The sequence below is a fragment of the Turicibacter sp. genome, assembly GCF_017941855.1.
GTDB classification, from domain to species: domain Bacteria; phylum Bacillota_I; class Bacilli_A; order MOL361; family Turicibacteraceae; genus Turicibacter; species Turicibacter sanguinis.
This window is the reverse complement of record NZ_JAGAVR010000002.1, coordinates 1-57671: the sequence shown is the minus strand read 5'-3', so window position 1 is coordinate 57671 and position 57671 is coordinate 1. Positions and strand designations below refer to the sequence as shown.

General features: G+C 34.3%; 58 protein-coding genes (1 of these 58 running past the window's edge). 25 read left to right on the top strand and 33 right to left on the bottom strand.

Annotated elements, in window-relative coordinates:
* Window positions 1-240, bottom strand: partial view of an MJ1433 family protein gene (locus J6D32_RS00485; protein WP_006785641.1) — the start only. The gene continues 528 nt to the left of window position 1, outside the view; only the first 240 of its 768 coding nucleotides appear in the window; it begins with the start codon at window positions 238-240; the stop codon falls past the left edge of the window.
* Between the two features lie 258 nt (window positions 241-498).
* Between J6D32_RS00485 and J6D32_RS00480 the strand changes: the two genes are divergently transcribed.
* From J6D32_RS00480 to J6D32_RS00470, 3 genes are all read left to right on the top strand, one after another.
* The gene (locus J6D32_RS00480) at window positions 499-630 is read left to right on the top strand and encodes a hypothetical protein (protein WP_006785642.1); all 132 of its coding nucleotides are present in this window, start codon (window positions 499-501) and stop codon (window positions 628-630) included.
* A gap of 21 nt (window positions 631-651) precedes the next feature.
* A complete protein-coding gene (locus J6D32_RS00475) occupies window positions 652-843 on the top strand; it encodes a hypothetical protein (RefSeq protein ID WP_040764146.1) in 192 nt (63 codons plus the stop codon).
* A gap of 341 nt (window positions 844-1184) precedes the next feature.
* Window positions 1185-1421 (top strand): hypothetical protein, encoded by a 237-nt coding sequence (locus tag J6D32_RS00470; protein WP_009607366.1) that lies wholly within the window; start codon window positions 1185-1187, stop codon window positions 1419-1421.
* 215 nt (window positions 1422-1636) lie between these two features.
* Here J6D32_RS00470 and htpG read toward each other — a convergent pair whose 3' ends face one another.
* Window positions 1637-3502 (bottom strand): molecular chaperone HtpG, encoded by a 1866-nt coding sequence (gene htpG / locus J6D32_RS00465; RefSeq protein WP_006785643.1) that lies wholly within the window; start codon window positions 3500-3502, stop codon window positions 1637-1639.
* A gap of 258 nt (window positions 3503-3760) precedes the next feature.
* On the opposite strand from htpG, the gene J6D32_RS00460 reads away from it, so the two are divergent.
* Complete coding sequence (locus J6D32_RS00460) at window positions 3761-4135, top strand: ribosomal maturation YjgA family protein (RefSeq protein WP_009607357.1); 375 nt, start codon at window positions 3761-3763, stop codon at window positions 4133-4135.
* Between the two features lie 30 nt (window positions 4136-4165).
* Here the strand turns inward: J6D32_RS00460 and J6D32_RS00455 are convergent, their stop codons facing one another.
* The gene (locus J6D32_RS00455; RefSeq protein WP_055164062.1) at window positions 4166-6322 is read right to left on the bottom strand and encodes a YhgE/Pip domain-containing protein; all 2157 of its coding nucleotides are present in this window, start codon (window positions 6320-6322) and stop codon (window positions 4166-4168) included.
* A 16-nt stretch (window positions 6323-6338) separates the two neighbouring features.
* The gene (locus J6D32_RS00450) at window positions 6339-6764 is read right to left on the bottom strand and encodes a Fur family transcriptional regulator (protein WP_006785647.1); all 426 of its coding nucleotides are present in this window, start codon (window positions 6762-6764) and stop codon (window positions 6339-6341) included.
* Between the two features lie 922 nt (window positions 6765-7686).
* Between J6D32_RS00450 and J6D32_RS00445 the strand changes: the two genes are divergently transcribed.
* Window positions 7687-8832, top strand: a complete 1146-nt coding sequence (locus tag J6D32_RS00445) for an alkaline phosphatase family protein (RefSeq protein WP_229040095.1) — start codon at window positions 7687-7689, stop codon at window positions 8830-8832.
* A gap of 658 nt (window positions 8833-9490) precedes the next feature.
* Complete coding sequence (locus tag J6D32_RS00440) at window positions 9491-9940, top strand: hypothetical protein (RefSeq protein WP_006785651.1); 450 nt, start codon at window positions 9491-9493, stop codon at window positions 9938-9940.
* 125 nt (window positions 9941-10065) lie between these two features.
* Here J6D32_RS00440 and J6D32_RS00435 read toward each other — a convergent pair whose 3' ends face one another.
* Both J6D32_RS00435 and J6D32_RS00430 read right to left on the bottom strand, forming a co-directional pair.
* A complete protein-coding gene (locus J6D32_RS00435; protein WP_009607356.1) occupies window positions 10066-11748 on the bottom strand; it encodes a PTS transporter subunit EIIC in 1683 nt (560 codons plus the stop codon).
* A gap of 313 nt (window positions 11749-12061) precedes the next feature.
* Window positions 12062-12856: an EFR1 family ferrodoxin gene (locus J6D32_RS00430; RefSeq protein ID WP_006785653.1), complete on the bottom strand. Its 795-nt coding sequence runs from the start codon at window positions 12854-12856 to the stop codon at window positions 12062-12064.
* A gap of 127 nt (window positions 12857-12983) precedes the next feature.
* Between J6D32_RS00430 and J6D32_RS00425 the strand changes: the two genes are divergently transcribed.
* Complete coding sequence (locus J6D32_RS00425) at window positions 12984-13208, top strand: hypothetical protein (RefSeq protein WP_040764148.1); 225 nt, start codon at window positions 12984-12986, stop codon at window positions 13206-13208.
* Between the two features lie 91 nt (window positions 13209-13299).
* On the opposite strand, the gene yaaA is transcribed toward J6D32_RS00425, so the two are convergent.
* Window positions 13300-14067 carry a peroxide stress protein YaaA gene (gene yaaA / locus J6D32_RS00420; RefSeq protein WP_006785654.1) on the bottom strand — a complete coding sequence of 256 codons (768 nt, stop codon included), beginning with the start codon at window positions 14065-14067 and terminating at the stop codon, window positions 13300-13302.
* A 171-nt stretch (window positions 14068-14238) separates the two neighbouring features.
* On the opposite strand from yaaA, the gene bcp reads away from it, so the two are divergent.
* Complete coding sequence (bcp, locus tag J6D32_RS00415; RefSeq protein WP_006785655.1) at window positions 14239-14709, top strand: thioredoxin-dependent thiol peroxidase; 471 nt, start codon at window positions 14239-14241, stop codon at window positions 14707-14709.
* 40 nt (window positions 14710-14749) lie between these two features.
* Here the strand turns inward: bcp and J6D32_RS00410 are convergent, their stop codons facing one another.
* A complete protein-coding gene (locus tag J6D32_RS00410) occupies window positions 14750-15205 on the bottom strand; it encodes a GNAT family N-acetyltransferase (RefSeq protein ID WP_155061877.1) in 456 nt (151 codons plus the stop codon).
* Window positions 15206-15217: 12 nt separating this feature from the next.
* A complete protein-coding gene (locus J6D32_RS00405; protein WP_006783541.1) occupies window positions 15218-16396 on the bottom strand; it encodes a cation diffusion facilitator family transporter in 1179 nt (392 codons plus the stop codon).
* Between the two features lie 123 nt (window positions 16397-16519).
* On the opposite strand from J6D32_RS00405, the gene J6D32_RS00400 reads away from it, so the two are divergent.
* The gene (locus tag J6D32_RS00400) at window positions 16520-17686 is read left to right on the top strand and encodes an iron-containing alcohol dehydrogenase (protein WP_006783540.1); all 1167 of its coding nucleotides are present in this window, start codon (window positions 16520-16522) and stop codon (window positions 17684-17686) included.
* A gap of 122 nt (window positions 17687-17808) precedes the next feature.
* Here the strand turns inward: J6D32_RS00400 and J6D32_RS00395 are convergent, their stop codons facing one another.
* The 16 genes from J6D32_RS00395 to J6D32_RS00320 form a co-directional block, all read right to left on the bottom strand.
* A complete protein-coding gene (locus J6D32_RS00395; protein ID WP_287467152.1) occupies window positions 17809-18759 on the bottom strand; it encodes a TDT family transporter in 951 nt (316 codons plus the stop codon).
* 176 nt (window positions 18760-18935) lie between these two features.
* Window positions 18936-19877 carry a TDT family transporter gene (locus J6D32_RS00390; RefSeq protein ID WP_287467151.1) on the bottom strand — a complete coding sequence of 314 codons (942 nt, stop codon included), beginning with the start codon at window positions 19875-19877 and terminating at the stop codon, window positions 18936-18938.
* Between the two features lie 47 nt (window positions 19878-19924).
* Window positions 19925-21160, bottom strand: coding sequence for an NAD(P)/FAD-dependent oxidoreductase (locus J6D32_RS00385; protein WP_132942775.1), 1236 nt, complete (start codon window positions 21158-21160; stop codon window positions 19925-19927).
* 1 nt (window position 21161) lies between these two features.
* The gene (locus J6D32_RS00380; protein WP_006783536.1) at window positions 21162-21572 is read right to left on the bottom strand and encodes a 4Fe-4S dicluster domain-containing protein; all 411 of its coding nucleotides are present in this window, start codon (window positions 21570-21572) and stop codon (window positions 21162-21164) included.
* 2 nt (window positions 21573-21574) lie between these two features.
* A complete protein-coding gene (locus J6D32_RS00375) occupies window positions 21575-23662 on the bottom strand; it encodes a molybdopterin oxidoreductase family protein (RefSeq protein WP_132942774.1) in 2088 nt (695 codons plus the stop codon).
* A 117-nt stretch (window positions 23663-23779) separates the two neighbouring features.
* Entirely contained in the window at window positions 23780-24745 is a 966-nt protein-coding gene (asrC, locus tag J6D32_RS00370; RefSeq protein ID WP_009607592.1) for a sulfite reductase subunit C, read from the bottom strand.
* Between the two features lie 13 nt (window positions 24746-24758).
* Entirely contained in the window at window positions 24759-25553 is a 795-nt protein-coding gene (gene asrB, locus J6D32_RS00365; RefSeq protein WP_006783533.1) for an anaerobic sulfite reductase subunit AsrB, read from the bottom strand.
* A gap of 1 nt (window position 25554) precedes the next feature.
* Window positions 25555-26565 carry an anaerobic sulfite reductase subunit AsrA gene (asrA, locus tag J6D32_RS00360; RefSeq protein ID WP_055164074.1) on the bottom strand — a complete coding sequence of 337 codons (1011 nt, stop codon included), beginning with the start codon at window positions 26563-26565 and terminating at the stop codon, window positions 25555-25557.
* A gap of 148 nt (window positions 26566-26713) precedes the next feature.
* Window positions 26714-27412: a Crp/Fnr family transcriptional regulator gene (locus J6D32_RS00355; RefSeq protein WP_006783531.1), complete on the bottom strand. Its 699-nt coding sequence runs from the start codon at window positions 27410-27412 to the stop codon at window positions 26714-26716.
* Between the two features lie 214 nt (window positions 27413-27626).
* A complete protein-coding gene (locus J6D32_RS00350; protein WP_006783530.1) occupies window positions 27627-27809 on the bottom strand; it encodes a hypothetical protein in 183 nt (60 codons plus the stop codon).
* Between the two features lie 80 nt (window positions 27810-27889).
* On the bottom strand, window positions 27890-28198 hold the full coding sequence (locus J6D32_RS00345) for a hypothetical protein (protein WP_006783529.1): 309 nt from the start codon (window positions 28196-28198) through the stop codon (window positions 27890-27892).
* A gap of 12 nt (window positions 28199-28210) precedes the next feature.
* Window positions 28211-28585 (bottom strand): YbaN family protein, encoded by a 375-nt coding sequence (locus J6D32_RS00340; protein WP_006783528.1) that lies wholly within the window; start codon window positions 28583-28585, stop codon window positions 28211-28213.
* Between the two features lie 14 nt (window positions 28586-28599).
* Window positions 28600-28902, bottom strand: coding sequence for a nitrous oxide-stimulated promoter family protein (locus tag J6D32_RS00335; protein ID WP_006783527.1), 303 nt, complete (start codon window positions 28900-28902; stop codon window positions 28600-28602).
* Window positions 28903-28972: 70 nt separating this feature from the next.
* Window positions 28973-30643, bottom strand: coding sequence for a thiol reductant ABC exporter subunit CydC (cydC, locus tag J6D32_RS00330; protein WP_287467149.1), 1671 nt, complete (start codon window positions 30641-30643; stop codon window positions 28973-28975).
* Window positions 30644-32419, bottom strand: a complete 1776-nt coding sequence (locus J6D32_RS00325) for an ABC transporter ATP-binding protein/permease (protein ID WP_132942771.1) — start codon at window positions 32417-32419, stop codon at window positions 30644-30646. It lies immediately after the preceding gene.
* A 112-nt stretch (window positions 32420-32531) separates the two neighbouring features.
* Window positions 32532-33149 (bottom strand): class D sortase, encoded by a 618-nt coding sequence (locus J6D32_RS00320; RefSeq protein WP_006783524.1) that lies wholly within the window; start codon window positions 33147-33149, stop codon window positions 32532-32534.
* Between the two features lie 611 nt (window positions 33150-33760).
* On the opposite strand from J6D32_RS00320, the gene J6D32_RS00315 reads away from it, so the two are divergent.
* Window positions 33761-35149 (top strand): TldD/PmbA family protein, encoded by a 1389-nt coding sequence (locus J6D32_RS00315; protein ID WP_009607593.1) that lies wholly within the window; start codon window positions 33761-33763, stop codon window positions 35147-35149.
* A 3-nt stretch (window positions 35150-35152) separates the two neighbouring features.
* Window positions 35153-36487 carry a TldD/PmbA family protein gene (locus J6D32_RS00310; protein WP_006783522.1) on the top strand — a complete coding sequence of 445 codons (1335 nt, stop codon included), beginning with the start codon at window positions 35153-35155 and terminating at the stop codon, window positions 36485-36487.
* Window positions 36488-36523: 36 nt separating this feature from the next.
* Here the strand turns inward: J6D32_RS00310 and yjeM are convergent, their stop codons facing one another.
* The gene (gene yjeM / locus J6D32_RS00305; RefSeq protein WP_006783521.1) at window positions 36524-38008 is read right to left on the bottom strand and encodes a glutamate/gamma-aminobutyrate family transporter YjeM; all 1485 of its coding nucleotides are present in this window, start codon (window positions 38006-38008) and stop codon (window positions 36524-36526) included.
* Between the two features lie 235 nt (window positions 38009-38243).
* Between yjeM and J6D32_RS00300 the strand changes: the two genes are divergently transcribed.
* Window positions 38244-38612 carry a hypothetical protein gene (locus J6D32_RS00300; RefSeq protein ID WP_006783520.1) on the top strand — a complete coding sequence of 123 codons (369 nt, stop codon included), beginning with the start codon at window positions 38244-38246 and terminating at the stop codon, window positions 38610-38612.
* A 35-nt stretch (window positions 38613-38647) separates the two neighbouring features.
* Here the strand turns inward: J6D32_RS00300 and J6D32_RS00295 are convergent, their stop codons facing one another.
* The 3 genes from J6D32_RS00295 to J6D32_RS00285 all read right to left on the bottom strand — a co-directional run bounded on the left by J6D32_RS00295 (window position 38648) and on the right by J6D32_RS00285 (window position 40607).
* Window positions 38648-39082: a GNAT family N-acetyltransferase gene (locus tag J6D32_RS00295; protein ID WP_006783519.1), complete on the bottom strand. Its 435-nt coding sequence runs from the start codon at window positions 39080-39082 to the stop codon at window positions 38648-38650.
* A gap of 23 nt (window positions 39083-39105) precedes the next feature.
* Window positions 39106-39732, bottom strand: a complete 627-nt coding sequence (locus J6D32_RS00290; protein ID WP_006783518.1) for a YkyA family protein — start codon at window positions 39730-39732, stop codon at window positions 39106-39108.
* 101 nt (window positions 39733-39833) lie between these two features.
* On the bottom strand, window positions 39834-40607 hold the full coding sequence (locus tag J6D32_RS00285; RefSeq protein ID WP_229098567.1) for a polysaccharide deacetylase family protein: 774 nt from the start codon (window positions 40605-40607) through the stop codon (window positions 39834-39836).
* Between the two features lie 232 nt (window positions 40608-40839).
* On the opposite strand from J6D32_RS00285, the gene J6D32_RS00280 reads away from it, so the two are divergent.
* Both J6D32_RS00280 and J6D32_RS00275 read left to right on the top strand, forming a co-directional pair.
* The gene (locus tag J6D32_RS00280) at window positions 40840-41490 is read left to right on the top strand and encodes a hypothetical protein (RefSeq protein WP_009607605.1); all 651 of its coding nucleotides are present in this window, start codon (window positions 40840-40842) and stop codon (window positions 41488-41490) included.
* 146 nt (window positions 41491-41636) lie between these two features.
* Window positions 41637-42131: a hypothetical protein gene (locus J6D32_RS00275; RefSeq protein ID WP_006783515.1), complete on the top strand. Its 495-nt coding sequence runs from the start codon at window positions 41637-41639 to the stop codon at window positions 42129-42131.
* Window positions 42132-42155: 24 nt separating this feature from the next.
* Here the strand turns inward: J6D32_RS00275 and J6D32_RS00270 are convergent, their stop codons facing one another.
* The 3 genes from J6D32_RS00270 to J6D32_RS00260 all read right to left on the bottom strand — a co-directional run bounded on the left by J6D32_RS00270 (window position 42156) and on the right by J6D32_RS00260 (window position 45428).
* A complete protein-coding gene (locus J6D32_RS00270) occupies window positions 42156-42584 on the bottom strand; it encodes a VanZ family protein (protein WP_006783514.1) in 429 nt (142 codons plus the stop codon).
* Between the two features lie 56 nt (window positions 42585-42640).
* Entirely contained in the window at window positions 42641-43654 is a 1014-nt protein-coding gene (gene galE / locus J6D32_RS00265; RefSeq protein WP_009607604.1) for a UDP-glucose 4-epimerase GalE, read from the bottom strand.
* Window positions 43655-44483: 829 nt separating this feature from the next.
* Window positions 44484-45428, bottom strand: coding sequence for an IS30 family transposase (locus J6D32_RS00260; protein ID WP_055164393.1), 945 nt, complete (start codon window positions 45426-45428; stop codon window positions 44484-44486).
* 1133 nt (window positions 45429-46561) lie between these two features.
* Here J6D32_RS00260 and J6D32_RS00255 point away from each other — a divergent pair.
* The 5 genes from J6D32_RS00255 to J6D32_RS00235 all read left to right on the top strand — a co-directional run bounded on the left by J6D32_RS00255 (window position 46562) and on the right by J6D32_RS00235 (window position 51273).
* The gene (locus tag J6D32_RS00255) at window positions 46562-47941 is read left to right on the top strand and encodes a carbohydrate ABC transporter permease (protein ID WP_006783275.1); all 1380 of its coding nucleotides are present in this window, start codon (window positions 46562-46564) and stop codon (window positions 47939-47941) included.
* Window positions 47942-47944: 3 nt separating this feature from the next.
* Window positions 47945-48811: a sugar ABC transporter permease gene (locus J6D32_RS00250; protein WP_006783274.1), complete on the top strand. Its 867-nt coding sequence runs from the start codon at window positions 47945-47947 to the stop codon at window positions 48809-48811.
* 169 nt (window positions 48812-48980) lie between these two features.
* Complete coding sequence (gene queG, locus J6D32_RS00245) at window positions 48981-50000, top strand: tRNA epoxyqueuosine(34) reductase QueG (RefSeq protein WP_006783273.1); 1020 nt, start codon at window positions 48981-48983, stop codon at window positions 49998-50000.
* A 49-nt stretch (window positions 50001-50049) separates the two neighbouring features.
* Window positions 50050-50571, top strand: a complete 522-nt coding sequence (locus tag J6D32_RS00240; RefSeq protein WP_006783272.1) for a tRNA (cytidine(34)-2'-O)-methyltransferase — start codon at window positions 50050-50052, stop codon at window positions 50569-50571.
* 126 nt (window positions 50572-50697) lie between these two features.
* A complete protein-coding gene (locus J6D32_RS00235) occupies window positions 50698-51273 on the top strand; it encodes a helix-turn-helix domain-containing protein (RefSeq protein WP_287467146.1) in 576 nt (191 codons plus the stop codon).
* 29 nt (window positions 51274-51302) lie between these two features.
* Here the strand turns inward: J6D32_RS00235 and J6D32_RS00230 are convergent, their stop codons facing one another.
* Window positions 51303-51530: a DUF3892 domain-containing protein gene (locus tag J6D32_RS00230; RefSeq protein WP_006783270.1), complete on the bottom strand. Its 228-nt coding sequence runs from the start codon at window positions 51528-51530 to the stop codon at window positions 51303-51305.
* A 132-nt stretch (window positions 51531-51662) separates the two neighbouring features.
* Between J6D32_RS00230 and J6D32_RS00225 the strand changes: the two genes are divergently transcribed.
* From J6D32_RS00225 to J6D32_RS00200, 6 genes are all read left to right on the top strand, one after another.
* Window positions 51663-52547 carry an aldose 1-epimerase family protein gene (locus J6D32_RS00225; RefSeq protein ID WP_195248524.1) on the top strand — a complete coding sequence of 295 codons (885 nt, stop codon included), beginning with the start codon at window positions 51663-51665 and terminating at the stop codon, window positions 52545-52547.
* 97 nt (window positions 52548-52644) lie between these two features.
* Complete coding sequence (locus J6D32_RS00220; protein WP_287467142.1) at window positions 52645-54366, top strand: phospho-sugar mutase; 1722 nt, start codon at window positions 52645-52647, stop codon at window positions 54364-54366.
* A 123-nt stretch (window positions 54367-54489) separates the two neighbouring features.
* Window positions 54490-54705 carry a hypothetical protein gene (locus J6D32_RS00215; protein WP_006783267.1) on the top strand — a complete coding sequence of 72 codons (216 nt, stop codon included), beginning with the start codon at window positions 54490-54492 and terminating at the stop codon, window positions 54703-54705.
* A 319-nt stretch (window positions 54706-55024) separates the two neighbouring features.
* The gene (locus J6D32_RS00210) at window positions 55025-55579 is read left to right on the top strand and encodes a GNAT family N-acetyltransferase (protein WP_129821218.1); all 555 of its coding nucleotides are present in this window, start codon (window positions 55025-55027) and stop codon (window positions 55577-55579) included.
* 121 nt (window positions 55580-55700) lie between these two features.
* The gene (locus J6D32_RS00205; RefSeq protein ID WP_287467139.1) at window positions 55701-56156 is read left to right on the top strand and encodes a hypothetical protein; all 456 of its coding nucleotides are present in this window, start codon (window positions 55701-55703) and stop codon (window positions 56154-56156) included.
* Between the two features lie 103 nt (window positions 56157-56259).
* Window positions 56260-57267, top strand: a complete 1008-nt coding sequence (locus J6D32_RS00200) for a nucleoid-associated protein (RefSeq protein ID WP_006783265.1) — start codon at window positions 56260-56262, stop codon at window positions 57265-57267.
* The last annotated feature ends 404 nt before the right edge of the window (window positions 57268-57671 follow it).

The window sequence follows — 57671 nt, the reverse complement described above, 5'->3', positions numbered from 1 at the left end:
AACGCCAACCAACATATTTAATTTCTCTTTAACATGATGACTCTCACGTTTTTCAAGTAATCGTTCAATCACGAGGGTTGTAAAGAACACTTCCATTGGAATAAAAGCAATATCAGCAAATAAAAAGATTAACGTGTGATGCAAATCTTTAAATATGACGACATGTAAAAAGTGTAAAAATAATGAGAGAAGAATCAATCCGACTCCAATCCAAATCATTTCTTTTGTTTGTTTCTTCATTGGTTCACCATACTTTCTGACTAACGTCTTAACCTGTCTTCATTTAACCGATTAGATTTAGAAGTAACGTTAATAACGCTTTACTCACCTATAAATTATAAACAACCTTTCCATTTTTGACAACTTAAGCTATTTAATTGCTTTTTTTACTACTCTATTCTATTATGGCATTAATCTTCTAATTGCCTAATTACCTTATCTTTTTTACATAAACTATATAGAGCTGATCAATTAATAAAGAATATGGAGGTGTGTTTATTGACGAGAATTTTAAATAATATAGCAACAATTAAATATTCGTTTACATCTGAAAAGGAAGTCTTAAAATCAAATTTCAGTGAAAACAACTTATCACAACTCACAACCTATCATCCAAGTATTTTTGTTTAAAAAATAAAAGGTGTTGCTTCTGTGGCCCCAAATGAAATCATTAAGTATTCAATACTTTCTTTAAATAATGGAGATACTGATTTACATGATATCGTCTTTCGTGAAATATTTGATTCTGACTTAACCCCTATCTGGGAAAGCATTCATATTATTCTACGAGAGAATCATATTTATCCACCGGAAGAAACAGTGATTTCCTACGAAACCGCTTAATTTGATCATTATTATGACATTAAAGCTATCGCCACCGTTCATCCGCTCAATGAACTCATTTTAACAATCGCTGTCAACGTCAGTCATGTCGCTTCCTTAAATGATATCGTATCCAATACTGTCAAAATAGGATATACCTACACAGAACCAAATTCTCAAAATGAGATTTTATTAAATCCTAGAAACGGGAAACAGGACACCCAGTCTATCACAATTGCCAATCATTAGTGTGTATAACAAAAGAAGTTCAGTCTGTGACATTTCATGATGAACCGTCTGGTATGAAGATGACAACTCTTATAAATTCAGATATAATCGCCTATCTCATCAATCTATGACACTTGGGAAATTTAACTGCGATTAATGTCCCTGGTACCGACTTATTACCTGGAGAGTTTCATGTCCTGAGTCCAACAGGAATTTCAATTACGCCTCCTTCGATGACAATGAATGACCACTTATCTGAAAACAATTTATTTTCTTTTTCTGGAATTACACTTCCAATGGGGCTCATTTCTGTAACTGATATTGTGCCATGTTACGCTCAAATTCAAATTATAGGTCAAATTCTCATGTAATGTAATCTCAATTTATCAAACTATAAATTAAGTATGAGACAGATATTCAATCTAATTCCCCATACTTTTTTGTCATTTCATTTAAAATTAGAATCTTCCTTGTATAACACTCATCTCCATAATCTGTCTCGCTTCCTAAAAAAACACCTTGAAGGTTAAATCCTTCAAGGTGCTCGATACATCTAAGACATAAAATATTTTAGAAATATAGTCTATTATTTCATTAATTGACAAACATTATTTGTAAATGCCACTGGATCTTCAATCGATAATCCTTCAATTAATAAAGCTTGGTTATATAAAACATCTGTATATAAATCAAACTTTTTGCGATCTTGTTCATAAGCCGTTTGCAATGATTTAAACACTTCATGATTTACGTTAACTTCTAAAACTTTATCCGCTTTGACTTGCTGAGCATTTGGCATGGCATTTAATACTTTTTCCATTTCAATTGATAACTCTCCTTCATTTGCTAAGCAAACCGGATGAGTTTTTAAACGACGAGAAGCACGAACTGATTTTACTTTTCCTTTTAAACTTGTCGCCATGTTTTCAAAGATTGACGCAAATTCTTTTGTTGCTTCTTCGTCTGCTTGATCCGTATCTAAGTCTAAGTCGGCACTCGACACTGATTTGAAATCTTTTTCGCTATAAGTCATTAGCATCTTGATAGCAAATTCATCAATGTCCTCTGTAAAGAATAAGATTTCATATCCTTTATCAAGCACGGCTTCTGTTTGAGGTAATTTTTTAATACGCTCAATTGACTCTCCAACGGCATAATAAATATGTTTTTGATCTTCTGGCATGCGAGATACATATTCTTCTAATGTGACTAATTTATCTTCATGTGATGATTTAAACATTAATAAATCTTGTAAGACATCTTTATTTGCTCCAAAATCACTGTATACACCGAATTTTAATTGACGACCGAATGACTCATAGAATGTTTCATATTTTTCTCGGTCATTTTTAATCATTTTTTCTAATTCGTTTTTGATTTTTGTTTTAATATTTTTCGCAATTAATTTCAATTGACGGTCATGTTGCAAGATTTCACGTGAAATGTTGAGTGATAAATCCTCTGAATCGACGATTCCTTTTACAAAACTAAAGTAGTCTGGTAAAAGGTCAGCACATTTATTCATAATTAGTACACCGCTAGAATACAACTCTAATCCTTTTTCATATTCTGCTGTATAGAAATCATATGGCATTTTTTCAGGAATATATAAGATTGCATTATAACTTACATTTCCATCTACACTTAAATGAACATGTGCTAATGGTTTGTCATATCCAAAATGTTTTTCTGTGTAGAAATTCTCATAATCTTCATCACTTAATTCACGTTTATTTTTCTTCCAAATTGGAACCATACTGTTAACTGTTTGCTCTTCGGTTACTTGTTCATACTCATCTTCACTACCTTCTTTTAACTGTGAAGACACAATATCCATTTTAATTGGATAACGAATAAAATCTGAATATTTTTTGATAATTGATTTTAATTTATATTGTTGTAAGTATTCATCGTAATTTTCATCTTCATTATTTTCTTTTAAATGTAAGATAATATCTGTTCCGACTGTCGCTTTTTCACATGGTTCAATGGTATATCCATCTGCTCCACAAGATTCCCATTTGTAAGCTTGATCAGAATCAATTGATTTTGAAATCACAGTTACTTTATCAGCGACTAAGAAGGCAGAATAGAATCCAACTCCGAATTGTCCGATAATATCATGTCCATCTTCTAATTCAGTCTCTTTTTTAAATTGTAATGATCCACTTTTTGCAATGACCCCTAAGTGATCATCTAATTGTGCTTCTGTCATCCCGATTCCCGTATCGGAAATCGTAATTGTACGGTTTGTCTCATCAGCCGTTACTTTAATATAATAGTCCTCTTGATTAAAGCTTAAATTCGAATCTGTCAAGGCTTTATAATATAGCTTGTCAATGGCATCACTTGCATTTGAAATCAACTCACGTAAGAAAATTTCTCGATGGGTATAAATAGAATTAATCATTAAATCTAATAATCGTTTTGATTCGGCTTTAAACTGTTTCAATTCAATCGCTCCTCTGTTTTTACCTTATTAGCACTCTTAATAAACGAGTGCTAATTTGTATAATTCTTATATATCATATCTAAAAATGCCTGTCAACTATCTTCAAAGATTCAATATCAACTTTTTGCTTTTTTGATATTGAATCTATCATTTTATGATGTTTGTGAGGGTTATTTCTTAGCAAAAAAACTCCCTCATTGCCATTGTTTCCCCACGCTTATTGTGATAGGATTATCGCTATAAAAGGAGGCTTTATTAATGAAAAAAAGAAGGATTTATTTTTTTATGGTGGTGTTAACCATTGGACTCGGACTAGCTTCTAGAAAATTCATTTTCGTTTTTCCCGATTCAATTGCGCCATATATTGGAGATACATTATGGGCAATGATGGTCTATTTTGGTTTTCAATTTTTACACCCTAATGGAACACTGATCAAAAGTCTCCTTCTCGCCTTCATCTTTTCTTATTTGATTGAATTCAGTCAATTGTACCAAGCCGATTGGATTAATCAAATAAGAGCATCCACACTTGGTGGTTTAGTTTTAGGCTATGGTTTTTTGATTCAAGATTTAGTAAGCTATGCCATTGGTATTTTAATTGGATTTTGTTTAGATTATCATCTATATTACTAAAAATAGCAGGGATAAAGCCCCTGCTATTTTTCATTCCCCAAGACCACTTTCTTCATATTTCTCTGCAAAACCACTCAATAATTTATTCAGTGGTTTTTTCAAGAAGATAGCCACTAAAATGGCCGCACTAATAAAAATCAATAAAATCACGATATCTTTCGTTAATACGGTTTGGACAACCCCTCCAATGGCTTCCCGTGCCATTGAAATCGAATACGTAAATGGTAAAAATGGATTAATCATTTGGAAGAACTTCGGCGTTAATTGAATTGGGAAGGTTCCACCAGAACCCGCCACTTGTAGAACTAATAAAATAATGGATGCAACTTTCCCAACATTACCTAAGACTGAAACGAGTGAGTAAACAATAAAGGTGAAAGTCACGGCTGTAAAGAGTAAACTTACAATAAATAAACCAGAATTCATACAATAAATTTTTAAGATATATAAGTCTCCTAATGCTATAATCAACGCTTGAACAAGAGAAATGCTAACAAACAATAAGAATTTACCGAAATATTCCTCAATTGGATGATAATCTCCTTTTGCCTTGACAGATAACATTGAAACGAGTAACGTCATTCCTACCCAAATGGCTAAAACACTATAAAACGGCGTCATAGCTGTTCCGTAATTATGCATTGGAAACACTGTTTCCTCTACAAGTTCCACTGGGTTTGATAGGAAATCTTCACGTTCTTGTACGGCCGATTGAAGCAGTTCTAATACATCTTTTAGCTCTTGACTGTTATTAATATCCGTTACCTTACCTGCTAACTCAGCAATAATATTTTCTGCTTGAGGTAATTTTTCATTCACATATTGAATCGCTTCAATTCCTGTATCTGCTCCTTCATAAGCAACATTTAATAATTCACTAACTTGAGGTAATTTAGCTTCTGCATCTTTTAAAACGGTTAAAACATTTTGAGAGGTTTTATAAGCTTCATCTAAAATTGAATTCAAAGGAGCTGCAACTTTATCATCAAAATGATTAACTAAATCACTTGAAATGGTTTGAACATCTTGTAAAACCGTTTGAACTTTACTTAAAAGCGTTAAATCAGGTTCTCCACTATTCACAACCTCATCAAATAATGTCTGTAAAAAATTAGAGATATTTACAAGCTCTGTTTTTATTCCATTTAATTGTTCAATAATTCCTGTCAATGGCTTTCCAAATGAAATTTTATTAAAAGATTCTAGTAATTTAACTAAAGATTCGACTAGGTTTTCTCCACTATTCACTTTTGTAATTAAATTTTGAATCATCGTTGGTGCTTCTGCAGAACCTGATTCAATTGCTTGTTTAAGTCCATCGACATACTTCATCATTTCTGCTGTGATATCAGTCACGAGTTGAACATCAGCTTTCACTGTTGGAAATAAATCATTAATACTTCCTTGTGAGGTTGAAATAAACGTTTCAATACTACTTGTTAACGTCTGTGCAGAGGTTAACGTTTCTTGAATTTTTGGTAAGTCGCTTTGAATTTGAGATATTAAATCTTTCAATTTCAATCCCCCATCATTGGCTTTTGCGACAGTTTCATTAATCAAACCAAATTTTGTTGTTAATTCATTTAAACTGTTTGCTACAGAAGCTAATTTGGGAAGTAGCGTATCTTGAATTTCAAGACCAAGACTTTTCCCTGTTTCTAATAAGACACTACTTACTGTTTTGATGACCGTTTCATTTACACTTTCTTGAACACCTGTTGCCCCTTTACTTGTTAACTTAGGTGCAATTGCATTAATTTTTTCATTTACTCGGTAGATAATCTGACCTTTATGAACATCATTTGTAACTAAAGAGGTAAGATCATTTGAAAAACTACCTGGAATGGTTAACGTTGCATAGTATGTTCCCTCATCCAGTGCCTTTTCAGCTTCTTCTTCACTTACAAATTGCCATCCCATGAGATCATTTTTTTTCAATTCTTCAATAACTTGGTCTCCGATATTAACTGCTTCTCCATTTAGTATCGTTCCCTCATCATTATTTACCACTCCAATTTTAATTTGGCTTGTGGCTTCTTGAGAATATGGATCCCAAGAGGCTTTAATATTAAACCAAGCATAAAGTGATGGTAAAATACACAGTGCTAAAATGACAACGAAAGCAGCATAATTTGTGAAGATACGCTTTAAATCCTCAATATAAATTTTAAAAATATTTTTTAGCATAACTTTTCTCTTCTTTCTACTCGTCTTTCTTTTCCTTCAAACAGTGTTCACAGACACCGTAAAATAATGTCTCTTTTAAATTTAAAGTAAAATGTTTCTTCCTAGCTAAAGAAACAACGGCAACATCTAATGCTTCACACTCCGTATCAAAAATAGTACCACACACACCACATTTTAAATGATATATATTTTGTTTAGAGCAAACTTGCTTAACATAGCGATAACAGGCCATCTTACTTTTTCCCTCGACATACTTTCGTATAACACCTTTTTCTATTAATACATTCAAATATCGATAAATCGTTGATTTTCCAATTTTATCGCCCTTCTTACTAAAGTGGTTCATGATATCCTCTGCCGTTATATGTCGATCAGAATTATTAGCGAGATACCCTAATATTTGACTTCTTTGCCTTGTTTTATATCCTTTTGTAAAATTCATTATACATCTCTCCAAAATAGAAATTGGGACTCAGTTTCAAATTCTACTATTCCAGATGTCGAATGTCAACGAAATTTGTAAATCCAGTTCCAAAAATACTAGAGTTTTGGCTTATTTTTAGGATGCCTTTCCTTGTTCTTTTAATACTTTTTCACTCTGATTTTTTTTAAAATCATTTCTATTTGGTTGACAATTTATCATTTGGGCATTATAGGATGTTTTAAGATAAAAAATGACAATGAAGAGAAATAGTAAAGGTTTCATTTTAATCATAGAGAGTTTCCGTAGGGTGAGTGTAAATATTAAAACAATATGGAACACCTCTCTGAGCTAAACACCGAAAAAATCAGTTCGATTTTAGGTAGACTATTTTGAATCCCTTGCCCCCGTTATCGTGCTATAGCAAATTTTATTTGTCGTACTTGATGAGGTTGGCCTCGTGAGATACTAAAAACTCCCGTCCTCTGGTAAATGAGCTAGAGACGGGAGTTTTTTTATTGTTCTTTTATATGTTATGCGCGCCAAAAGAGCCTAAATGAAACCGTGCGCTTCCGCAACTAATAGGAAGAACAATGAATTTAAAATCTAAACTATATACGATTTCTTATCCTATGTGTCATCATACTCACAGTTTGCCAAAATCAAACTTCAGAGGACGTGGTTGTGATTGGTTATGATAATAACTTTGTTCCCATTGAATTTATAAATCAAAAAATAACTAGATTTGATATCCACTTGATTCACCCACTAAAACAACAGGGATTATGCCAATTCATTGTTTCTCATGATATGACTTTGGCAACTAGATTTTCGGATTCAATTCTCACATTAGAAGATAGTAATTTCAAAATAAAAAGCTTTGAGGTAGATTAAGCATTAGGAAATGATTTATAATAAAAAAGATAATAAAGAGGTGAAAAAAATGAAAAATATTGTCTACCCAGACTATAACAATAGTATTATGAATACCATTTCTACGATTTTAACTCATTATGGTATTGAATCTAACTACTCAACGATTGAAGACTTATCTAACTCCTTAAACAAACCTCATCAAAACGTTGTCTTAATGGTTTTTGATGGAATGGGAATTGATATGTTAAATCAAAATTTAAAAGCAGATGATTTTATAAACCAAAACATCATAAAAGAATTAACCTCTGTGTTTCCTTCTACGACAACAGCTGCAATGACGGCTTACTACAGTGGAAAATCACCAAATGAACACGGATGGCTTGGCTGGTCTTTATACTTTAAAGAATACGGACGTTTTATTGATACCTTCATTAATACGGATAGCTATAGTGGTGAAAAAATTGACGCTCCACATGCTGGTCACACTTGTATGCCGTATGAACATATTCTTGATAAAATTGAACAAACGACGAACCAACGCATTAAAACTTACATGATAGAACCCGCTTATATTGCGTATCAAGGTAAAAACACAAAAATAGGCGTTGAATCAGCAAAAGAAGTCTTTACAGAGTTAAAAAAACTTTGCGATGCACCTCATGATAAATTTATCTTTGTTTACTGGCCAGATCCAGATAAAACAATGCACTCAACAGGATGCTACTCAAACGAAACAAAAGAAAAAATAAAAGAAATTAATGATTTATTTAAACAAATCGTAGAAACAACATCTAATACCTTATTTATTGCATCAGCTGATCATGGATTAATTGATGTTGAACCGACCATTTATTTAAATGAATACGAAGAATTAGATGAGTGCTTTATCATGCCACCTTCAATTGAAAAACGTGCCGTTTCATTTTTCATTAAGCCTGAAATGAAGCAAGCATTTGAAGAGCGTTTTAACCGATTATTTGGAGAAGAATTCATCCTATTAAGCAAACAAGAAGTCCTGAATCAACAACTATTTGGACAAGGACTATCACACCGAAAAACAACTGATTTCCTCGGAGATTACCTTGCATGTGCAACCGGTAAAAAAGTACTTGGCTATTTAGCTATGACTACCAAACGATTCGACTTTGGAGCTACTCATGCCGGATTAACAAAAGAAGAAATGATGGTTCCTTTAATCATCATTGAATCATAAAAAAAGAGCCAATGGCTCTTTTTTTATGTCTTTATTTAACCTATATTGTTGAATTTTTAGAAGTAACGACAGTGCCTTTATAAAAGGAGTAATCGGTATAAAATGAAGATATCATCACCTATAATACTTATTCGAATGAATGATTTAAATTTCTGATTTTAATGGAAAACGTATTAAACTAATAGGAATTCGTCAAGCATTCATGACAGAAACTGAAAATTCACAGATATGCTTCACTTCTAAATAGCAAATCCAACACCTGAGTCTTCTTTTTCATAATAAGCTCAATTTGACTTCAAATTTCCATCCCGTATTTATCTTATAATAAATCTGAGGCTTCTCCTGACTATCAAGGAAGAATCTTGCATCTTGATGCGATTGTGATTTTTCAAAGCGTTATTGTAGTTATGATTAGAAACATGAAATCAGATATCATGGCTACTCTATTTCTGAGTAAAATCAATCCGATTATATTTTATCCGTTTGACAGTTCATCCTCACTAATTATTGGGATGATCAATGTTGCTTTCTAAAACAATAAAAAGTAAAAGAATCCTTTCAATTTTTATTTTGTGATAGGCTCAAAACCATTCAAAAATAAGCCAAGATAATATACTATACTGTAACTGAATTACAAAATGAAAGGATGTTCTAAATCATGAATACAAATACTAGATGCTCAGGATGTAATCCTACGCCAATGACACCTGCTATGCCACCAATGGGGCCATACGAAACATGTTGCCAGGTGGTAGAACCAACTACAGTTTGCCCTTATCAACAACATCACTATCATCGTGTTGATCATATCAAACCAGTTGTGATTCGAAATATTCATCATCATCATACGCAACATAACTATGTAACTGCACCGAGTCAAACAACCGAAGCTTATTATTATGATGAATACCTTGCTACACCTCAACCTGTTGCAACTCCTATCATGCAACAACCATTCTTACAACAAAACCAAACGCAAGTCGTCCAACAAACCATTGCACCTACTCAAGTGGTACAACAATCATTTGTTCCCTATCCAACCCAAACAACCGGAACAATGTCTGCAGGGCAAGGAACAGTTACGTCTCAAAATTTTCCTTTAATGTAATATAAAATATAAAATGGGATTATAGTGTCAAACTCTATACTGGTTAATAGAATGTAGTGGTTCCTTTTAACCTTATAGAGTTTTTCGTTCAAAAAAAGCATGGCCTATTCGCCATGCTTTTTTAATTAGTCACCAATAATATCTAAGATATGGTTTTTAAGTGTATTTGAGTTTCCACCAAAAATAGCTTGAACTCCACCCTTAACTTCCATAACTCCAGCGGCTCCTAATGCTTTTAATTGTTCTTTGTCTACTTTAGCTGTATCTTTTACTTCAACACGTAAACGTGTAATACAAGCATCTAAGTTTTCGATATTTCCTTCTCCACCTAAAGCAGCTAATACTAATGGAGCTTTTTGCTTCCAAATATCTTCTCCTGCTGCAGCTGAAGATGACTGAGCTTCTACTTGACCTGTTTTTTCTTGGAAATCTTTTTTAGAGTATAATTTTACTTCTTCATTATCATCTTCACGACCAGGTGTTTTTAAATCAAACTTTTTGATTAAGAAGCTGAATACTAAATAGTATAATACGAAGTAAATCGCACCGATGATTAATACCCAATACCAATTTGTTGATACTCCCGCACCTGCAGGTAATAATCCAAATAATGTAAAGTCAATTAATCCTCCAGAGAACGTCATCCCGATGAATACATTTAACATTCCCATTAACATGAATGATAACCCAGCAAAAACAGCATGTACAACGAATAATACTGGAGCAACGAATAAGAATGTGAATTCAAGAGGTTCAGTAATACCAGTTAATAAAGATGTTAAAGCTGCGGCTCCTAATAAACCACCAACCACTTTACGTTTTTCTGGTTTTGCACATTTATACATAGCTAAAGCTGCACCCGGTAAACCAAACATCATGAATGGGAATTTCCCTGCCATGAAACGAGTTGTTCCATTTACAATCTCGTGCATTCCTTCTTTTCCTAATCCAACTAAGTCACCCATTGAACCTAATTGAACGAAGTAAGCAGTATTAGCACCTTGAACTGTCGTATGAACACCGTCAATTAATAAATTAGCTTCAACGAATGAACCATACCAGAATGGTGTATAGAATACATGGTGTAATCCAAATGGTACACACGCACGTTCAATTAATCCAAATAAGAATGTTCCGAAGTTTCCTGAGCTATTAACTAATTCAGCTAACGCTGCGATTCCACCTTGAACCACTGGCCAAGCAAATGCTAAGATAACCCCAACAATAGCCATAACTAATGATGTAATGATTGGAACGAAACGAGATCCAGCAAAGAATGAGAATACAGGATTAAATTCAATATTAAAGAATTTATTATGTAATGCTGATGTTACCATCCCTGTAATAATCCCACCGAAAACAGACATATTTAACGTGAAGATTCCAACATTAGTTGTCACATAAGTTCCATATTCACCAACATTATCTGGAGTTAAAACACCTAATTGTGTCATTCCTAAACTCAATAATGTTGAGATTACTTGGTTCATAACTAAGAATCCAAAAACTGCCGCTAATGCTGCTGTTGCTTTATCTTTTTTAGCAAGACCTGCTGCGACACCAACCGCAAATAAAATTGGTAAGTTACCAAAGACAATATCTCCAATATTTTTCATAATCGTTAACAATGCTGTAATGAAAGCAGAGTTATTAATTACATTTGCAATTGATTGATAAATTGCAGGTGCATCTTTCATTCCTGCAATTCCTAAGAATGCTCCACCAATTCCAAGTAAAATTCCTGCAATCGGTAAGGCTGCAATTGGAAGCATTAATGCTTTACCTGTACGCTGTAAGTACTTGAACATACCTAATTCCTCCTTGTATTTATTTTAGAGATGATTATTTGACTTATTATCCCTAAATAAAATTTTTCACAATCTTCACATTCAGAGTATATCGTATTTCTCACTAAAATTATACCCTTTTTCTTCAATCGGTAACCGGTTACAGGTGTTTTTTTCACATATTTTAGATTTTTTTTTAACATGTTTGTCGTTTTACAGCCTAAAAAACATGTTTGATTTAACTTTACTAGTATTCCTTCTTTTTTAAATTTTATTCCTCTTTTCTCTTTAAAACAGAACATTATTTTTTAAAATCAAAAAAAAGTCTAAAGAACTAGTCTTTAGGCTTTCGATTTTGATTCAATTGGTGCCAAGCGACTAACGGGTGAGTATATCTCGCTTTTCTACTCATTCTTTTCCCATATTGTATGGCAGACTTCGGACAGTAATTTACACAAGCAAGGCATTGTGTACACTCACTGTTTTTCCAGATAGGTTTCTTTGAAACCGTTATACATCGAATTGGGCAAACTTTTTCACATATTTTACATGAAATACAATCGTCAGTTGCAAAAAAACGATGGGTACTTCTTGCAAAACGGTTAAACAAATTCCCTACTACGTACGTCGTTATATATGAGAATGGCCCTTTTTCAACTTGATAAATGCCAGTCGCCCGTCTGGTCAGATTTTGATTAATCTTTTCTAACTCAAGCTCTACCTTTTTTAACTTTCTTTGCACCTCATCGCGCGCATCAATGTTTCCATATCTTAAATCATTATTCGGCATGACAAGTGAGTAGGCATTAGACAAAGTCCACTTCCTTTGATGAATCATTTTTTTAAAAACGGCTAATGTTTCTCCAATATTCTCACCACATGTTGCAATCATGGTAATGGGGTGATTGTAATAATTTTCAAATTCAATTTGTTTAATAAAATCGATGACCTGTTGTGGTGGCCGCCACGCATAGATAGGGAAAACAAAAACAATGTTTTCATTTTCTTTTATCAAATAGGGTACTGTTAAATCGACTTGAATCATAGGCACTAATTCCTCTTGTTGTCTAGTTGCTATGACCTGAGCTACGGCCTGTGAATTTCCTGTTCCACTAAAATAAAAAATCATTTTCGTTACCTCCTTTCTTTAACTTCTCACCGATTCCATAAAAAATCAACATCATGATGTCGGATGACAATGATTACATAAATTTCATAAAATTTGTTCAAACTTCTAACTAGAGGTGATTTTTATGATGATACTAAAAAAACAACCTAAATCATTACTGGATGAATATCATGATTTAGAAGCTAAAATAGGTCAAACAAAAAAAATCCTTACTCATCTCAATTATCTCAAACACTCGTCACTCCCAAAAAAACAAGCATCATTTAGAGAACGAATGATAAAAGAACAATGCAACATATACGAAGCTGAGGTTTCCTATTTACTTGAACTCAAAAAATCTCTAAAAGATTAAGAAAGGTGAAAGATTGCAACCTAACTAAACGTCACTTTAAAAGAGTAGTAGCATTGACTTTAAGTTCCACTTTATTGGATGACAATGAAAACTAACGTGTAAAAATCCATGTTTGATCAGTGGATAATGTTGGATTAAACTGATATCCTCCTTGATTAAAACCTTTTAATTCCTCTGCTTTCTTTAATTGATTTTCTAAAATATAACGTACCATTTCACCTCTAGCTCTTTTTGCATACATCCCGACTACTTTATAGGTCTCTCCCTTTTGTTCCTTAAATTCAATATTAACCACTGAATATTGCGTTTCGATTTGCTTTAAATCGAGTGCTTTACTATATTCTTTAGAGGCTAAGTTAATAAGTACCTGCTCTCCTTCTACTTGATTTAAAGCTTCTAACATATATTCTGTTAACGCAGGCTTCCAAAAAGCATATAAATCTTTGCCCTCTGAATTTGCTAGCTTCGTTCCCATCTCTAAACGATAGGGATTAATGTAATCGTTAGGACGTATAATCCCATATAATCCTGATAAAATTCTTAAATGATCTTGTGCAAACAAAATTCCTTCCTTTGATAACGTCAACGAATCTAATCCTTTATAAGCCTCACCATCAAAAGCATGTAATCCTAATAGCGCTTCGCCTTGAACTTCATAAAACTGTTTGAATCTCATTTCATTAACTGCACCTAATGCCTCTGACATCTTCATCAACGCACAAAGCTCACTTCTCGTATACCCTTGCAGATGTTCAATTAATTCTTTTGTTTTTAATTCAAATGGTAACTGTTTAGATAACTCGAAGCGCTTCACGCCTTCTTCCTTAAATGTTTTGGCAGGTGATAAAATCAGTAACATCTAAAATCCTTCCTTTAACTGAATAAATTAAACATTTTTAGACAACAATCATAACACAAGTCATGTTCAATTTGTCTTAATCATCTTATCATATTTCTTTACAATCGTAGGTATTTATCGCATAATTATTTTCAAGACATGACATCTTATTGCATAAAAGGAAGTGGAGAAATGGAACCGATTATTTTAACAGAAGGGATGCAAGCACCTAATTTTACGCTTGCAGGATCAGATGGAAACCAACATACTTTAAGTGATTATCGTGGTCGAAAAGTGGTATTATATTTTTATCCTCGTGACAATACACCTGCTTGTACGAACCAAGCAAAAGCCTTTCGTGATGCCATTGAATCTTTTCATGCGCAAGACATCGTCATATTAGGTATTAGTCGCGATACCGTGGCTAGTCATGAAAAATTTGTGACTAAACATGACCTTCCCTTCATCTTATTATCAGACACGGATGAAACAGTTTGTCACCTATATGATGTCTTAAAAGAAAAAAATATGTATGGAAAAAAAGCCATTGGGATTGAACGTTCAACTTTCTTAATTGATGAAGAAGGCTTTATCACTAAGATTTATCGAAAAGTAAAAGTGGCTGGACACATTGAGGATGTTCTTGAAAACTGTACACTATAAAAAAATCAGAAACTTATGTTTCTGATTTTTTTATGACCTTTTACATGATAAAATTTTCAAGTTCAATCCCTTGACGAATCACCACTTGTGGACGAAGAACATTAAATCCTTTCGCTTGAAAAAATGGAATAGCAGTTATTGAGGCATGCGTCTCAATCCGATGATTTTGACGTTTTACCTTCTGTTCTAATGCCTCATAGATTAAAGTTGCAACTCCTTGACGTTGGTAATTGGCATGAACATATAAACAATCTAAATATCCATCACAATCAATATTTCCAAACCCTACGATTTTTTCCTTGATCAATGCAACGACTGTATAGGAGGACAAAAAGCGTTTATTCCATTTTTGAGTCTCAACTTCTTTTGGAGCCCATACTTCTAATTGCCTTAAGGAGTAATCTTTTTGATTAATTTGATGAACGGTTTGATAGAATAATTCAGTCAAAAAAACACAATCTTCAGCGATATAGCTTCTAATTTCTATCTCTAACATTTTCTTTACCTCTTAGAGGTAAGCCTTATCAATCACAATCACACATCGATAAGTTGGATGACTCTGTCTAATTTGAGTAATCACTGCATCTTTAATTTGATCTTCCGTCAATTCTTTTGTTAACTTACTACCGTCCACGACTAAGTCAAACACAAGATTTTTATTCGGTTCATGACCAATAATTCGAAAATCATGCATCGATAAAATAGCCGGATGTGTTGCGATAATTTTATCTAGTTCCCTTTTCATTTCTTTAATTTCATCGGTTTCAATACAAACTGGATCCATATGAACCACGAGATGAAGCTTGAGGGCTTCTGAAATTTCACGTTCAGCTTGGTCAATAACATCATGGATGGTCATAATATCCTGGTCAGCTGGAATTTCAGCATGAATCGAAGCCATAATACGTCCGACTCCGTAGTTATGAATGACTAAATCATGAGCGCCTGTAATTAAATCATATGATAAAATTCGTTCATAAATATCATTGACTAGTTCCTCATCTGGAGCTTCTCCAAGTAGAGGACTAATCGTTTCTTTCACTAACGTGTAACCGGCGTATAAAATGAAACCTGCTACTAAAACCCCAGCATATCCATCAACTGGAAAGCTTGTAAAACGAGCGGCTAAAAAAGAAATTAAAACGGTACTTGAAGTGAAAACGTCTCCAAGTGCATCGACAGAGGCTGCCTTTAACGCTGACGAGTTTACCTTCTCTCCCATTACTTTATTAAAACGACTCAACCAAAGTTTAACTACTACCGAAATCGCTAATAAAATAAATGACACGATTTCAAATTGAATAACACTGGGATTTAAAATTCGTTCAACTGATGATTTAATGAATTGGACTCCAACTAACATCACCATAAAAGCTACAAGCAAAGCTGATAAATATTCTAAACGACCGTGTCCATGTGGATGTTCTTTATCAGCTGGAAGGTTTGCCAGTTTAACCCCAATCATCGTGATCACGGATGAAGCGGTATCTGAGAAATTATTAAAAGCATCTGCCATCACCGCAATACTTCCCGTTAAGACACCAACAGAGAATTTAACTATAAAAAGTAAGATGTTCGCTAAAATTCCAATAATCCCTGCGATGTAAACATATTGCGTTCGTACTTCTTCTCGTTCGAGTTGATCATAATTTTTAATAAAGAGTTTAGTTAACCAATTGATAAACATAAACACAATCTCCATTCTTTTATTAAACATATTATCACTCTAATATGTTATCCTATTCATTCGCTTTTGAGAAGCATTTAAGGTAAAATAATCCTATAACATCTAAATTTAGGGAGGGTTATCATGCAAGATTTTCACTATCAAAATGGAACAAAGATTATTTTCGGTCGTGAGACTGAAGCAAGCGTGGGTCAGGAATTAAAAAAATATACAAACAAGGTGCTACTGCATTATGGAGGCGGTTCAATTAAGAAAACTGGGCTTTATGACAAAGTGATGCACTCACTTCATGAGGCTGGAATTGAAGTCTTTGAACTTGGAGGAGTTAAACCAAACCCTCGTCTTTCACTGGTTCGAAAAGGAATTAACCTTTGTCAAGAACAAGAAATTCCATTTATTTTAGCAGTTGGTGGAGGGAGTGTAATTGATTCTGCTAAAGCAATTGCAGCAGGCGTTCACTATGAAGGTGATGTTTGGGATTTATTCTGTGGCGTTGCTGTTGAACATGAGTGTTTACCACTCGCGACTATTTTAACCATTCCCGCTGCCGGTAGCGAAACAAGTAGTGGAACGGTTGTCACAAACGACGAAATTGGTTTAAAACGTAGTTTCGGTCATGAATCGTTACGCCCTGTTTTTTCAATTTTAAATCCTGAGTTAACCTTTACTCTTCCCACCTATCAAACAGCCTGTGGAATTGCTGATATGTTAGCACATGTTTTAGAACGCTATTTTACTAACGAACGTCATGTTGACATAACAGACCGCTTATGTGAAGCTACCATGAAATCAATTATTGATAATGGTTTACGTGTCATGAATGATCCCTTCAATTATGATATTCGTGCAGAACTGATGCTTGCTGGAATGATTGCCCATAATGGCAGTTTAGATATGGGCCGTATTGGCGATTGGGCAAGTCATGATATTGAACATGAATTAAGTGGCATGTATGATATTGCTCATGGAGCAGGTCTTGCTATCATCTTCCCCGCTTGGATGAAATATGTCTATCATCATGATGTTAATCGTTTTGCTCAATTCGGAAGTCGCGTCTTCAATTTAGAGATCAACTTAAATCATCCAGAAGAAACAGCTTTACTGGCAATTGAAAAACTTGAATCATTCTTTAAAGCTTTAGGACTTCCAACTTCTTTTAGCGATGCCGATCTTCCAACTGATCACATTGAAGAATTAGCTCAAAAGTTAGTTTGTGATTGTGACTCTGTTGGAAACTATGTTCCAATTAAAGAAGCAGACGCGCTCGAAATTTATCGATTAGCTCTATAAAGGTGACGTCTACTTCACAAAATTTTCGTCACCTTTTGAATTCAGTTTAAGTTTTCTTAAGTAGGAACAACGGAGTACTACTTGTATCTTAAAAAGTGTATCGATATGATACACTTTTTTTATTAAACGTTTTGAGCGCTTTGATAGGTTCTGACAAGCATTCTTAAAAAATTATAACAAACAAAGGCTATGACTGCTGTTGCTAAAAATAATTCGATTCCAGAAAGTTGTTTAATCAAAACTCCTAATCCTTCTAGTTCGTGGTTTATTAAATAGTTAGAAAAGCTAGTCGAAGCAACAGTTCCGATTGCTAATGGGAAGGTTAATCCTGCAAAGCCTGGATGGAAAGAAAATCTAAAAAATTTGGGAATGTTATAGAGAATAAAAATGAATGAACTAAAAATAACGGCATAAAGCCCATATAAAATAAGTGGATTAGGCTCTGCAAAAACATTTAAGAAACTCACTATTACTAAACTTCCTGGGGCAATCAAAATCACCGTTGTATGATAAAGTTGTTCTGCAATGGGACGTTTTAACAAACGAAGAATCATGAACGGCATAATGATAATAAACATCACTAATCCATACCAACAGATCACTTCTTGTAAAACTTGATTTCCCATTGCACTCCCAACGACGGTTGATACAAGTAACCCATCATAAGTCACAAACCAAGTTGGCGTAAAGGAATCCTTATTCACTCCTTTCACTACATGCTCATAAGTAAAAACAACCGTATGAATTAAATGAAGCAATATTCCGATATACCAAAAAGCCTTTCCTATTGTTTCCTCATAATTGACCAGATAACTTCCTATAATCATCGTCAACATGGAAAAAGTTCCATACAGACTAGCTGGAACAGCCTGCTTATACTCAGATTTAAAAATTCGAAAGTGAACTGTTATTTTAAGTAATGCTGCTAACCGGACCAAAATAGCCACCATCATAGCAAGATGCTTTAAGATTGGAAAACCAAGTAATAAATAGATATTCGATAGCGTGACCAGCCCAACTGAAGTGGCTAGTACTCCAACAGGTAGACGACCTATTTTTTCTAATAATCTCATACTCTAGCACTCCATTTCTTTTTTAAAATTACTATTTCTATTTGCTATCTTTAGTTTATCCAAAGTTATTCAAAGCATAATTAATTTACGCATAAAAAAACCAACACTGATTCAAATCAATGTTGGTTTTATCAATAAGGGGTAAATTACATTTTAAAAGGGCTATCAATTAATCATTATTTTTGATAAGACTTCACAAAAAGTCTTACAAAGTTATAGAAAACAAAAGCAATAATTGCCGTTGTCATATAGATTTGAATGCCTGAAACTTCTTTAATAAATGCTCCAAGTGTTTCCATTCCCTGTGCCATTAAGAAGTTTGACATTTTCATTGACGCCACCACTCCAATTGCTAGTGGGAATGTTAATCCTGCAAAGCCTGGGTGGAATGCAGGTTTAAAAAATTTAGGGATATTGATTAAAATAAAAATTAACGTTGCAAAGACTGCTGCGTATAAACAATAAACCACGACAGCATTAGGGTTTGGGATGACGTTTAAATAACTAACTAAACATAAACTACTTGGTGCTAATAAAATAGCACTTGTATGATATAAAGCATCCGGGATTGGTCGTTTAATCATACGGATAATCATAAATGGGATAATAATGATAAAGACTGTAATTCCATAAAAGACAATACATTTTGATAACATTGGCTCGTTCATAGCCGTTCCAACAACGGTTGAAACTAGTAATCCGTTATAAGTTACAAACCAACTTGGAATAAAGGTCTCTTTTTTCACACCTTTAATCACATTTCGATATGTAAAAATTAAGATATGCAGAATATGAAGACAAACACCTGTTAACCAAATGGCTTTTCCAATTGTCTGTTGATAGCTAAAGATATAACTCCCTAGGATCATCGTTAACATGGTAAAAGTGGCATATAAACTAGCTGGAACGACATTTTGATACTCTTGTTTAAATGTTTTAAAATGAACCGTGATTTTAATGAACGCAGCAATCCAAATCACTGCTGCAATCATCATACTCACATGACGAATGCCTGTGTATCCAAGCGTCAAATAGACGTTAGAAAGCGTCGCCATCCCAACACAGGTTGCAATCACTCCAACCGGAAGATTTGCAATCTTACTAATCAAATTTTTCATACGTTGAAACTCCTCTTTCGTTTTTAACTACCGATACAAAATACTCTCTACTTTTCTTGATACGTATATTCACAGTTATCTGTTAAATGGAAGAAATCAGAATAATCAATATTGAAGATAGATTTTTCCACTTTTGAGATGTTTATCTTTTCTTTAATCAATTGTGTTAAGACACCCGAATAAGATAAATCTCCTTGGATAATCGCCCCATAGATTACTCCATCTTTATGGATAATTTTTTTATAATTTAAAGCTTCGTCACAGTCTACTTCAACCGTGTAAGTTTCATCTGCTGGTTCTGGTGTTCCAAGTGACATCGTTGGAATATGTAAAAAATTCATGGTTGATTTACTTGCAAAGAAATCTGTTAACTCACGTGTTTTTCCACACATATTACTTACTGCAATAATTCCTTCTTTAACAGCTGCTGGCCAAATTGGATTTCGTCCTGAAATATCTCCCGCACCAAATACTGATTCATCATTGGTTTGACCATATTCGTTAAAAATAAGTCCAAATCGATCGCATTCAATTCCACTACCTTCTAAGAAGGCAACATTTGAACGAACACCCGTCGCCACAATCAAGAAATCACAAGGAATCGTTAATCCATTGGATAAGACTAATTCTTTGACTGCTCCTTCATCATCTAAGATGACTTCTTGCACCGCAGTATCATAATATTGAGTCACCCCTTCGTTTGTAAAAGCATCTTGATATCGTTTAGCAGCCTTTTTATCTAACTGAATTGAGAGCATATGTCCTTTAAACTCAACTAATGTTAAATTTTTTCCATAGTGTAGCAGACCTGTTAAGGCATCAATCCCAACAAGCCCTGCCCCCATTACCACGATATTTGTTGCTAATTTCGCTTTTTCTTTGATTTCAATCGCATCATCTAAGTTACGAAGGCCATAAACATTTTTAGCTTCTTTTAAATTTTTCACTGGAGGGAAGAAGGTTGAAGCACCTGTTGCTAGTAAAACTTTATCATAAGAAACAACATCACCATTAGATAAGGTCAACTCTTTTTTATCCTTATCTAATGCTTCAACACTTACTCCTTTAATCCAGTTAATCTTATTTCTTTCAATAAATCCATCTTCTACGAATTCAAGTTTTTTGATATCTCGGATTCCCTCTAAATAATGATGTAGAATACAACGTGAATAGATGTACTCATCTTTTGAAATTAAGGTGATGTTAGCGTCTGGTTCCATTTGGCGTAAATACTTTGCACCATTCACACCTGCGGCTGAGGCACCGACAATGACATAGTTCATGTTATTTTACCTCCTCAAGTGTGATAGCTTCCATTGGACAATTTGCGACACATTGAGGTGTTTTACATTCTGTCGAAGTACACATATCACATTTCATAATATATTTTTGTTCAAAACGGTCCGCTCTTAAAACACCGTAAGGGCATGCCATAATACACATATAGCAACTTGCACAACGTGTTTTATCATATTGAACATATCCTGTTTCTTGATTTTTACTCATGGCACCTGTCATACACGTATAAACACATTCTGGTAAATCACAATGACGACAGAAAATAGGACTATTTTTTCCTTTACTATCAATCACGACACGGTTTCTTGAATCTTCACTATCATGAGACACAATACATGCTGTGACACATGTTAAACAACTAATACACTTGCTGCGATCAATCTTAATGCGTTCCATGTTTATGCCCCCTTCACTTTTTTGATTTGAACTGGTGTACTCTTATAAGATGGTTCTTTTGAATAACTATCATATAATGATGGTGTTAAGGCATTCGTTTCAATATAGTGAATCGGTGCAAATAACTCATCATAAGCAACTGTATCTGAAATCATGGCCATAAATTGTTTACTTACACCATTGATTGAAGACACTTCAATGATTTCTTGATTTTCAATTCCTAATTCTTTAGCAAGTTTTTCATTAATATGAATGTAGGCTTGATGTGACACGGCATCATTAACGTAAGGAATTTCACGTGTTCTTGATTGAGTATGCCATTGTCCAACCGTTCCACGACCTGTATTTAGGATATAAGGGAAATCCTCACTCAGTTTTAATGGGTTATCCATTGGATTTTCAAACATAAATTTTGCTTTTTTACTTGGTGTATAGAATTGACCATCTTCATATAAACGACGTTGATCTTCTGTTAAAACATCGCCTTCTTTAAATGGCCATTGAATTCCTTTAGAATCTACTAATCCATCATAGTCCACACCTGTAATATCACATGGCATTCCTTTTGAACATTTTTTCATTAAGTTAAACACATCACGAGGGGTTTGCCACGCATCTAGTAATGACCCCATTCCAAGTGCTTTTCCAACATTTAAAATCACATTGAAATCATTCATTTCGTTCTCTTCCATTTGTAACGCAGGACGAACGGCTGATAAACGACGTTCTGTATTAATAATCGTTCCTTCTTTTTTAAGACCTGAAACAACTGGGAAGAACACATCACAATTTTCTGAGCTTTCTGTATCATCATAAATATCTTGAACGATAAAGAGTTCTAATTTCTCCATAGCTTCTTTAAAGGTTTCATTATTAATCCATGAATGACGAGGATTTGTACATAAAATCCAAAGAGCTTTAATTTCTCCTGCATTGATTTTCTCAATGATTGCATTATAAGGAAGCGTTGGTTTAGTTGGAAGTAAAGACTCCTCTATTCCTAGTGCATTCGCAACAGCTGCACGTCTCACTGAATTATCGTAATCTCCACCCCCATATAATCCGGCTGTATTACTAAAAAGTCGAGATCCCATTGCATTACTTTGTCCGGTAATCGAGTTAGCTCCTGTTCCTGGACGTCCAATGTTTCCAGTCATTAGAGCAATATTAATAATGGCCTGAGCATTACGAACGGCTTCATAGCCTTGGTTAATTCCCATTGTCCACCAAAGTGAAACATTTTTTCCTTCATGAATCATCGTTGCTAATTCAAGAACTTGTTGTGCCGTGATATGTGTTTTTTCTTCAACTTGATCTAATGTATAGTCTTTGACAAATTCTTTAAAAGCTTCAAAGTTTTCAGTATGAGCTTCGATATAAGCTTCATCAATCCATCCTTTTTCAATTAACGTATTTGCTAACGTATACATTAACGTTAAATCTGACTTCGCTTTTAAACGATAGAAATAATCGGCACGTTTAGCTGTCTCAGAATTACGTGGATCAATGACAATCACTTTTTTACCTGGAATTTTATTAGCTTTGATTCGTCCCCAAATAATTGGATGTGCCACCACAGGGTTGGCCCCAATTAAAATAATCGTATCCGATAATTCAAAATCATTTAACGTATACGGTGGGGCATCGAATCCAAAGCTTTGTTTATGTGCAACAACACTTGTCGCCATACATAAACGTGTATTTCCATCTACATTAGCCCCCATGAAGTTACGCATGACATGTCCATATAACGCCATTTCTTCAAGAGTTAATTGTCCGGTACTAATTCCGGCTACACTTTCGCGACCATATTTTTCGCTAATTTCTGTTAATTTAGAGGCCGTATATTGAAACGCTTCATCCCAAGAAACATGTTTAAAACTTCCATCTTCCTGTTTTAAACGAGGTAATGGATTAGGTTTAATGATAGAATGTTGTTTATCTAAATTAAGACCTTTTATACATGAAAATCCATTATTGACAGGATACCCTTTTGTTGGAATGACTTTTTTTATTGTTTCATCTTCAACCATAAAATCGATATTACATGCTAAAGAACAATAGTTACAAGTTGATTGTACTTTTTTCATAAATAACTCCTTTTATTAAGACGGGATTTTTTCTTCCTTATTGTATCCAAAACTTTCAAATTCATGAATAATCCCTGACATTTCAATCTCACATCATCAACGGTATCATCTGATGGATTATACGTATCGAACACCATTCCAATACACATTATCTTTAACAATGATTTCATCATTTAGCTCGATTCCGTCAAGTGCCCATTTTTTGAACTCCATAAATCCTGTTCGGTCCACAATATAGCCGATATGTTCTTTTCCACCTGGTGCTTCTTTATCGATATATTCTGTTACATATTTATACGTATTTGTAATGACTTTTACAATTGTATCTTCATCTGCCCAAATCATAAAGTCTTCCGCTAAACGTGGATTTTTCTTACCTGTACGTCCCATAATCACTAAACGATAATATTTTTTCTGACTACGCGTCCAGGCAGCTGTTGGACATTGAATCACACATTCTCCACATCCGATACATTTAGATCCATCACGTAACACTTTAAAGTTCTCAGCACTTAAAGCTCCCGTTGCCTTTTTCTTACAAGCCCTTACGCAAGCTCCACAAGAAATACAACGATCTTTATCATATTGCGGCATTGTCATCCCAATAATTCCAAAGTCTTGCATACGTGCTTTTATACAGTCATTTGGACATCCCGTTAATGCAATTTTAAAGTGTAAATCATTTGGGAAAATTTCTTTTTCAATACGTTTGGCAAACTTCGTTGTATTATAGTTTGCAAAAGGACAAACGTTATTTCCAATACAAGCTGAAACGTTACGTGTTCCCGCTGCTGAGTATCCTGTTCCTTCCACTTCTTGATTGATCTCAAGTTCATCAATAATCGGTTGAAGTAATTCATTAACTTTCGGAATATCTTCAAATTTAATGCCTGGAATTTCAAAACCTTGACGGATTGTAATATGCACTGATCCATTTCCATAAGTATTAGCAATATCATAAATTTTTAATAATAAATCAGCTTTTAAATAACCTCCCGGTACACGCACCCTAGATGCTGTAACCCCTCGATGCTTAGTAACACGGAAAGCATTTTTTTTAAGTGACTTTGTATTCATATCCATGTGACTAACCTCCCTAATCGATTAAATCTTTTCCTTTAGTGTAATTGAAAACGGGTCCATCTAAGCAGATATACGTATCATCAATTTTACAGTGACCACATTTCCCAATTCCACAACACATTTTACGTTCTTGCGAAATCCAAATTTGCTCCTGTGCAATGCCACGTTTTAAAAATTCTTGAACCGTAAAATGCATCATCATAGGAGGTCCAACCACAATCACTTGAACTTCATTTAAATTCTCAATGTTCAACTCTGGAATGTACTTGGTTACTAACCCAACATTTCCAGTATACCCTTCTGGTGCCTGATCCACGGTTAAAATCACATTGGCTGATGTTTCCCATCGTGCTAAATCTGACTTAAATAATACATCTTCAGGTGACTTAAATCCTGTGATTAATGTAAATCCTTTCGTTTGATCTGAATGCGTCGCAAAATAATCCACTACACCACGCACCGGCGATAATCCTGTTCCACCTGCTACGACAATTAATTCTTTATCTTTATATAGCTCCACATCAAATCCATTTCCATAAGGACCACGTAAGAATAACTTGTCACCAACATATGTATTGAAGATTTCGTTTGTCACACGCCCCACTTTACGAATGGTTAAATCTACAAAATCTTCTCCGATTCCACTTACTGAGATGGGAGCCTCTCCATACTTTGGAATCGATACTTCAAAGAATTGTCCTGGTTTCACATCTCCCGTGAATGACATTCGGAATGTATACTCAATTTCAGTATGTTGAATGACTTCTTTTATTTCTGATAAAAATGGGATGTATTCATTGATTTCCATATTACTCCACCTCATCCATCGCTTTTTCTAATTTATTGATACAATTTGAAAACGAGATATACTCTGGACAAATATCATCACAACGTCCACAACCCACGCACATATGATATCCAAATCGCTTTTTATAGTCATAAATTTTGTGCATGACTTTAAAACGCATTTTTTGTCCATTTGTTTGTCTAAATGAATGTCCCCCAGCCATATCCGTAAAGCCATGAACTTGACAAGAAGCCCAAACACGACGACGTTCTCCACATTTTTGATTGTCTTTGTAAAAAATATCTTGCATTGTATAGCAAGTACACGTTGGACAAACAAAATTACAACGTCCACAACCGATACAACGAGCACTATACTCTTCCCAAACAGGTGAGTAGACAACTCGAAGATCTAATTTTTCTGGGATCTTAACACGAGTCGGATTACTAGTCACAAATTGTGGTTTAATTTCAGTTGAATTATGGTCTAATTCCACTAAAAGCTTTCTTAATTCTTCATCCTTTACATCGAATGAAACGACGTCTCCTTCAACATGAATATATGAGTCATACTGATCAAAGCGATTGGTTTCCATATCCACACAGAAGCAACTTTCAAAACTTTGTGCACATCCCATAACAACGAACTTTGTTTTTTCACGGAACTTTTTATAATAAATATCCTCGAATCCACCATTATTTAAATAGATTTCATCTAAACGACGAACGGCATGCATATCACAGCTTCTTAAGAAAATTAATATTTTCTCTTCATTCATCTTTGCTTCTTTTACCTCATCCTCTGTAAAGAAGAATAACGTTTGTGTGATTGGTAGAATCACTTCTTTATATGAAAAACTTGATTTAACATCAAAAATAATCTCTTCAATTGATTGAATCTCTCCATAGCGAACACGATCAGTATCTGAAAATGTCCCTTGCCCCTTAAAATTTTTAGGAGCATAAATACGATACTCTTTGTTAAGTGTGGCTAAGACTGTATTAAAATCTGATTTATTCATCTTTAATCCCATCATAAAACCTCATTTCTTAGGAAATAAAAAAACTCGTTGCTTAGTTTTCACTAGAACGAGGTTATTGTATACTATTTCACAACTAAATTCCGTGATAAAAATCACACATTGGGTGATTTTTATCACAAATAAGTGTTTTTTTTGACTTTTATTTAGTTTTGTGGTAATCACCTAATGCTTTAAGGTCCGATATATATATTTTCTTATGTTCATATCTAACTAACCCAGCATCAATTAATTTTTTCAACGCTCTTGAGACGGTTTCTCGTTGTGCACCCACCAATTGTGATAAATAAACAACACTTAACGGAATATCAATCACATATCCATCTGATGTTGGAATTCCATAGTCATGACAAAGGCGATAAAGTTTAGCTGCTATTTTTTTTTCCATTGCAATATTAGTTGGAGCATTTTTTAATTGTCGATATGTTCGTCGAAGTTTAGATGAATACTGACCCAACACAGCTTTTGTTAACTCAAAATCTGTTTGCATTAATTTAATAAACATCGCCTTTTCATACGCTAACATACAACATTCTTCAAAACATTCACAATTAACGGCACTGGGAAGATTTTGAACTAAATCATCATTCAAAATATGACCCTGGTCTAGAATAAAAATAATTCGCTTTTCACCGTTCTCACTTAATTTATAAACAGAAACCTTTCCACTTAACACAATATAAACTAATTCTGTCACCTCACGGTCCCGAATGACGTACTCTCCTTTTGAAAAATGACAGACTCGTACCTCTTCTTTTAACTTTTGAATGGTATTTTTTGATACAGTTGAAAATAAGGCCATTTTGTTGAAAACCGACTCATGAATTTTTTGCATATCCATTCTTCGCTCCTATCTTTGCGTCTCAACTCACTCTTTTCTATTTATTTTCTACCCACTGTTACTCACTATCATACAATTAAACCAAAAAAATTAAAACTATCATTTTTTTCAACCATCATCCGTCTATTTGTCATACCTAATTAAAATCCTAAACTATTCACTTAAAATTTAGGTTAAAATAAAAAACCTCTTATCCAGATTGATAAGAGGTTTTTTATTGATTTGATAACTTTCCCATTCGATATAAAAACCAAATCACAAATAGAATAATGACCAAGAGACTTGCAAACGAACTTCCTGTATAACCATTTTCTGTAATTCCTGTATCTGTTGTCGAACAAGATTGGCACGTCGTATCCGTCGTTGTCACACTCATATTTCGCTGCAAATTAACCATTTCATTCCCTCCCTCTATACCCTATTCTTTTTCATGATTCGCGTATAGGAAAAGCACCTAAAACTAGGTGCTTTTTCTGATTATAAGATGATGATTAGAGCTAAATAAGCAAAGAATGATAACGTCGCGATAATATGCCAACGTCTCATATTTTTAGCTTTTGTCATGAGATAACCTGTGATTCCAATGAACAACATAACTGCTGAAAATCCTAAATACTTCATGAAACTTGGTGTTCCAAATTTCATGATGGTCTCCCCAAGCATTCCTAAAATAGCTAATGATCCTAATACAATATGAGTATTTCGTAAAAACTTTGATTTTTTATTCATCATTCTAGGAATGTAATAGATTAATAATGCTCCAAAAAAACACGTATGTGATAACATTTGTTCAACTCCTTAATTTTTAATAGTCTCAATTTTAACGAAGAAGTAGTAAAACTTACAAAGAATTAAAAGGATTAAAAATAAACGCATATGTAAACTATCAATTAAAATAAATGGAAACATTAACATAAAATCGGCAAATAATAAAATCGTCCATTTTTGTTTTAATGTCATTTTTTTACTTTCAACAAACGTTTCTAAATGCTTTTGATATAACTTTGTTCCTTTAAACCATCGATCAAAGCGATCCGAACCTTTTACAAAACAAACTGATGCTAAAAGTAAAAAGGGCGTCGTGGGTAAAACTGGAAGGATTACACCAATCAATCCAAGTCCCATTGAAAGTAATCCAATCGTTACTAATAAACCTTTTTTTACTTTGTTCATACTTTTTCCTCTCCTTAATAAAACCAATGTTTGATAAATTCAACTGGGCGATAAATCAACAGTCTTGGCCCTGAAAATCTCATCACTTCTTTGACTTTCATTTTCATATCTTTTTTATAGCAATGAATCGGACACTTTCGACAAGCCGTTTTTTCATCACCAAACTTACAAAAACTTAATCGTTTGTGCGCATACTCTAATAATGCTTGGCACTCTTCACAAAGGTCCTTTTGTTGTTGATGTTTTTTATGACAATAAATTTCAATCATTAACTGAATAATTTGTTTTTCTTTCTCCACTCTTCCTAACTTTTTCATAAACCCTCCTTATCAATGATAATCATTATCACTATAGTTTTAAAAAGGAAGAGGATTATTGAAATCCTCTTTAATTTTGATATAACTTTTGATTTTCTAAACGATAGACCTTCTCACAGACTGCAGTCGTTGACTTACGATGTGAAATTAAAATAACCGTTTTATCTTGTCCATAGTCTTGAATTGATTTTAAAATCGATCCTTCATTTAAAGCATCTAAGTTACTTGTTGGCTCATCTAAAATTAAGACATCACCATTATGTAAAAACGCACGAGCTAATCCTAAACGTTGCTTCTCACCAGATGAGACCATTCCACCAAGCTCCCCAACTTTTGTTTGATAACCTTTCGGTAAACTTTCAATAAATTCATGAATCGATGCCTTTTTAGCAGCTTCTATTACCTCTTCAAGACTTGCATCCTTGCAACCAATTTTAATGTTATTTTCAATCGTATCATTAAATAAATACGTCTCTTGACTAACAAGAGTTTGTTTCAATCTTAATGAGGCCGTTGGAATTGACTTAATATTCGTTCCGTCAATGAAGACATGACCTTTTTTTGTGTCAAAATAGCGCATTAATAACTTAATAAACGTACTTTTTCCAATTCCACTTTCTCCGATTAATGCTAACTTTTCACCTTTTTCAATGTGAATCGATGCTTCATCAAGTAATAAGTGATCACTATTTGGATAGGCAAATGAAACTCGATCTAGTGTCATCTCATTCATCGTCAGTGGCATTTGTCCGCTCACTTCTTCAACTTGTGGCATTTCATCTAGTAACTCGAATAAACGCTCGGCACAGGCAAACGTATGAGCTAATGTGTTCGATAAATTACTTAATGCAACAACCGGTCCAAATGAAGAAGCAATCACAACAAGCGCTACTAAAACTAATGTTAAAGTCACGGCTCCGATTGAGTAAAGGTATGCTCCAACTCCTAGGAATACAAGCATTGCAAGCGTAATAATGGTACTTGTAATTCCCGTCACGATCCCTTCGTGATCTTTAATTTTACGAATACTTTCATTTAACTCCTCAGACTTTTGATTTAATTGAGTTAAGCGTTCCTGTCCTTGATTAAATAGTAAAATCTCTTTTAATCCACGTAATGAATCTAGAATATATTGATTACTACTTCCAAACTCACGACGATAATTAACCCCAGCCTCACTTACTAATTTCGAAGAAGCGTAAGGGACCACAAATCCAACTAAAATAAAGAAGAAGGCTGCTAACACCCCATAAATCGGATGAATGAACCATAAAAGTGCCGTAATCATCGAATTGGTTAAAATCGCAATTGCAATCGGCGCAATCGTATGTGCATAAAAGACTTCAAGTAATTCAATATCAGATGTAATCAGTGAAATTAAATCTCCTTTATCACGTCCTTCTAATTTTGCGGGAGCAAGTGTACGAAGTTTAGCAAAGATTTTATCACGCAATAAATATAAAATTTTAAAGGCAATATAATGTCCTGATAATTGTTCTCCATAACGAAGTAATCCACGCATCACGGCACAAACTGCCATGATGGTGATAGCTGCTTTAAATGAAACAATAGTAGCTCCTTCAACTAATGTTCCAAGTGCTACTGCTGCAAAACTAGCAATGGAGATAGCTGTTAAAAACCCTAAAACTCCAAGGGTAATTGTAATCATCATCACCCCAACTAATGGCTTTAATTCTTTTAAGAGGCGCATCATAATCTTAAATCCAGATTGACGTTTCATCTACTCCACCTCCCTAATCATTTCTAATTGTTGTTGACTTTCAACCATGTGAGCGTAAACTCCATTTTGACTCATTAAATGATCATGTGTTCCCGATTCAACCAGTGTTCCTAATTTAAACACATGAATTGCTTTCGCACGTTTCACGCTTGCTAAACGATGTGAAATGACTAAAATTGTTTTTTGCTGTGATAACTCATAAATAGCATCCCAAATCGCTTCTTCGCTTTCAACATCAATATTTGAAGTTGCTTCATCAAAAATAATCACATCACGATTCGCTAAAATCACACGTGCTAAAGCTAAACGTTGTTTTTGTCCACCTGATAATGAACTTCCATTTTCTGAAACTTCAGTTTCTAAACCTTTTGGTAGTCCAGCAATAAACTGATCAAGTCGTGCCATTTTTAAGGCTTGATTCACTTCTTCTGATGTAGCATCACGTTTTGCCATTAGTAAATTTTCTTTAATGCTTCCTTTAAAAATATGACTATGCGCTGAAACTAATGACACATGCTCATATAAAGCTTCAGTTTTTAACTGAGTTAAATCTACTCCATTGATTAAGATACGTCCACTAGTTGGTCGTTTTTGTCCAATTAATAACGTCGCCATTGTACTTTTTCCACTTCCACTTTCCCCAACAATTGCAGTTAAACCGCCATTTGTTAAGTCAAATGAAATGTCATTTAGAACTTGGCGTTCTCCATCATAACTAAAGTTAATGTTCTCCACTTCAATCTTCACAGATGAATCCTTTTTAAAATCACAAGGGTTCTTAACTGCCACTTCTTCTGTATCCAATAAAGCAAAGATTCGATCACTTGCCGCCATTCCATTCATCGCAATATGGAAGTAAGATCCAAGTAATCGCATTGGAATAAAGAATTCAGATGATAGTAAAATAATGACAATTAATTCTCCAACATTTATGGCACCCTTTTGGAATTGATAAAGAGCGACAATCGTTCCTAGTGCTGAACCCCCAAAAGCAATTAAATCCATAATATTAATTGAATTTAGCTGCATACTTAACAATTTCATCGTAATACGACGGAACTTTTCCGCTTCTTCATTCATTTCAAGATGCTTAATGTCATCTTGTCCATAAACTTTTAAAGTCGTTAGTCCTTGTAAGTTTTCGAGGAATGTATCTCCAAGATCCGCATAGTTATTCCAATAATCTTTCATGATACGTTTAGCGACTTTCATTAAGGCAATAATTGATATTGGAATTAATGGGACACAGGCAATAAATACTAACGCGACTTTCCAAGAAATCGTTGAAATGACGACAAATAGAGTTAAAGGAGCTAATAATGAATAGAAAAATTGAGGTAAATATTTCCCAAAATAAATTTCTAGCTGTTCAACTCCTTCAATTGAAATCTGAACAATTGTTGAGGTTGGCTGTGATTTTTGATAATCCATTCCTAAGCGTAATAACTTTTCATAAATTAAAGAACGTAAGGTACTACGTGCTTTTGCTGATGATTTATACGAGAATTTTCCATAATAATGGTGAGCAATAAATTTTGCAATCAATAAGATAATAAGTAACGGAATAGCAACCGCTAATGTTAAATGTTTCGTCAAATAAAAATGACTTAATCCTTTTGATAACGTCTCCCCCGCTACCATTGCATTAATAAATAATCCCATCATAAAGATAATGGCAATGTTACATATAATCCCAATCCAACTACAAAGGAGGGTTAAAAACATATATTTTTTAGACTCTTCACAAATCGAGATGAGTCGTTTATTAATCATCATACACTTCTCTCCTATCTACTGTTGATAATGATTATCAAATTCATAATTAGATTATATCATAGGTCATAAAAAAAACTTTAACTATATTTAGATTTTTACCATCAAAATATAGTTAAAGTTTCCCAATTAATGTTCCACGAACCACAAATCGATTTTTAATCGGCCCAAAGTAGATGAAAGGATGACAAGTTACCAAAGTTAACGTGGGAGTTTTCGTTTGCTCGAAAATAAAGGAATCATCCGGATTTAACACATGAATCTCATTCACTTCATAAATCCATGTCCCATAAATCGTTTGAACGAAAATCTCATCACCGACTGCAATGGCTTGAAGTTCCCATAAAAACTCCTCTCGATGCCCGTAAATTAAGCAATTCCCATTTTCACCAGGTAACACGGATAAAGGATCATGACCAAGCCCCTTCGTCAATTGCTGATTCTCAATCCCCTGATAGAGCGGGATAGGAATTTCTTTTAAGTAACTGACACTTCCAATGCGAGCATTAGTAGAGGGAATCTCATCATATACCATTGAAAATAACTCTCGCATCGATAAATCAAGGCTATTTAATCCCAGTGGTAGTTGCCACGTTAAGGATGCTTGTTCTTTATAATATTGCATCCGAGCTAAATTTCCAATCGGGATTAAAAAGCAAATGAATCCGATTAATATGAATAATTGACTTAATCTCTGTCTCATTTGATAAAAGACGCAACCGCTTCGCGTCATATTCACATCCCTTGCAAATCATTCTTCTTTAGTTTATCACTCCTTTTAAAAGCTATTCATCAAAAAAGTATCCCTGTCTGCTTGACATCATGCGAGCCGCTTGCATTCGTACTGCTTTTTTAACTCCAATTTTTCATAACAGCGAAATGCTAATTCATTTAATCATCCCCCATATTTTCATTGAGTTTATCCGGTTGTTTATCACCCTCTGATTTTGATATTTTTTCTAGTATTTCTTGCTCTGCCAACGGCGTCATTTACTTTTGTACCAATCCAAGCCTAAATCTACTTCCACATATATAAAGTGAATCATCCTCTAGATATAAGACTGATTAGTCACCTTTCTCCTCTACGTGTTTTGAATCATACATCCTTTTTTCTTTACTTGATATTTTTATTAATGATCGATCATTTTTCAAACCCATCTTTAATTGGTAATTTTTTCTATTAACCTTCTTTAGATTTTAGTAGAATGTGGTATAATATCTTAAACTGTAAATAAAAAGACCTGTAACCCCAGACACTAATTAGGATTGGGAAATGAAGATCCCAGACTATAACTTTGATAGGGAGCAATCATCGTCTTATTATTTCAAAGGAGGAGTAACTAGATGCTAGATCACTTGTTAATTCAAGATGTGTTAGATGAAGCCTTATCTATGGGCGCTGATTTTGCCGAACTTTACGTTGAGCAAACCGATTCTCAAACCATCACGATGGTGGGAGGAAAAGTGGATAAAGCTAATCGTGGTGAAGACTATGGAGTTGGTATTCGATTGTTTCAAGGAACCAATTGTGTCTATGGTTACACCAATGATTCCACTCGCGAAAACTTACTCAAAACCGCACGTGAAATTGCACAAGCTTTAGTTGGTCAACAAATTATAAAACCCTTAAACTTAGTGCGTCAAGAGATTGTAAATCAACATCTTATAAAATTAAATTTAGAAGATGTTCCTGCTTCAAGACGAATTGAAAAAATGCGGCAAGCGAGTGAATGGATTAAAAACTATGATGCTTCTATTTCTCAAAGCTCGATTAATCTATCTGAGAAAAAACAAAATGTTTTGATTGCTAACTCTGAGGGAGCTCTTGTTGAAGACTCACGTACATATACACGTATGTATCTCACAGCTGTTGCCTCAAATGAATCTGAGATGCAAACAGGATCTCATGGACCTGGTGCTCATCAAGGATTTGAATTTATTGAAAATCTTGACCTTGAATTCTATGCAAAAGATGCGGCTCGACAAGCTGTTACGATGTTAAAGGCTGGGCTTTGCCCAAGTGGTAAAATGCCAGTTGTGATTGATAACGGGTTCGGAGGCGTGATTTTCCACGAAGCCTGCGGTCATGGGCTCGAAGCTAGTTCCGTTTCAAAAGGCTTGTCGGTCTTTTCTAGTAAATTAGGTCAAAAGGTAGCCAGTGAGTTTGTGACAGCCATTGATGATGGAACGATTCCAAATGCTTGGGGATCACTGAATGTCGATGATGAAGGAACGAAAACACAGCGTAACGTCTTAATTGAAAATGGGATTTTAAAAAGCTATCTGGTTGATAAATTAAATGGGCGTCGCATGAATATGGCTTCTACCGGTTCTTCACGCCGACAAAATTATCGATTTGCTCCAACCTCTCGTATGACCAATACCTTTATCGCTAACGGACCTCATACACGTGCAGAAATAATCGCAAATACTGAATACGGTCTTTATGCTAAAAGCATGGGTGGTGGTTCTGTTAATCCTGCAACAGGTGATTTTAACTTCGCAGTGAACGAAGGTTATATTATCCGTAATGGTCAAATCGCAGAACCCGTTCGTGGAGCTACTTTAATCGGAAATGGACCTCAAATCTTACATCAAATTGATATGGTCGGTGAAAATTTAGCACGAGCACAAGGAATGTGTGGGGCTTCAAGTGGCTCAATTCCAACGGATGTCGGTCAACCTGCCCTACGTGTTAAAGAAATTACAGTTGGTGGAGCAAAGGGGGAATAAGCAATGATTAACTTTAATACTTTATTTGAAGCTGGACATGCTGCCGGATTAACAGATATGGAAATTTATGTCGTGAAAAATGATAACTTTTCATGCAAGGTGTTCGAGCAAAACGTGGATTCCTACTCAGTATCTGTCACACAAGGTCTATCTTTCCGTGGCCTTTATGAAGGAAAAATGGGTTATACCTATACTGAAAAATGTGATGATTCTTCCATTCCGTTCATTATCTCTAGTGTCATTAATAATGCCATTATTTTAGAAAAATCGGAAAATGAAGAACTTTATGGTGGTGATGAGTTTTATACCACGCTTGATTTATATCATCCGGCCTTTAATGAAATAACGCCACTTGAAAAAATTAATTTCCTAAAAGCAGTGGAATCAGAATGTTTTGCACTCGATCCTCGCGTTAAATCGGTTAATTACTGTGCTTTTTCTAATGGTACCTCAGAAATCATGTTGAAAAATACAAAGGGATTAGATTTATCAGAGCGTCAAAACTTCGCCTATACGTATGTCAGTGTTCTTGTCACAGAAAATGGTGAAAATAAAACAGATGGAGACTTCATCATTAGCACAAACTTTACTGACTATGAACCTAAATCATTTGCTAAAAAAATCGTCTCGCGTGCTTTAGCTCAATTAGGCGCTAAAAAAGTAAAATCAGGAACTTACCCGATTTTACTTCGCAACTTAGTTGCTGGAGATATTTTAGAAGCCATGAGCGATATTTTCTCAGGCGAAGCCATTTTAAAAGATTTATCGCGTTTAAAAGATAAAGTTGGAATGGTGATTGCAAGTCCCATTGTCAGTATCATTGATGATCCCCATTTAGAAAATGGAATGGGAAGTTCTTCATTTGATGGTGAAGGCGTCGCAACGTATACAAAAGAAATCGTGACAAATGGGGTGCTTAATACCTATCTTCACTCCTTAACAACAGCTAAAACGTTTAACGTAGCACCAACTGGAAATGCTTCACGCTCAAGCTTTAAAAGTTCTGTCAACATTTCACCTACTAATATGTACATCAAGCCAACTCAAACTTCATTTGATCACTTATTAACAATCATTCAAAACGGACTGTATATTACCGATGTACAAGGACTACATTCTGGATTAAATGGAATCTCAGGAGATTTTTCACTTTCTGCAAGTGGATTTCTGATTAAAGACGGAAAATTAGATGATCCTATTCATGAAATCACCATTGCAGGAAACTTCTTTGATCTTCTTCAACAAATTGAAGCTATTGGAAATGATTTAGATTTTGGACCATCAAATATTGGATCACCAAGTCTTTACATTAAATCATTAATAGTTGCTGGAGAATAAAAAAAGGACCTATCATTACTGATAGGTCCTTTTTGGTTATTGACGTTCTCCACGTCCATATAATAATAAAGCAATAATACCAAATAATAATGGTCCAGCTATCATCCAAATTGTTTTAACATAATCACCAGATGTTAAAGGTTCAATAATTGTAAAGATATTCGCAAACGCTACAACTGCTGTCACAATATACGCAATCGTAATGGCTAACCCTTTACTTTTATAAATGACGAATGGTTTAGGAATGTCATCACGTCTCTTAAATGAAGCAAAGGCAAACGCGATGAATAAGTATGGAATCGTCATGGCAACATTAGTCATTAAGACTAATTTATCAAAGAATTCTGAAGCTGACTCTCCACCAAATGACACTAATAAAATTAAAACAATCGCAATCACGGCTTGAACACGCATCGCATTTATAGGAATCCCATTTTTAATAACGGTCATTGACTTAGGCCAGATTTTTTTAGGTGTTCCTTCAATTAATTGTTTAAGCGGACTATAAGACAATGTCATAAAGGCCCCACTTAATGCTAAAAACATTGATAATCCAACGAAACGTGCTACCCATGCTCCAATGGTTAAGGCTGTACTTTGAGCAAATCCTAGTGCCAACCCAAGCTCATATCCAAGATTTTGCATGATAATGTATGTCACGTTACCATTGTTAACCCCAGTTCCGGAAAGAACGGAATCCCAGTTTGTAAAAATCCCAATCATAAAAATTCCAATGACATATCCAAGTGAAATAACACCTGCTGCAATTAATAATCCTCTAGGGAATGTTTTTTCTGGATTTTCTGTTTCATCGACTAATCCACCGACAACTTCTGTTCCACCGAAAGCGAAAATTGCGAAGGTTAAGAAAGAAAGAATCGCAATATTACTTGTATATTTAGCATTTGGAGAAACAGTGAAAGCATGAGCAGCATCTTGAATTGGTTGTGCTAATTGTCCATGATTTAAAATTAAAATCACGATGCCTGCAATTAATAAAATAATATTTAATAACGCAACGGCTGATCCACCAATTGAGGTAACCTTTTTAATACTTTCAAGTCCACGCGAAATTAAAAATAAAACAAGAATTAACCATAAAACACCTAAAATTCCTAACACTTGTGTACTAGATAATCCAAAGACACCCCATGATGCGGTTGTATCTTTTCCAAATATGGCATTAGAAAGTGGAATCCAAAGAGTTGAGGCCACATTGACCATCCAAACTACATAAGAGGCATACCACATAAAAATACCGACGAATGCATAACGTGGCCCGACTGAACTTTCCATCCACGAATAAATACCACCTTTTGAATCTTTATACGCAGCTCCAAATTCAGCAATCATAAATGCAAATGGAATAAAGAACGTAATGGCTGCAATCAAGTACCAGGGAATAGCAGCATATCCCATTAAATAAAAACCACGTGGCATATTCGCAAATCCAAAAACTGACGTAAAAATCATCAGTATTAATGACATTAAAGTCAATTTACCACTTTGACGTTGAGACATATTTCTTACCTTCTCTCTAACAAAAACTTCATCTATTTTGCCAATAAAAACTTTATTAGCATCGATTAATGTTGATACTATATTTTTAACGAGCTCATAAAAAATTATTCATGTCGTTTTTTGTCATATAGTACTTACATATTTTCGCACTTTTTACATCATCCGACAACCTCTTTTTAGTATACTAAATATGGAAAAATGTTTTCATGATGATACAAGTTCAGGAGGATGTTACATGTTAGAACCACAACCTATATTTAAATCTTTTCAATTTGTCCAAGAAATAGCTTTCAAAAACAAAGATCTTCACCGTTCAGATTTGGGAATTGAACGATTTGGATTCGTAAAAAGATCGCATATTATTGAAAGAGTTCATTGTGAATATGAAGTTTGTTTTACAACTGGTGATGATTCTTCGTTTATTTTAGAATATTCACTGCGCCCGCTAACAGAAAACGAAATTCAAGAGCGTTTAAGCTATATTGCAAACCATGCAGACAAATTTACAGAATTTATCCAACTGTTAAATAGCCAACCCGAATTACAGGCTTATCATATTAATCCTTCTTCTTTGACTTCCTCTACACAACTTTCATTTACTTAAAAAAAGCAATAGATGCCCTGCATCCATTGCTTTTTTTATCTTTTAATAAATCTAACCATTGAAATATGATCAATTCCTGCATCTAAAAAGACTTCACCGTGAGCTATAAATCCTAAAGACTCATAAAATTTTTGGGCACTAATCTGAGCATCTAGTTTAATCTGATTCACTGACATCTTATCTTCAATATATTCCATAGCTGCCATCATTAAGGCACGCCCCACGCCTTTTTGACGCGCTTCCTTTAAGACAGCCACTCGACCAATTTTGGCATATCCTTCTTTTGTTTCAATCACACGAGCTGTGCCTAACGCCATATCCCCCTCATATGCCACTAAAATAGGTACAAATTGATCTAATTCATCAATTTCCTCCTGTGCTGGAACATGCTGTTCTCCAATAAAGACATTCGTACGAATTCGAAATACATCTGCAAAATGCTTTTGAGTACTTGCTAAAACAATCTCCATCTCAAATCCCTCCTTTCACTTTTTTATTGAATATAGGTTTCATAATAGTTACTATATAACTCATTAAACGCAATTAATGCATCATGATGAGTTTCAGAGGCTATATTAGCCTCATCAATGGCTGTATTAATATTTGTCACAAGAGCTTCCATTTGTTGAATATCCGTTGATTCATTCAACTGATTATAAAATTGAGCTTGAGCCTCATTTAAACGGATTAATGATTCGACATAATCCACTAAACTTGATTCATAAATCGTATATTGTTCAATTAACATCGTTGCCTCTTGTAAAGCTGTACTATCTTTTACTTTATCCTTTTCTTTTATTAACTTATTTTGATCAACTAAGGCACCACGAATACATAAATCATATTCACTTAATAATTGTTTACTATTTTCAACATTTTGTTGGCCTTCTTCAACAAATCCTTTGATATCATCAAAAGAATCTGTTCCTTTTTCAATTATACGATTATAAATCTCTGTTTCTTTAGCCATTAAATCAGTTAATTGGGTATTATTTTCATTACATTTATTTTGACTGACAATTTGATCATTTAAAATCGTAAAAACCTGTGTTTCGCCCTTACCTCCACAACCTACTAAAAGTAACAAACATAAAATCGGTATAATTCTCGTTATTTTCATTGCATTCAACGCTCCTTTAATACTTCAAAAACTTATTGTTTATTTTATCCAATTTTAAAATTAACATACATCATTACCATTTATCCTTAAAAATTTTTCCATTAAAGTCTATTGTCTTTTAAAAAATTATTGATTAGATGGTGATTTGAATCATACATTCTAAATTCATATCCTTGAGATTGATAAAATTCAATGATGTTTGCCAATGCTTCAAGCGTTAGTTCTTTTTCATGCATTAAAACAATTTCAACCGGAGCATTGGTTTGTTTTTTGATGGTTTCTAAAATTTCATTAGCTGATTTTTGTTTCCAATCTTTCGAGTCGATGGTCCAGTCCCATATTTTAAAGTCATGCTCAATCAATGAATCAGCCATCGCTGGTGTAATGCCTGGAACGCTTCCATAAGGTGGTCTAAACAAAGTCGGTCGAACCCCAATAATCCCCTCTAACAAATCTTGTTCTTGAAGTAATTCTTGCGTTAGCGCCTCAGGTGTATCTGGATTGTAGATAATTTGACGATCGTGTGTCATTGAGTGAAGACCAATATAAAAACCTGCCTCATGTACCGCTTTAACAGTGTCTGGATATCTTGAAACATTTGATCCAATATAAAAGAAGGTCGCTTTGACATCATAGCGTTGTAAAATCTCAATAAATTCCTCACTTCGTTTACTTGGACCATCATCAAATGTCAAATACACCACTTTTAGCTCTTTTCCGTTCCACTTTAGTGGTATTTCTCGCTCTTGAAAATAAGAATGATCCGGTAAGTTATTATTGATTTGTTCTAATAATATCCTTGCATCGGCTCTCATAACGAAAGAATTTCCTATGAATAAAATCATTAAGCATAAACAACACATTATTTTTTTCATTTATCGTCATCCCTATCTGCTACAAGTAAACTGATATTTTAATAATATACAAAATATGTAATTTAATATTACTTAGTATACCTTATATTTTCTATTTTTTTCAACTCATTCATGCATTTTTCAACAAAACTTTTTCTCATATTTTTTTTATTTTTATTCAACCTTTTTTATCATAATATTGAATTTATTGTAAATACTATAAAATATATTTCTGATAAAGGAGAGGTTCATTTTGAAACGAAAATTCCGTTTCCTCTTAATCGCTTATCTGTTTATCCTTATTGGATGTAGTCGTTCAAATGGATCAACACATCCCGTTTCTTATGTCGCTAATCATTCCGATCATAAACCGGTTGAAACAGTCATCGCAGCACTTAATTCACTCCAAGATAAAAACATATCAAAATATCATGAATTTACTGCTTTTCAAATGGCGACAGATTATACAGCAAGTTATATTGCAACAGACCCCTTTGCCTCTTCTCCATTCGAAAACTTTTTGATTCTTCATTATTTAGCGGCAATTGTTAATAACTCCACTTATGAAATCTTAGAAGTTCAGCAAGTTAACGAAGATGCAACTGTCGCTGTTAAAATGACCATTCCTAATTACACTGAACTCCTCGAGTTATCATTACCAGACGTCATTTCAGTCTATCGTCAACATTATGCCTCAACGAATGTCGAAGACTTTAATGCGAAAACCTCGCTCATGACAACCATGAATGAGATGATTAATAATTCGTGTGAGGACTTAGATTCAACCGAAATGATTAACACGTTTAAACTAAAAAATATCGAAGGCAGTTGGTATATTGTCGATAATGGATTACTTTACGACGAAATTAGTCAATTTGTTCAATTTTATAATCGTCAACTTTAATAACAAAAGACATGATTCTTTGGAATCATGTCTTTTGTTATTCACCGTTCCCCTACCTAAACATAAACTAAAATTAGGGTATCGTCCATTTCTTTGTTTATCACGATATTACCTAATTTAAAATCTCTTTTAAAGGAGGATTTTTTATGCGTGTAACTCCTCCAACACCCCCACCACCACCACCTGTTTCTGATATTGGACTTGAGAATGAGTCAGCAGCTTCGTTTGAAACCCTTGATGCCGAAGATCTTGTTCCACCAGAATGTCCTAAATTTCTCCCTTATCTCCTATCTCTTGATCCGTATACCTTTTGGATTTTAAGTATTCTAATTGCGGTACTCATTGCTAAGGAGGCCGAATACCCAGATGAGCAAAATATCATTGGGGTCTTTCTCGAATCGATTGGAACGAATATAGAGTATATCGCCGCTCAAGGTCTCTATCTTCAGGTCTTACAAGATCGTCGAAGTGATAAGGTAGCTGATCTTGAAAAAGAAGAATTAAAAAAAGAATTAGCAGAGATGAAAAAAACAATGGCCCAGATGCAAGAAATATTGATGACGTGTTGTCCCGAAGCAAGTGAAAAATTAAACTCTACTCATTTTGTTCAATCTGACACTTATAGTTCTCCACCAAAATAAAAAGGTTTAAAGTGTACACAAACTTTAAACCTTTTTATTTCGCTTTAGGAGTGCCACTAGAATCATCGCCAGGGTTCCACCTGCCGTGTCAATTAAAACATCGGTAAATAAACAGGCACGACTTGGAACGAATGCCTGATGAATCTCGTCGCTACACGCGTATAAAAAGACACCAACTAAACTAAAGGCAAGTGATTGTTTCTTTGGTTGATATTCCTTGATGACATTAAATATCAATAAATATAAAATAAAATATTCTGAAAAATGAGCAGTTTTACGAATCATAAATTGGATGTCTAGGCCAAAGATTTGATTCGGCATAAAACTAAACTGAGCTAATAATCGCTCAATGAGTCCACTACTTTGTGAAGATTGTTCACCGGTTTGCGCTGAAAAGCTAAAAATGACAATCATCCAAGCAATCATCGCTCCCCATTTGATAAACCGTTTCATATCTCTACCTCTATTTGATTTAAAAATCCCTCAATCAACCTTGAGGGATTTTTACCTTAATTATAATTTAAAATCGTTTCACGGATTTCATCCCAACGGAATGCATCGCGAATTCCATCTTCAATTGAGTACTGTGCTTCCCAACCAATTAAGTTTTTAGCACGGTCACAGCTTGCATAAGCACCTGCCACATCTCCAGGGCGTGCTTCTGTTTCCGCCTTATTGACAGGACGGCCTAAGACCCCTTCAAAAATTGAAACTAGTTCTTTAACCGTTACCCCGTTTCCTGTTCCAATATTAATCACTAAGTATGATTCTTCTGGATTTTCTGATTTAGCGAATGCTTGATCAAAGTTTTCAACCGCTTTAACGTGTGCCATCGCTAAATCCCAGACATGGATATAGTCACGGATTCCTGATCCATCACGTGTTGGCCAGTTAACACCTGTGATATTAAATAATGCGTCTTCACTTGATGCCGCTTCTAATAATTTCGCTAATACGTGTGAAGGAAATTGAACATGTGCGCCTGAACGTAATTTTGGATCTGCCCCGATTGGATTAAAGTAACGAAGTGCAATTCCGTGCATTCCATACGCACGACAGAAGTCTTCTAACACCATTTCCATCATAAATTTTGTGCGTGCATAAGGGCTTGATGGTTTTAATGGCGCTGATTCTGTTACTTTGAATCCTTCAACTACATCATAAACTGATGCTGATGATGAGAAAATAACATTTTTACATCCAAACTCATTTAAATTTTTAAATAAATCTAGTGATTTTGCAACATTTTCCGTGTAATATTCATAAGGATTAGCCACTGAATCTGGCACGACAATTAAAGCTGCAAAGTGAATACAATGTTTAATTTCTGGGTGATCTTTAAAAATTTGCGCCAAAATATCACGATCCGCGATATCTCCTTTATAGAAGATTTTTCCTTCCGTATATTCAAGACGCCCTGTCACTAATGAATCCAAAATAATTGGGATATGCCCATTTTCTTCAAGTGCTGATACAACTGTTCGTCCAATGTATCCAGCTCCTCCAGTTACTAATACTTTCATGACCTTCATCCTTTCTGATTTACACCTCTACTATAAATAAGCTACCCTAATTATTCGCTTACTATTATCTCTTTCTGATAAATTCTTCATCAGTCTCTAATAGTTTAACATAATTTTACTTATTTTCAAACCTTCCTTCTTTTTAAATCTCGTTTAGGATGTCTCATCCTTTCTCCCTCTAAAAAGAGTTTCTGGATATTCACACTCCAAAGTTTTTAAAACCTGTATATTTTAAATATCCAGACTACCGTCCAATTAAATCTGTTCAAATAACGACAGAAATCATACAAGCTCAATCACAAAGGATTTTCATTAAAGATTCTAATTCTGCAACTATTTCACAACCAAAATGATTCATTCTTATCGTTCTTCAAATTGCTCTTAATGCTATTGTGATTGCCTTTAATTTTAATGGTAACGATGAGAACGTTAAGAGGATTCAAAAAAGGATTGAATCCCTTCAACCCTTTCAAATTAATCAATAACGTATGATTCTTAAAGATAGCTATAACGTCACCCTTAATCAACGAAAATTCAAGATTTTACAGCAATTCAATTATCCTTTCAAGTAGCTATTCAAGCCATTATTTTTAATTACAGTAATCAAATTCAGAAATGACTAACCTGCAAAATTTATTAAAATAACTGGAAAATGTTCAATATCAAATTCAAAAAAATTGTCATTTTATCATCAGAAGTATTTATATTAATCAAATTCAAGACGAAGTCATCATTCAAACTGTTGTTGAATGGTTACCATTAATTACAGCTAAAGTCGTAGAAGCCTAATTCTTAATTTAATTTAAGCTTTTTTCAAAAAGACGAATTGTCAATACAAATGCGACAGTTTCTCATGAAATAGCTCGAATGAAGTTTTCCACCCTAAACATTTTCGTGGTCGATGATTAATGAGGCAGAGTGCCTCATTAATCTCTTCGTCACTGACTCGTGCTAAATCTGTCTTCTTCGGGAAAAACTCTCGAAGAAGACCATTGGCATTTTCATTACTTCCTCTTTGCCAAGACGAATAGGCATCTGCGAAGTAAACAGGAACCTTTAAATCAGCTTCTACTTTGGAATAACAAGCAAACTCTTTTCCTCGATCAACCGTATAAGTTTTAAAGGTGTCTTTAGGAAAGAGTTTATATAACTCACTAATCGCTCGGTACATTTCTGTTGCTGAGCGATTTTCTATTTTAATGGCCACATAAAAACGTGTTTGACGTTCAACAAAGGTCGCCAAGCAACCTTTACTCTTTCCACGACTTGAAACAACCGTATCTAATTCCCAGTGCCCAAACGTTTCACGTCTTTTTACTTCTTTGGGACGTTGATGAATCGACGTTCCAATGTTAAATCGTCCGCGTGTTTCTCGTGGTTTTCGTCGCTTTCCTTTTTGTCTTAAACAACTTAAATCTCCTAACAAAATGGTTTCATCATAAATCCAACGATAAATGGTTTTAAATGAAAGAACACCCTTTAAAACGGTATTAGAAATTTGTTCAGGCGACCAGGTTAACTTTAAATAATGTTGGATGGTCTGAATGACTTGTTCAGATTTCTTCTCTGGACAACGACAACTTAATCGACGTTGTCCAGCTAATTCTTCTGCTAACTCAGCCTGATACGTCTTTTGAGTATTTCGTTTCAGTTCACGAGCAATCGTTGAATGATGGCGATTTAGTTGTTGAGCGATTTGTCTCGTTGAATAGCCCATTTTTGAAAGAACTTCTATACGTGTGCGCTCAAATGTGTTAAGATGTTTATAACTCATAAATAGATCTCCTTGTTAAGAATTTTGTGTGGTAACTTCATTCTATAACAAAGATCCTATTTATGAGTTTTTTTGTGTCGCACTTAATATTACAATCTGTCATAAGATAAAAATAGAGGAGTTAATGAACAATTAGTGGAGGAAGAATCAGTTAGATAGTAGGTCATAGTTAGTTTATTTTAGATAGAAAGAGAATGATTTTTAAAAGTTGGAAGGGGGAATTAGGAGATATCTTATTTTAAGTAAGTGATTTGTTCTTTATTTAAGGTATGAAGATTAAATTCAGATTGTGATCTTAAGTTGCCATGAATTCAGGTGATACACTTAGAAGGTAGTTTAAGCTGTATATGACATATTAAAAATAGCTACCAGTAAGATTTGAGAGGCTATCCATGCTTCTTTTCAAGCTCTAAATGGACAGGAAAAACCCCTTAATTGAATAGATAGAATGACACAATTTTTAATATACGTTAGTAGATCGCCTGAAATCAGTCTGGAAGAGTTTAAATAGGTATCATTCCTTCAGTATGGTTATTATAAAAGATATGCAACTTTAATAGGGAAAGATAGTTGATAAAATATGGAGTAGCGATTAAAATTTTTTGTTTTAATTGTTCTTTTAGTCATTAATAAGGTAACAGAAAAGAGGTTAAATGTCTTTTGGGGGCATGATAAAAGATGTTCTCTCTTCACTAAAATCACATACTAAAAGGGAGATAAATTAAAGTGATTTTTAAGTATGTAATAAATATGGTATACCGTCATTTTTTTGGAAATTTTTATTGATTTTAATTCAACAATTTTTCTTTTTCTTTTATTGAAACAAAAGAAAAAAAGACACATTATGCGAAAATACGAGATATTTAGATATGGAAAAATGATGGTTTCAATAGTAATCAGGTATAATTTTCAAAAAAAAATATTATGTAATTGGTTACACGGTTTCATTTAGTAAAATAAAACGTTATCATATAGCTATAGCACCGAGGGGGAAGCAAATTACGTTCATTTACTTCCCAATAGTTTATTTGTCTTTTAAAGTTGATTGTAAATAAATTATTGGGAGTAAGTGAAGAGGGGTAAGGCTAATACCGCGGGTGTAAAGCAAATATCATCGTAGGCAGGTGGAGAGAATGAAAAAGCCAAAATTGGCAGCATTATTATCAGTTTTTGTATGGGGGGCAGGCCAAGCATACAATAAACAATGGTTAAAAGCAGTTTTATTCTTTGTTTTCCAAGCATTTTTAGTTGGAGCAGAATTGCTAACAGGAAATTATTTTACTGGGGCCTTTTCATTCCGTGAAAGTACAGGTTTCTTCGGAAAAGGACTTTGGGGTTTAATTACATTAGGTACACAAACTTCAATGTTAACTGAGAGCGGGTTAACGCCCGGGGATCACTCAGTTATGTTATTAATTCAAGGTATTATTGCAGCAATCATCTTAGTTGTATTTACAGTGATTTATGTTGTAAATATTCGAGATGCATACAAATCAGCAGAATTAATTAATGAGACAGGCGAAGTAATGTCGAGTAAAGAATGGTTAATTCAAACATGGGAACATGCATTTGAATATATTGTAATCGTTCCTTCAACATTAATGTTATTAATGTTCTCATTCATGCCAATCATCTTTGCATTCTTAGTAGCATTTACAAACTACAATAGTGCGCATTTACCACCAACTAAACTAGTTGACTGGGTTGGATTAGCAAACTTTAAATTCTTATTTACAATTGGCGAAACCGCTTCTTCTACTGCTGACGGTGGGAATATTTGGTTCTATACTTTCTGGAATGTATTCTTATGGACAATTATTTTCGCAGTGATTTCGACTGCAGCACCATTCTTCTTAGGATTATTCCAAGCGGTAATTTTAAATAATAAACGCGTTGTAGGTAAAAAAATCTGGCGTAGTATTTTAATTTTACCATGGGCAGTACCAGCCTTAATTTCGCAGTTAAACTTCCAACAATTATTTAATGGACAATTTGGTCCTATCAATAAATATTTAATGCAAGCAGGAATCATAGATTCTCCAATTTATTGGTTAACAGATTCTTCAAATCCTTGGATTCCACGTTTAACAATTTTAGGTATTGGATTGTGGTTAGGATTCCCATACTTCATGGCTTTAATGTCAGGTATTATGACGTCAATTTCAAAAGAAATTTATGAAGCAGCTGAGGTAGATGGAGCGAATGAACGTCAGCAGTTCTGGAAAATTACATTACCTTTAGTACTTGCTTCGACAGCTCCTTTATTAGTTATGTCATTTGCGGGTAACTTTAATAACTTCGGATTAATTTACTTCTTAACTCAAGGGGGACCTGTTAATCCAAACTTTATCTACGCAGGACATACAGATATCTTAATTTCATGGATTTATAAATTAACGCTCGATTATCGTATGTATAACATGGCATCAGTAATGTCGATTATTATTTTCTTAATCATCGGTACTTTCTCTGCATGGAACTTCACGAGAACGGCTGCGTTTAAGGAGGACTAGGAAATGGCGTCTAAAGCATCTTCAAAAATAAATACAATGAGTAAAATTAAAGAGATTTCTTATACAATCTTAATTTATTTAGAATTAATTTTCATGTGTATTATAGTTTTATTCCCGATCGTTTGGATTGTTGGTTCATCATTTAACCAAGGTTCATCTCTTGCAACTGCAACACCATTCCCTGAAAATCCAACGATTGAACATTATTTCCGATTATTTAAGGAAACTAACTTTGCACAATGGTATTTAAATACATTAAAAATTGCTGTTATTAACATGATTTTATCTGTTGCTTTATCAACTAGTATGGGATATATCTTTGCACGTTTCCGTTTCAAAGGTAAAAAACCAGCGTTAATTTCAGTATTAGTACTTCAAATGTTCCCTTCATTCATGGGGATGACAGCTCTTTACATTTTATTCTTAACTTTCAACATGTTAGATAACCACTGGGCATTAATCTTATGTTATGCTGCTGGACAAATTCCAATGAATACATGGTTAATCAAAGGGTATTTAGGTTCAATTCCAAAAGAGTTAGATGAGTCGGCAATGATTGACGGTGCAACGAAAGCTCAAATCTTCTTCAAGATTATTTTCCCTCTTGCACAACCTATCATTTCATTCGTTGCTGTCACTCAGTTCATGGCACCTTGGATGGACTTTATCTTCCCTCGTATGATCATTTCAACAAACTCTAAGTTAACGTTAGCAGTTGGTTTATATGATATGATTAACGGACAAAATCAAAATAACTTTACAATGTTCGCGGCAGGATGTGTGCTTGTTGCCGTTCCAATTACAATTCTTTATGTGTCAATGCAACGATTCCTTATCGAAGGTATTACAGCAGGGGCAAACAAAGGATAAAAATTTCAAGAGATACCTTCGGGTATCTCTTTTTGTTTAGGAACTAAAGTTTTAGCTTATAATACGATAGATTCAATTAAGTTTTTCATAGCAAAAAAATTAGTTTAATATTGTTTGATTTTTTCTGACTTTATAGGTAAAGTAGAGGAGATAGATAGTAGGTGATTTAATGAAAGATAAGTTGATTGAATATAGTAAGTCAATTGGAATTGATGTGATTGGATTTTGTAGTGTCGATCCTTTTTTAGAGTTGGCTGATGAAATTAGAAGGCGTGATGAGCTTGGTTGGTCGTCTGGTCTAACTAAGGGGAGTATCCTAGAACGGACAAATCCTCTGTTATCAATGGAAAACGCTAAAACGTTTATTTCAATTGGTGTCAGTTATCCGAGAAATACTCAGTTTCCGGTACAAGATAAAGAGGATCCTTATGTGCAGTTTTCGCGTTCGTCATGGGGTGTTGATTATCATGTGATTGTTGGGGAAAAGCTTCAGTTGCTTGAAGAGTGGCTGAAGAAAGAAATTCCTGGCATTGAGGTGATTGTGAGTGTTGATACGGGTGTTTTTAATGATCGAGCAGTTGCCTTACGTTCTGGAATTGGGTTTAGTGGGAAGAACAGTTCGATTATCAATGAGACGTTTGGGAGTTATCTTTATTTAGGAGAGTTATTAGTTAGTTATGAGTTTCCAAGTGATAATCCAATCGAGCGTCAGTGTGGAACGTGTGATCGTTGTGTAAGAGCCTGCCCGACTAAGGCGATTCAACCTGATGGAAGCTTGAATGAAAAGAGATGTTTATCTTATGTGACGCAGTCTAAGGAGTTCTTAGATCCAGAGTTGTATAAGAAAATTAGTAAAAATATTTATGGATGTGATATTTGTCAGGAGGCTTGTCCGTATAATCGTGAAGTGGATTTTCATTTGCATGAGAAGATGGAGCCAACAGGTGTAGAGTTTCCAAAGATTGATGAAATTTTGAAGATGAGTAATAAAGAGTTTAAACAGAAGTATGGTCATTTAGCAGGCTCTTGGAGAGGTGTCTCGGTTTTGAAACGTAATGCGATGTTTAATGCTAGTTTTTATAAGTATAAAGAGGCTCTGCCAGAGATAGCAAAATTACGAGATGGACAAGCACCAGACTGGTTGAGAGAAGCGGCTATTGTAGCTTACGAAGAGTTAGAGAAGAAGTAAGGTTCCTTTCTAAATTTGGTTGTGATAAAATAAAATAGAGGTGAGGCAAATGGCAATTCATTTAGTACAATTTAATCCAGAGATTCCACAAAATACGGGTAATATTATGCGTACTTGTGCAGCGACGGATATTAAGTTACATTTAATTAAACCAATGGGATTCACACTTGATGAAAAAAGTATTAAACGTGCAGGTGCAAATTATGTAAATGAAGTGGATTATGTCGTTTACGAGAACTGGGACGAATTTGTTGAAAAAAATAAAGGTGGAAAGTTCTGTTTCTGTACGCGTTATGGTCAAAAGAATCATACGGAGATGGATTTTTCAAATCCTGAAGAAGATTATTACATTGTATTAGGAGCAGAGAGTTGCGGTATTCCGAAGGAGATTTTGCGTCCTTATTTTGAAAACTGTTTCCGTATTCCAATGACAAATAAAGTTCGTTCGTTAAATGTTTCAAATGTAGCGGCTATTTTAGCTTATGAGGCTTTACGTCAACAAAGTTTCTTAGATTTATGGACAGTTGAACCATTTAAAGGAGCAGACTGGGTTTTACGTGATGAAGAATAGAAAAAAGTGACGATTGTCACTTTTTTTATTTATGCAACTTTGAGTTGCGAGGTTTTCAAGGTTGAGATGGTAGCTTAGTGTAGGGAAATCTAGTATGGTTGTAAGTGAAAGAAAGGAGTGTTTGAGATGATGTTAGGTGAAAAAATTGTACAACTCCGTAAAGAGGAAAGGTTATCACAAGAGCAGTTGGCAATGAAACTCAATGTTTCAAGACAGGCAATTTCTAAATGGGAGCTAGGAGATGCCATTCCAGATACAGAGCATGTAGTTAGGTTGGCAGAGGTTTTTAATGTTTCAATTGATTCCTTATTACGTGGTGATTTAAAATGTCAGCCGACTAATCAAGGAAAGTGTTTGCCTGTATTAATTGGTATGATGGTAATCGGTTTAGTTGTTTCTTTTATGATGTGGGGGACTTTTAAAAGTTTTATGTTAGTGACAATAGGGTGGGTTATTCAAATTGTGACGATTATATTATTTATAGTGATTCATGAAAAACTGACTTATAAGGAGATATATTGGATAAAAGTTTCAAGTGTTTGGCTTATCCCCCCTTTTATTGTGAAGTATTTAGTGGATCAGTTGATGATATTTTATCCTAAAGCTAGACCAGCGATTTTTGATTTGATAGTAGTAAGTATGGTGTACCTTATGATTAGTGTAGGAGTAACAATTATTTTGAAGAAAAAAAGCACTGATTAGTCAGTGCTTTTGGAATATTTCCTCGGAAATTAGAAGTTTGGTAAGTTTGATAGGTTGTTATCTTTATCACCATCGACAACCCCGCGGATATAGGTACCACCACCTTTACCTTTGAAGGTTTGAGCGTTTTCGATGAGTCCTTTTTCACAAAGTTCTTTGGCTGTTTCGTAATCGTATTCTTTTCCTGTGTTTGATTTGAAAGCTACAAGGTCGCCATCGTTGTTACGACGGACAGCGACAAATTTTTCTTTTGTCATAGATATGACCTCCTTTTTTGTAGTTTGCCCTATATTTGATAAAAAAATCGCATTTAGTAAAAATTATGATATAATAAAATAGCGATTTCATGATGTGAAATAATAGTTTAGATGAAGTAGGTGAGGGATAGAATGATTCAAATTCAGAATGAAAAATTATTAGTGGAAATTAGTACTCTTGGAGCCGAAGTAAAGCGAGTTTATCATTTAGGGCATGAGATTGATTATTTATGGGATTCAAATCCGTCGTTTTGGGCAAAATCATCGCCGATTTTATTTCCAATTGTGGGTAGACTAGCAAAGAATCAGTATTTATATGATGGAAAGTCGTATTCATTATCACAACACGGATTTGCCCGTGATTTAGAGTTTGAATTAGTAGAACAAGGATCTGATACTGTTTGGTTTGAACTAAAGGCAAATGATGTGACACGTGAGATGTATCCATTCAATTTTGTTTTACGTATTGGATATGTATTAGAGGATGAGACGTTAGCTGTAAAATGGCAGGTGTTGAATCATAACGAGGAAGTGATGCCATTTTCAATTGGAGCCCATCCTGCTTTTAGTACAAAGTTGGCGTCTGATGATGAATACAGTGATTATTATCTTCATTTTGAGACAAATGAAGGAATTTCGACGTATTTATTTGACAATGAAACTGGCCGTGTGTATGAAGAGAAGGAACAAATTATTGATAAATTAAAGTTATTACCGTTAAGTAAAGAGTTATTTGAAGAGTATCCGACGTTAATTATTGAAAATGAAGCGGCTATCACGCTTGGATGTTATAATCATGAACGTGAAGTGGTTGTACGTTTTGATGGATTCCCGTATGTTGGAATTTGGTCGCCAATTAATGCTTTAGGTGAGATTGCAGATTTTGTTTGTATCGAGCCTTGGTATGGAGTGGCGGATACGGTTGGTGAGCCACAAGAACTGATGAGTAAGAAGGGAATTCAAGTCATTGAACCTCATTCGATGTTTGAGGTGAGTTATTCGATGACTTTTAAGTAAGAAGTTTGTCGGTATTTTTAAAATAGTCTATATTATTTTTTGGTTATTATTATGATATAATAACTATCAGTTAAATTATGAATATGGAGGGTGAGCTATGTCTTTTGAAACAGAATTCAATAACTGGATGGGACAAGAAAATTTAGAGTCTTATTTAAAAGAACAATTAGAAAACATGACAGAAGTAGAAAAAGAGGATGCTTTTTATCGTAACTTAGAGTTCGGTACAGGGGGAATGCGTGGGGTTGTTGGACCTGGTACAAACCGTATGAATATTTATACAATTCGTAAAGCAAATGAAGGATTTGCAAAGTATTTATTAGGTTTAGGTGAAGATGCTAAGGAACGTGGAGTGGTGATTGCTTATGATTGCCGTCATTTCTCACCAGAATTTGCAATGGAGTCAGCTAAAGTGATGGCTTCTCATGGAATCAAAGCGTATGTGTTTGAATCATTACGTCCAACTCCTGAGTTATCATTTGCTGTTCGTTATTTAAATGCGGTAGGAGGAATTGTGGTAACAGCTTCTCATAATCCGCCTGAGTATAATGGATATAAAATTTATGATGAAACAGGTTGTCAATTAGTTCCTGCTGAAGCAGATCAAGTGATTGCATTAGTGGATGCGATTGAGAATGTGTTTGAGATTGAAGTAAAATCTGAAGAAGAATTAAAAGCGGCTGGATTAATTGAAATCATTGGTTCTGAAATTGATGATGTGTATACAGAGCGTGTTAAAGCATTAGAAATTAATCCAGATTGTAATAAAAAAGATTTAAAAATCGTGTTTACACCATTACATGGAACAGCGAATATTCCAGTTCGCCGTGTGTTAACTGAGTGTGGATATGACCAATTACATGTTGTAGAAGAACAATGTGTTCCAGATTCAAACTTCTCAACTGTAAAATCTCCAAACCCAGAGGAAGCATCTGCGTTTGAAATGGCGATTACTTTAGGGAATGAGATTGATGCAGATATTTTAATTGCAACGGATCCAGATGCAGACCGCGTAGGTTTAGCTGTTAAAAATCCTGAAGGGGAATATGTGTTATTAACAGGTAACCAAACAGGTGCTATTTTAATTCATTATATTTTATCTCAAAAGAAAGCTCATGGAACGTTACCAGCTAAAGGTAAAGTATTCAATACGATTGTAACATCTGATATGGGAGCGGCTATTGCACGTTCTTATGGATTTGAAGTGGTTTCAACGTTAACAGGATTCAAATTTATCGGTGAGCAAGCTCGTATGCTTGAAGATACTGATTATGAATATGTATTCGGGTATGAAGAGTCTTATGGTTATTTAATTGGAGATTTCGTACGCGATAAAGACTCTGTACAATCTGTTTTAATGTGTGCTGAGGCAGCAGCTTATTATAAACAAAATGGAAAAACATTATATGATGTTTTAATGGAGTTATATGAAACTTACGGATGCTACCGCGAAGCGTTAGTCAATATTACGTTAAAAGGTAAAGAAGGAGCAGATAAAATTCAATCGATTTTAGCTGAATTCCGTGAATTCACACCTTTAACAGTTGCAGGTAAAGATGTTGTGGCGGTAGAAGATTACAAAGAATCTATTCATACAGATTTAAAAAATGATACAACAACTGCAATTGACTTACCAAAATCAAATGTCTTAAAATATACATTAGAAGATGGTTCTTGGTTTGTTTTACGTCCATCTGGAACTGAGCCAAAAGCTAAAGTTTATATCGGTGTTGTTGCTGATGTATTAGAAAAAGCAGATGAGCAAGTAGCAAAAATTAAAGAAGATGTATTATCTCGCGTTAATGAAATTATCGCTTAATTAACTTAATCTATACACACACTTGAGTTTTTCGTGAATTTTATCACGGAGAACTCTTTTTTTATTTTCAATTATGTGGTAGTATTGATTTGTGAAAAAAATAACATATAAGGGGATGAAGATATGAAAGGACGAGTATCAATTGCAACCTATCAAACAAATAATCATGTTGCCAAGGCTTTAGTGAAGCCAACACAAGGAAAAGTGTTTTGTAAAGGGGAACGTTTAGTTGTAAGAAAACATGGGTTTAAAAATGAGGGATTAAATTTTGCTGGATTCAAAAATCGCAAGTATAATGAAACAGTAGAATTTGGATACGGACGTCGAGTTTGTAGTTAAGGGATAAGGGATTAAAACTTTCGAGTTTTAATCTTTTTTTTATTAATCTAAGACATTTTTGTTTTCAATATTGAGTCATAGAGCATTTTGATAATGAGCTTGCCATAGGTAGTTCTAGACCAATTAAAAGCTGTTTAAGCGTGAAAAAATAGATATATATAATAGAAAGTATATTTAGTAATTAATTTTTTTAAGGTTATAGATCTAGGATATGTTCTATATTTTGTGGCTTTCTAAAGTGAAATGTTGTAGAAGAATAAGAGCATTGGAATATAATAAAGGGATCAAGGAAAAAGTCGTGGCGTGGGAGGGGGATCTAATGAATATTTCGGTAAATCATCGTGCGATTAGAGATTTCAATGAGTTAGCTGAGTTAGTCACAGATGAGGTTGCCAATTTTTGTGTTCAATGGAAAAAAGGATTAGATGAATTATTAGATGAAAATGTGCGGTTGTTAATATATATGAGACGATACGGCTATGAAGTGAAGTATCACTTTGATAATGGTCGATTAAATTGGTTATTTCAGTTAGAATTGTATTATCCAAATCAAAGTCCGCAATTTGAACGAAAAATTACATATATTAAAATTCATAAGTTTGCTACTTTACCTATGTATCAAGGGAATGGATCTAAAGTATTTGAGCATTTATTAAATTGTACTCAAGCATTTGGTGGGCTAAGTATGATTCGATTACGTTCTGTTCGAACTGCGGTGAGTTTTTGGAAGAAACAAGGATTTCAAGAGTTAGAGAAAACAGAAGAGTTAGCACTTAATCAAGACTGTGAAAAAATACCTCAGATGCTAAAAAATTATAAGTTTGTTTATGTTATCAAACCTTGTAATTGTAATTCATGTCAATCTTATCATTAAAAGCAAAGCACTATGCTTTGCTTTTTGTTTTATCTTCGTATTCGCTTTCATAAACTAAGTTTAGGGGTGATACGATGGAGAGGTTGAATTATTTATTGAGCTTTTAAAGCAAGAATCAGATGTGATTTATGATTTAGTATGGGATGAAACTGAGTATGGTTATTTTATAGAGGTGATGGGAAATAATGAAGGCTATTTATGGACGATGCAGTTACGAGTTTATTTTGATCAGGATCATGAATATTTATCTTATTTAATGATTCAGTTTTTTCAAGTTTCAATGCCTCATCATGGTCATGGAGTTGATTTGTTTAATAGATTGTTACGTTGTAGTGAGGCTTTTAAATATTTAGTGATGATTAGACTTACAGCAGGAGATGAGGTAGGTAAAAAATTTTGGATTGAAAAGAATAACTTTCGACTTAAGGGCGATGTCTATGATAAGATTACGGGTGATAGCAAGTGGTTCGACATTGATTGCCTTAAAAAGCCTGCGCAGCTAAATCTTTATCAATATATTTATGATGTAAGGCGTTGTAGATGTGAGTCGTGCCAATCTTATTATAAAGAAAGTTAGGGAGAACCTAGCTTTTTTTATTTACCTTTACGACAATTTATGTATTATGTTGACCTTAATTTTATTGTATACTTGTAGGTATGATTATAAAGAGGTGAAAGAAATGGCGGTAAATGTTAAGAGTTGTTATTTATATTTGTTAGATAATGTTCATCAGATGTTCATGCCAACAGAGCGTCCGATTGATGATACAGTGGATGGGGCATACCACTTTTTAGAGAAAAATATTGAGAAGTGTATGAAAAATGCTGGGGGACGTCCTGCTGTGTTTAAGGAAGACAGTGAAGCGCGTCAGCTATTTTTAGATTATCGTAATCGTGCAATTGAGTTTTCAGAATTTGCAGAGAAAATTGCAGCGAAGCGATTTGATATTAAAGATCGTTACGAGATTTTTACATCAACTGATTTATTTTTATGCGAAGTAACCATTTCAGATCAAGACTATGTCGTAGGGCTTGAGCTAACGTGTAAAGAGGGGATGGTTCACCACGTTAATCAAAGTGAAACCGGAATTCAAAACAACCTAATTGTCCATCAAGCAATTATTCCAGCAGCTAGTTTAAGTAGCGCAAACTTCTTTGCAATTAGTTTAGATAAACTAACACTGACAATTTTAGAAAATATGACAGTAACAGTTGATGACGACACATTCCTTTATGCGGATAAAATCTTAGGATGTAAAACTGAAATCTCCGTAAAAGAAGCTGTAAAAAAAGCACGTATTGTGGCAGATGAAGTCATCAAAAATCATGATTTAGATAAATTAGAAGTCGTACCGGCCTTAGAACGTGTCATCAAAGAAACCATTAACGAAGGAAAAGACCTTGACCTAAAAGAAGTCGCAGAAGAAGTCTTCTACCAAGTTCCAGAAGCAAAACTAACATACGTGACACAAATCGAAGAAGATCACGGAATCAAAAAACCAGTACAAAACACAAACTGGGTCAAAATGCCACTGAAGAAAACACAAAAAATCAAAACAGACACAGGAATCGAAATCACCATCCCACTCGACTACTACAACAACAAAGACTACATCGAAGTCATCAACATGCCAGATGGAAGATTATCAATACAAATCAAAAACGTCGGGAACATCGAGAATAAGTAGGGGGGCCCCCACGAAAAAAAGACTAAGCTCTGCTTAGTCTTTTTTCTATCCTCCACAAGTGGGGTGATACTGAGTTGCAGACTGGTGTTAATTTAAATGAAACCGTAAATTCAGATTAAATGATTGACTTAAGTTTGAAATTTACGAACTCGTAGCTATCTTCCGCTGGTGGGCGGGGGGAGTCCTCACGCTAAGTAGCTCAATTGTAAATTGAGCTCTTAGCATTCGTCCACTAGTGAGGGGTTCCCTGTCCTAGTGAGCTTAACAGAATAGCTGATTAATGAAAAAAATATATATTTAAGTTCACTATGTTTCCTCCACTGATAGGGCAATGCCTGATTGCAGACTGGGTATTTGTTATATAGCAAAGACTAAGAAAACTTCAATTTTACTTAGTCTTTTTT

Bases quoted from the DNA above. Each gene is read 5' to 3' on its own strand.
- J6D32_RS00460 (WP_009607357.1), top strand. From the start codon at position 3,761: ATGAAAAAAAGAAGGATTTATTTTTTTATGGTGGTGTTAACCATTGGA.
- J6D32_RS00455 (WP_055164062.1), bottom strand. From the start codon at position 6,322: ATGCTAAAAAATATTTTTAAAATTTATATTGAGGATTTAAAGCGTATC.
- J6D32_RS00450 (WP_006785647.1), bottom strand. From the start codon at position 6,764: ATGAATTTTACAAAAGGATATAAAACAAGGCAAAGAAGTCAAATATTA.
- J6D32_RS00445 (WP_229040095.1), top strand. From the start codon at position 7,687: ATGAAAAATATTGTCTACCCAGACTATAACAATAGTATTATGAATACC.
- J6D32_RS00440 (WP_006785651.1), top strand. From the start codon at position 9,491: ATGAATACAAATACTAGATGCTCAGGATGTAATCCTACGCCAATGACA.
- J6D32_RS00435 (WP_009607356.1), bottom strand. From the start codon at position 11,748: ATGTTCAAGTACTTACAGCGTACAGGTAAAGCATTAATGCTTCCAATT.
- J6D32_RS00430 (WP_006785653.1), bottom strand. From the start codon at position 12,856: ATGATTTTTTATTTTAGTGGAACAGGAAATTCACAGGCCGTAGCTCAG.
- J6D32_RS00425 (WP_040764148.1), top strand. From the start codon at position 12,984: ATGATACTAAAAAAACAACCTAAATCATTACTGGATGAATATCATGAT.
- yaaA (WP_006785654.1), bottom strand. From the start codon at position 14,067: ATGTTACTGATTTTATCACCTGCCAAAACATTTAAGGAAGAAGGCGTG.
- bcp (WP_006785655.1), top strand. From the start codon at position 14,239: ATGGAACCGATTATTTTAACAGAAGGGATGCAAGCACCTAATTTTACG.
- J6D32_RS00410 (WP_155061877.1), bottom strand. From the start codon at position 15,205: ATGTTAGAGATAGAAATTAGAAGCTATATCGCTGAAGATTGTGTTTTT.
- J6D32_RS00405 (WP_006783541.1), bottom strand. From the start codon at position 16,396: ATGTTTATCAATTGGTTAACTAAACTCTTTATTAAAAATTATGATCAA.
- J6D32_RS00400 (WP_006783540.1), top strand. From the start codon at position 16,520: ATGCAAGATTTTCACTATCAAAATGGAACAAAGATTATTTTCGGTCGT.
- J6D32_RS00395 (WP_287467152.1), bottom strand. From the start codon at position 18,759: ATGAGATTATTAGAAAAAATAGGTCGTCTACCTGTTGGAGTACTAGCC.
- J6D32_RS00390 (WP_287467151.1), bottom strand. From the start codon at position 19,877: ATGAAAAATTTGATTAGTAAGATTGCAAATCTTCCGGTTGGAGTGATT.
- J6D32_RS00385 (WP_132942775.1), bottom strand. From the start codon at position 21,160: ATGAACTATGTCATTGTCGGTGCCTCAGCCGCAGGTGTGAATGGTGCA.
- J6D32_RS00380 (WP_006783536.1), bottom strand. From the start codon at position 21,572: ATGGAACGCATTAAGATTGATCGCAGCAAGTGTATTAGTTGTTTAACA.
- J6D32_RS00375 (WP_132942774.1), bottom strand. From the start codon at position 23,662: ATGAAAAAAGTACAATCAACTTGTAACTATTGTTCTTTAGCATGTAAT.
- asrC (WP_009607592.1), bottom strand. From the start codon at position 24,745: ATGGATATGAATACAAAGTCACTTAAAAAAAATGCTTTCCGTGTTACT.
- asrB (WP_006783533.1), bottom strand. From the start codon at position 25,553: ATGGAAATCAATGAATACATCCCATTTTTATCAGAAATAAAAGAAGTC.
- asrA (WP_055164074.1), bottom strand. From the start codon at position 26,565: ATGGGATTAAAGATGAATAAATCAGATTTTAATACAGTCTTAGCCACA.
- J6D32_RS00355 (WP_006783531.1), bottom strand. From the start codon at position 27,412: ATGGATATGCAAAAAATTCATGAGTCGGTTTTCAACAAAATGGCCTTA.
- J6D32_RS00350 (WP_006783530.1), bottom strand. From the start codon at position 27,809: ATGGTTAATTTGCAGCGAAATATGAGTGTGACAACGACGGATACGACG.
- J6D32_RS00345 (WP_006783529.1), bottom strand. From the start codon at position 28,198: ATGTTATCACATACGTGTTTTTTTGGAGCATTATTAATCTATTACATT.
- J6D32_RS00340 (WP_006783528.1), bottom strand. From the start codon at position 28,585: ATGAACAAAGTAAAAAAAGGTTTATTAGTAACGATTGGATTACTTTCA.
- J6D32_RS00335 (WP_006783527.1), bottom strand. From the start codon at position 28,902: ATGAAAAAGTTAGGAAGAGTGGAGAAAGAAAAACAAATTATTCAGTTA.
- cydC (WP_287467149.1), bottom strand. From the start codon at position 30,643: ATGAAACGTCAATCTGGATTTAAGATTATGATGCGCCTCTTAAAAGAA.
- J6D32_RS00325 (WP_132942771.1), bottom strand. From the start codon at position 32,419: ATGATGATTAATAAACGACTCATCTCGATTTGTGAAGAGTCTAAAAAA.
- J6D32_RS00320 (WP_006783524.1), bottom strand. From the start codon at position 33,149: ATGACGCGAAGCGGTTGCGTCTTTTATCAAATGAGACAGAGATTAAGT.
- J6D32_RS00315 (WP_009607593.1), top strand. From the start codon at position 33,761: ATGCTAGATCACTTGTTAATTCAAGATGTGTTAGATGAAGCCTTATCT.
- J6D32_RS00310 (WP_006783522.1), top strand. From the start codon at position 35,153: ATGATTAACTTTAATACTTTATTTGAAGCTGGACATGCTGCCGGATTA.
- yjeM (WP_006783521.1), bottom strand. From the start codon at position 38,008: ATGTCTCAACGTCAAAGTGGTAAATTGACTTTAATGTCATTAATACTG.
- J6D32_RS00300 (WP_006783520.1), top strand. From the start codon at position 38,244: ATGTTAGAACCACAACCTATATTTAAATCTTTTCAATTTGTCCAAGAA.
- J6D32_RS00295 (WP_006783519.1), bottom strand. From the start codon at position 39,082: ATGGAGATTGTTTTAGCAAGTACTCAAAAGCATTTTGCAGATGTATTT.
- J6D32_RS00290 (WP_006783518.1), bottom strand. From the start codon at position 39,732: ATGAAAATAACGAGAATTATACCGATTTTATGTTTGTTACTTTTAGTA.
- J6D32_RS00285 (WP_229098567.1), bottom strand. From the start codon at position 40,607: ATGAAAAAAATAATGTGTTGTTTATGCTTAATGATTTTATTCATAGGA.
- J6D32_RS00275 (WP_006783515.1), top strand. From the start codon at position 41,637: ATGCGTGTAACTCCTCCAACACCCCCACCACCACCACCTGTTTCTGAT.
- J6D32_RS00270 (WP_006783514.1), bottom strand. From the start codon at position 42,584: ATGAAACGGTTTATCAAATGGGGAGCGATGATTGCTTGGATGATTGTC.
- galE (WP_009607604.1), bottom strand. From the start codon at position 43,654: ATGAAAGTATTAGTAACTGGAGGAGCTGGATACATTGGACGAACAGTT.
- J6D32_RS00260 (WP_055164393.1), bottom strand. From the start codon at position 45,428: ATGAGTTATAAACATCTTAACACATTTGAGCGCACACGTATAGAAGTT.
- J6D32_RS00255 (WP_006783275.1), top strand. From the start codon at position 46,562: ATGAAAAAGCCAAAATTGGCAGCATTATTATCAGTTTTTGTATGGGGG.
- J6D32_RS00250 (WP_006783274.1), top strand. From the start codon at position 47,945: ATGGCGTCTAAAGCATCTTCAAAAATAAATACAATGAGTAAAATTAAA.
- queG (WP_006783273.1), top strand. From the start codon at position 48,981: ATGAAAGATAAGTTGATTGAATATAGTAAGTCAATTGGAATTGATGTG.
- J6D32_RS00240 (WP_006783272.1), top strand. From the start codon at position 50,050: ATGGCAATTCATTTAGTACAATTTAATCCAGAGATTCCACAAAATACG.
- J6D32_RS00235 (WP_287467146.1), top strand. From the start codon at position 50,698: ATGATGTTAGGTGAAAAAATTGTACAACTCCGTAAAGAGGAAAGGTTA.
- J6D32_RS00230 (WP_006783270.1), bottom strand. From the start codon at position 51,530: ATGACAAAAGAAAAATTTGTCGCTGTCCGTCGTAACAACGATGGCGAC.
- J6D32_RS00225 (WP_195248524.1), top strand. From the start codon at position 51,663: ATGATTCAAATTCAGAATGAAAAATTATTAGTGGAAATTAGTACTCTT.
- J6D32_RS00220 (WP_287467142.1), top strand. From the start codon at position 52,645: ATGTCTTTTGAAACAGAATTCAATAACTGGATGGGACAAGAAAATTTA.
- J6D32_RS00215 (WP_006783267.1), top strand. From the start codon at position 54,490: ATGAAAGGACGAGTATCAATTGCAACCTATCAAACAAATAATCATGTT.
- J6D32_RS00210 (WP_129821218.1), top strand. From the start codon at position 55,025: ATGAATATTTCGGTAAATCATCGTGCGATTAGAGATTTCAATGAGTTA.
- J6D32_RS00200 (WP_006783265.1), top strand. From the start codon at position 56,260: ATGGCGGTAAATGTTAAGAGTTGTTATTTATATTTGTTAGATAATGTT.